Origin of the sequence: Luteipulveratus flavus (genome assembly GCF_029439465.1) — a bacterium.
In the GTDB taxonomy this organism is placed as follows: domain Bacteria; phylum Actinomycetota; class Actinomycetes; order Actinomycetales; family Dermatophilaceae; genus Luteipulveratus; species Luteipulveratus flavus.
Window position 1 is genome coordinate 1 of the sequence record NZ_JAROAV010000021.1, and the last position, 56,203, is coordinate 56,203.

52 protein-coding genes, 1 other RNA gene and 1 pseudogene (1 of these 54 cut by a window edge) are annotated in these 56,203 nt (G+C 71.4%); 30 read left to right on the forward strand and 24 right to left on the reverse strand.

Annotation, left to right across the window (positions count from 1 at the left end; translation table 11 throughout):
* The first annotated feature begins 434 nt into the window (after positions 1–434).
* Entirely contained in the window at positions 435–1,553 is a 1,119-nt protein-coding gene (gene prfB, locus P4R38_RS05430) for a peptide chain release factor 2 (RefSeq protein WP_277191351.1), read from the forward strand.
* A gap of 125 nt (positions 1,554–1,678) precedes the next feature.
* Complete coding sequence (locus P4R38_RS05435; protein ID WP_277191352.1) at positions 1,679–2,767, forward strand: hypothetical protein; 1,089 nt, start codon at positions 1,679–1,681, stop codon at positions 2,765–2,767.
* A 73-nt stretch (positions 2,768–2,840) separates the two neighbouring features.
* On the opposite strand, the gene P4R38_RS05440 is transcribed toward P4R38_RS05435, so the two are convergent.
* Entirely contained in the window at positions 2,841–3,302 is a 462-nt protein-coding gene (locus P4R38_RS05440) for a hypothetical protein (RefSeq protein WP_277191353.1), read from the reverse strand.
* Positions 3,303–3,506: 204 nt separating this feature from the next.
* Positions 3,507–4,154 carry a maleylpyruvate isomerase family mycothiol-dependent enzyme gene (locus tag P4R38_RS05445; RefSeq protein WP_277191354.1) on the reverse strand — a complete coding sequence of 216 codons (648 nt, stop codon included), beginning with the start codon at positions 4,152–4,154 and terminating at the stop codon, positions 3,507–3,509.
* A 75-nt stretch (positions 4,155–4,229) separates the two neighbouring features.
* Here P4R38_RS05445 and P4R38_RS05450 point away from each other — a divergent pair, with 75 nt between their 5' ends.
* The 5 genes from P4R38_RS05450 (at position 4,230) to P4R38_RS05470 (ending at position 9,257) form a co-directional block, all read left to right on the forward strand.
* Complete coding sequence (locus P4R38_RS05450) at positions 4,230–4,673, forward strand: MarR family winged helix-turn-helix transcriptional regulator (RefSeq protein ID WP_277191355.1); 444 nt, start codon at positions 4,230–4,232, stop codon at positions 4,671–4,673.
* Positions 4,674–4,793: 120 nt separating this feature from the next.
* Positions 4,794–5,513 (forward strand): cell division ATP-binding protein FtsE, encoded by a 720-nt coding sequence (gene ftsE, locus P4R38_RS05455; protein ID WP_277191356.1) that lies wholly within the window; start codon positions 4,794–4,796, stop codon positions 5,511–5,513.
* On the forward strand, positions 5,513–6,433 hold the full coding sequence (gene ftsX, locus P4R38_RS05460; protein WP_277191357.1) for a permease-like cell division protein FtsX: 921 nt from the start codon (positions 5,513–5,515) through the stop codon (positions 6,431–6,433). The genes ftsE and ftsX overlap by 1 nt, the downstream gene beginning before the upstream one ends.
* Positions 6,434–6,444: 11 nt before the next feature.
* Positions 6,445–7,722 (forward strand): M23 family metallopeptidase, encoded by a 1,278-nt coding sequence (locus tag P4R38_RS05465; RefSeq protein ID WP_277191358.1) that lies wholly within the window; start codon positions 6,445–6,447, stop codon positions 7,720–7,722.
* A 185-nt stretch (positions 7,723–7,907) separates the two neighbouring features.
* Positions 7,908–9,257: a DUF2079 domain-containing protein gene (locus tag P4R38_RS05470; protein ID WP_277191359.1), complete on the forward strand. Its 1,350-nt coding sequence runs from the start codon at positions 7,908–7,910 to the stop codon at positions 9,255–9,257.
* Here the strand turns inward: P4R38_RS05470 and P4R38_RS05475 are convergent.
* The 3 genes and pseudogenes from P4R38_RS05475 to P4R38_RS05485 all read right to left on the reverse strand — a co-directional run bounded on the left by P4R38_RS05475 (position 9,254) and on the right by P4R38_RS05485 (position 11,947).
* Positions 9,254–9,927, reverse strand: a pseudogene (locus P4R38_RS05475) (helix-turn-helix domain-containing protein). The gene P4R38_RS05470 and the pseudogene P4R38_RS05475 sit on opposite strands and share 4 nt — an antisense overlap.
* Entirely contained in the window at positions 9,924–11,255 is a 1,332-nt protein-coding gene (locus P4R38_RS05480; RefSeq protein ID WP_277191360.1) for a DHA2 family efflux MFS transporter permease subunit, read from the reverse strand. The pseudogene P4R38_RS05475 and the gene P4R38_RS05480 overlap by 4 nt, the downstream one beginning before the upstream one ends.
* Before the next feature lie 74 nt (positions 11,256–11,329).
* A complete protein-coding gene (locus tag P4R38_RS05485; RefSeq protein ID WP_277191361.1) occupies positions 11,330–11,947 on the reverse strand; it encodes an NADPH-dependent FMN reductase in 618 nt (205 codons plus the stop codon).
* Between the two features lie 67 nt (positions 11,948–12,014).
* Here P4R38_RS05485 and P4R38_RS05490 point away from each other — a divergent pair, with 67 nt between their 5' ends.
* From P4R38_RS05490 to P4R38_RS05500, 3 genes are all read left to right on the forward strand, one after another.
* Positions 12,015–12,623: a TetR/AcrR family transcriptional regulator gene (locus P4R38_RS05490; RefSeq protein ID WP_277191362.1), complete on the forward strand. Its 609-nt coding sequence runs from the start codon at positions 12,015–12,017 to the stop codon at positions 12,621–12,623.
* Between the two features lie 143 nt (positions 12,624–12,766).
* Positions 12,767–13,237: an SsrA-binding protein SmpB gene (smpB, locus tag P4R38_RS05495; RefSeq protein WP_275240689.1), complete on the forward strand. Its 471-nt coding sequence runs from the start codon at positions 12,767–12,769 to the stop codon at positions 13,235–13,237.
* 28 nt (positions 13,238–13,265) lie between these two features.
* On the forward strand, positions 13,266–15,164 hold the full coding sequence (locus P4R38_RS05500) for a DUF2207 domain-containing protein (RefSeq protein ID WP_277191363.1): 1,899 nt from the start codon (positions 13,266–13,268) through the stop codon (positions 15,162–15,164).
* 87 nt (positions 15,165–15,251) lie between these two features.
* On the opposite strand, the gene P4R38_RS05505 is transcribed toward P4R38_RS05500, so the two are convergent.
* From P4R38_RS05505 to P4R38_RS05515, 3 genes are all read right to left on the reverse strand, one after another.
* The gene (locus tag P4R38_RS05505) at positions 15,252–15,545 is read right to left on the reverse strand and encodes a biotin/lipoyl-containing protein (RefSeq protein ID WP_277191364.1); all 294 of its coding nucleotides are present in this window, start codon (positions 15,543–15,545) and stop codon (positions 15,252–15,254) included.
* Positions 15,546–15,661: 116 nt separating this feature from the next.
* Positions 15,662–17,227, reverse strand: coding sequence for an MFS transporter (locus P4R38_RS05510; RefSeq protein ID WP_277191365.1), 1,566 nt, complete (start codon positions 17,225–17,227; stop codon positions 15,662–15,664).
* A 94-nt stretch (positions 17,228–17,321) separates the two neighbouring features.
* Complete coding sequence (locus P4R38_RS05515; RefSeq protein ID WP_275240693.1) at positions 17,322–17,954, reverse strand: TetR/AcrR family transcriptional regulator; 633 nt, start codon at positions 17,952–17,954, stop codon at positions 17,322–17,324.
* Positions 17,955–18,226: 272 nt separating this feature from the next.
* On the opposite strand from P4R38_RS05515, the gene P4R38_RS05520 reads away from it, so the two are divergent.
* The 3 genes from P4R38_RS05520 (at position 18,227) to ssrA (ending at position 21,424) form a co-directional block, all read left to right on the forward strand.
* Positions 18,227–19,618, forward strand: a complete 1,392-nt coding sequence (locus P4R38_RS05520) for an FAD-binding oxidoreductase (protein WP_277191366.1) — start codon at positions 18,227–18,229, stop codon at positions 19,616–19,618.
* Complete coding sequence (locus tag P4R38_RS05525; protein ID WP_277191367.1) at positions 19,615–20,892, forward strand: class I SAM-dependent methyltransferase; 1,278 nt, start codon at positions 19,615–19,617, stop codon at positions 20,890–20,892. Before P4R38_RS05520 ends, P4R38_RS05525 begins: the two co-directional genes overlap by 4 nt.
* Positions 20,893–21,056: 164 nt before the next feature.
* Positions 21,057–21,424: a transfer-messenger RNA gene (ssrA, locus tag P4R38_RS05530) on the forward strand.
* 46 nt (positions 21,425–21,470) lie between these two features.
* Here the strand turns inward: ssrA and P4R38_RS05535 are convergent.
* Entirely contained in the window at positions 21,471–22,088 is a 618-nt protein-coding gene (locus tag P4R38_RS05535) for an SIMPL domain-containing protein (protein WP_277191368.1), read from the reverse strand.
* Positions 22,089–22,153: 65 nt separating this feature from the next.
* Between P4R38_RS05535 and P4R38_RS05540 the strand changes: the two genes are divergently transcribed.
* From P4R38_RS05540 to P4R38_RS05570, 7 genes are all read left to right on the forward strand, one after another.
* Positions 22,154–22,483 (forward strand): hypothetical protein, encoded by a 330-nt coding sequence (locus tag P4R38_RS05540; protein ID WP_277191369.1) that lies wholly within the window; start codon positions 22,154–22,156, stop codon positions 22,481–22,483.
* A 59-nt stretch (positions 22,484–22,542) separates the two neighbouring features.
* Positions 22,543–24,003, forward strand: coding sequence for an NAD-dependent malic enzyme (locus P4R38_RS05545; RefSeq protein ID WP_277191370.1), 1,461 nt, complete (start codon positions 22,543–22,545; stop codon positions 24,001–24,003).
* A 193-nt stretch (positions 24,004–24,196) separates the two neighbouring features.
* Positions 24,197–26,395 carry a DEAD/DEAH box helicase gene (locus tag P4R38_RS05550; protein WP_277191371.1) on the forward strand — a complete coding sequence of 733 codons (2,199 nt, stop codon included), beginning with the start codon at positions 24,197–24,199 and terminating at the stop codon, positions 26,393–26,395.
* Positions 26,396–26,416: 21 nt separating this feature from the next.
* Positions 26,417–26,986, forward strand: a complete 570-nt coding sequence (locus P4R38_RS05555; RefSeq protein WP_275240700.1) for a YqgE/AlgH family protein — start codon at positions 26,417–26,419, stop codon at positions 26,984–26,986.
* A 35-nt stretch (positions 26,987–27,021) separates the two neighbouring features.
* Positions 27,022–27,330 (forward strand): DUF3039 domain-containing protein, encoded by a 309-nt coding sequence (locus P4R38_RS05560; RefSeq protein WP_277191372.1) that lies wholly within the window; start codon positions 27,022–27,024, stop codon positions 27,328–27,330.
* A 92-nt stretch (positions 27,331–27,422) separates the two neighbouring features.
* Positions 27,423–28,382 carry a zinc metalloprotease gene (locus tag P4R38_RS05565; protein ID WP_277191373.1) on the forward strand — a complete coding sequence of 320 codons (960 nt, stop codon included), beginning with the start codon at positions 27,423–27,425 and terminating at the stop codon, positions 28,380–28,382.
* 84 nt (positions 28,383–28,466) lie between these two features.
* Entirely contained in the window at positions 28,467–30,224 is a 1,758-nt protein-coding gene (locus tag P4R38_RS05570; protein WP_275240703.1) for a DEAD/DEAH box helicase, read from the forward strand.
* A 6-nt stretch (positions 30,225–30,230) separates the two neighbouring features.
* Here the strand turns inward: P4R38_RS05570 and P4R38_RS05575 are convergent, their stop codons facing one another.
* Together P4R38_RS05575 and P4R38_RS05580 are read right to left on the reverse strand one after the other, a co-directional pair.
* Positions 30,231–30,701 carry an anthrone oxygenase family protein gene (locus P4R38_RS05575; RefSeq protein ID WP_277191374.1) on the reverse strand — a complete coding sequence of 157 codons (471 nt, stop codon included), beginning with the start codon at positions 30,699–30,701 and terminating at the stop codon, positions 30,231–30,233.
* Positions 30,698–31,543, reverse strand: a complete 846-nt coding sequence (locus P4R38_RS05580; RefSeq protein ID WP_277191375.1) for an NmrA family NAD(P)-binding protein — start codon at positions 31,541–31,543, stop codon at positions 30,698–30,700. The genes P4R38_RS05575 and P4R38_RS05580 overlap by 4 nt, the downstream gene beginning before the upstream one ends.
* Positions 31,544–31,627: 84 nt before the next feature.
* Here P4R38_RS05580 and P4R38_RS05585 point away from each other — a divergent pair, with 84 nt between their 5' ends.
* Together P4R38_RS05585 and P4R38_RS05590 are read left to right on the forward strand one after the other, a co-directional pair.
* The gene (locus P4R38_RS05585; RefSeq protein WP_277191376.1) at positions 31,628–32,587 is read left to right on the forward strand and encodes an AraC family transcriptional regulator; all 960 of its coding nucleotides are present in this window, start codon (positions 31,628–31,630) and stop codon (positions 32,585–32,587) included.
* Between the two features lie 27 nt (positions 32,588–32,614).
* A complete protein-coding gene (locus P4R38_RS05590) occupies positions 32,615–33,655 on the forward strand; it encodes a DUF695 domain-containing protein (protein WP_277191377.1) in 1,041 nt (346 codons plus the stop codon).
* A gap of 37 nt (positions 33,656–33,692) precedes the next feature.
* Here P4R38_RS05590 and P4R38_RS05595 read toward each other — a convergent pair whose 3' ends face one another.
* Complete coding sequence (locus P4R38_RS05595; RefSeq protein ID WP_277191378.1) at positions 33,693–34,703, reverse strand: P1 family peptidase; 1,011 nt, start codon at positions 34,701–34,703, stop codon at positions 33,693–33,695.
* 22 nt (positions 34,704–34,725) lie between these two features.
* Here P4R38_RS05595 and P4R38_RS05600 point away from each other — a divergent pair, with 22 nt between their 5' ends.
* On the forward strand, positions 34,726–35,412 hold the full coding sequence (locus tag P4R38_RS05600; protein WP_277191379.1) for an IclR family transcriptional regulator: 687 nt from the start codon (positions 34,726–34,728) through the stop codon (positions 35,410–35,412).
* A gap of 6 nt (positions 35,413–35,418) precedes the next feature.
* Here the strand turns inward: P4R38_RS05600 and P4R38_RS05605 are convergent, their stop codons facing one another.
* Both P4R38_RS05605 and P4R38_RS05610 read right to left on the reverse strand, forming a co-directional pair.
* A complete protein-coding gene (locus P4R38_RS05605; protein WP_277191380.1) occupies positions 35,419–35,835 on the reverse strand; it encodes an MmcQ/YjbR family DNA-binding protein in 417 nt (138 codons plus the stop codon).
* Positions 35,832–36,347 carry an Lrp/AsnC family transcriptional regulator gene (locus P4R38_RS05610; RefSeq protein WP_277191381.1) on the reverse strand — a complete coding sequence of 172 codons (516 nt, stop codon included), beginning with the start codon at positions 36,345–36,347 and terminating at the stop codon, positions 35,832–35,834. Before P4R38_RS05610 ends, P4R38_RS05605 begins: the two co-directional genes overlap by 4 nt.
* Positions 36,348–36,454: 107 nt before the next feature.
* Between P4R38_RS05610 and hppD the strand changes: the two genes are divergently transcribed.
* Positions 36,455–37,660, forward strand: a complete 1,206-nt coding sequence (gene hppD, locus P4R38_RS05615; protein ID WP_277191382.1) for a 4-hydroxyphenylpyruvate dioxygenase — start codon at positions 36,455–36,457, stop codon at positions 37,658–37,660.
* 186 nt (positions 37,661–37,846) lie between these two features.
* Positions 37,847–38,227, forward strand: coding sequence for a DUF1232 domain-containing protein (locus P4R38_RS05620; RefSeq protein WP_275240713.1), 381 nt, complete (start codon positions 37,847–37,849; stop codon positions 38,225–38,227).
* A gap of 15 nt (positions 38,228–38,242) precedes the next feature.
* Here the strand turns inward: P4R38_RS05620 and P4R38_RS05625 are convergent, their stop codons facing one another.
* From P4R38_RS05625 to P4R38_RS05635, 3 genes are read right to left on the reverse strand one after another with little or no spacing between them, the layout of a single operon-like run.
* On the reverse strand, positions 38,243–38,620 hold the full coding sequence (locus P4R38_RS05625; protein WP_275240714.1) for an STAS domain-containing protein: 378 nt from the start codon (positions 38,618–38,620) through the stop codon (positions 38,243–38,245).
* A complete protein-coding gene (locus P4R38_RS05630; RefSeq protein ID WP_277191383.1) occupies positions 38,613–42,524 on the reverse strand; it encodes a SpoIIE family protein phosphatase in 3,912 nt (1,303 codons plus the stop codon). Before P4R38_RS05630 ends, P4R38_RS05625 begins: the two co-directional genes overlap by 8 nt.
* Positions 42,525–42,549: 25 nt before the next feature.
* Entirely contained in the window at positions 42,550–42,933 is a 384-nt protein-coding gene (locus tag P4R38_RS05635) for an STAS domain-containing protein (RefSeq protein WP_277191384.1), read from the reverse strand.
* 264 nt (positions 42,934–43,197) lie between these two features.
* Between P4R38_RS05635 and P4R38_RS05640 the strand changes: the two genes are divergently transcribed.
* Positions 43,198–44,565, forward strand: a complete 1,368-nt coding sequence (locus P4R38_RS05640) for an MFS transporter (RefSeq protein WP_277191385.1) — start codon at positions 43,198–43,200, stop codon at positions 44,563–44,565.
* Between the two features lies 1 nt (position 44,566).
* Positions 44,567–46,054: an NAD-dependent succinate-semialdehyde dehydrogenase gene (locus P4R38_RS05645; protein ID WP_277191386.1), complete on the forward strand. Its 1,488-nt coding sequence runs from the start codon at positions 44,567–44,569 to the stop codon at positions 46,052–46,054.
* 89 nt (positions 46,055–46,143) lie between these two features.
* On the opposite strand, the gene P4R38_RS05650 is transcribed toward P4R38_RS05645, so the two are convergent.
* From P4R38_RS05650 to P4R38_RS05675, 6 genes are read right to left on the reverse strand one after another with little or no spacing between them, the layout of a single operon-like run.
* Positions 46,144–47,073, reverse strand: a complete 930-nt coding sequence (locus P4R38_RS05650) for an aminoglycoside phosphotransferase family protein (RefSeq protein WP_277191387.1) — start codon at positions 47,071–47,073, stop codon at positions 46,144–46,146.
* 42 nt (positions 47,074–47,115) lie between these two features.
* The gene (locus P4R38_RS05655) at positions 47,116–47,781 is read right to left on the reverse strand and encodes a GntR family transcriptional regulator (RefSeq protein WP_277191388.1); all 666 of its coding nucleotides are present in this window, start codon (positions 47,779–47,781) and stop codon (positions 47,116–47,118) included.
* Positions 47,778–48,524, reverse strand: coding sequence for a maleate cis-trans isomerase family protein (locus tag P4R38_RS05660; RefSeq protein ID WP_277191389.1), 747 nt, complete (start codon positions 48,522–48,524; stop codon positions 47,778–47,780). The genes P4R38_RS05655 and P4R38_RS05660 overlap by 4 nt, the downstream gene beginning before the upstream one ends.
* A 2-nt stretch (positions 48,525–48,526) precedes the next feature.
* On the reverse strand, positions 48,527–49,729 hold the full coding sequence (locus P4R38_RS05665) for an aminotransferase-like domain-containing protein (protein ID WP_277191390.1): 1,203 nt from the start codon (positions 49,727–49,729) through the stop codon (positions 48,527–48,529).
* A 41-nt stretch (positions 49,730–49,770) separates the two neighbouring features.
* The gene (locus P4R38_RS05670; protein WP_277191391.1) at positions 49,771–51,024 is read right to left on the reverse strand and encodes a M24 family metallopeptidase; all 1,254 of its coding nucleotides are present in this window, start codon (positions 51,022–51,024) and stop codon (positions 49,771–49,773) included.
* Positions 51,021–51,830 carry a maleate cis-trans isomerase family protein gene (locus P4R38_RS05675; protein ID WP_277191392.1) on the reverse strand — a complete coding sequence of 270 codons (810 nt, stop codon included), beginning with the start codon at positions 51,828–51,830 and terminating at the stop codon, positions 51,021–51,023. Before P4R38_RS05675 ends, P4R38_RS05670 begins: the two co-directional genes overlap by 4 nt.
* A gap of 65 nt (positions 51,831–51,895) precedes the next feature.
* On the opposite strand from P4R38_RS05675, the gene P4R38_RS05680 reads away from it, so the two are divergent.
* From P4R38_RS05680 to P4R38_RS05690, 3 genes are read left to right on the forward strand one after another with little or no spacing between them, the layout of a single operon-like run.
* On the forward strand, positions 51,896–52,882 hold the full coding sequence (locus P4R38_RS05680; RefSeq protein ID WP_277191393.1) for a D-2-hydroxyacid dehydrogenase: 987 nt from the start codon (positions 51,896–51,898) through the stop codon (positions 52,880–52,882).
* The gene (locus P4R38_RS05685; protein ID WP_277191394.1) at positions 52,879–54,294 is read left to right on the forward strand and encodes an amidase; all 1,416 of its coding nucleotides are present in this window, start codon (positions 52,879–52,881) and stop codon (positions 54,292–54,294) included. Before P4R38_RS05680 ends, P4R38_RS05685 begins: the two co-directional genes overlap by 4 nt.
* Before the next feature lie 11 nt (positions 54,295–54,305).
* On the forward strand, positions 54,306–54,806 hold the full coding sequence (locus P4R38_RS05690) for a DUF3830 family protein (protein ID WP_277191395.1): 501 nt from the start codon (positions 54,306–54,308) through the stop codon (positions 54,804–54,806).
* 202 nt (positions 54,807–55,008) lie between these two features.
* On the opposite strand, the gene P4R38_RS05695 is transcribed toward P4R38_RS05690, so the two are convergent.
* On the reverse strand, positions 55,009–56,203 hold the 3' portion of the coding sequence (locus P4R38_RS05695) for an HNH endonuclease signature motif containing protein (RefSeq protein WP_277191396.1). Its footprint extends 92 nt past the window's final position; only the last 1,195 of its 1,287 coding nucleotides appear in the window; its start codon lies beyond the right edge, outside the window; the stop codon is at positions 55,009–55,011.

Genomic DNA, 56,203 nt, shown 5'->3' on the forward strand with positions numbered 1-56,203 from the left:
GATCGAGGGCACCGGTGCGGTCGACGGCTCCACTGCCGTCGTCCGGCTCCGGGACAACGTCCGTCCGCCGCTGCTCGGAGGTCTCCTGTCCTTCATGGACCCCGACATCTCGATCACCGTCGAGTCCCGCGCCCGCGCCGACGTCGGCACGCCCTAGCTGCGCCGACACGACTACGTGAGCCGTCCGCGGTCGGTGGAGGACGCCGTCGCGTCGGTGTCCTCGAGCGGCCGGATCCAGCGGCTGATACTGACCGTGCAGGGCACGCTCGACACCCTCGTGCCGCCTGCGACGGACGCGGACGTGGACGACCGCCTCGTCGACCAGGCGGGCGCCGGCGACCTGCCCGGCCGGCGGCGACCTCGTCAACAGCTGCGAGCTGTAGCCGTCGTCCGCGTTCGGGACCAGGCGCGCCGACCGCGTAGGCTGACTCCTCGTGGCTGTCGACTTCCCCGCTGATATCAAGGCCCTGCGCACGACGATGGACTCCGTGCGCGAGGTCACCGACCTGGACTCCCTGCGTGTCCAGATCACCGACCTGGAGTCTCAGTCCGCCGCACCCGACCTGTGGGACGACGTCGAGAAGGCCCAGCAGGTCACCTCCACGCTGTCGCGCGCGAAGGCCGAGCTGGACCGCGTCGAGACCATGGACAGCCGCATCGACGACCTGGAGACCCTCGTCGAGATGGGCACCGAGGAGAACGACGCCGAGACCCTGCAGGAGGCCGAGCGCGAGCTGACCTCGGTCCAGAAGGCGGTCGGCGAGCTCGAGGTCCGCACCCTGCTCAACGGCGAGTACGACCAGCGCGAGGCCGTCGTGACCATCCGCGCCGGCGCCGGCGGTGTCGACGCCGCGGACTTCGCCGAGATGCTCATGCGCATGTACCTGCGCTGGGCCGAGCGCCACGGGTACCCCACCAAGGTCATGGACACCTCGTACGCGGAGGAGGCCGGCCTCAAGAGCGCGACGTTCGAGGTCAACGTGCCGTACGCGTACGGCAACCTCGGCGTCGAGGCCGGCACCCACCGGCTGGTCCGGATCAGCCCGTTCGACAACCAGGGCCGCCGGCAGACCTCGTTCGCCGCGGTCGAGGTCGTCCCCCTGATCGAGACCACCGACGCGATCGAGATCCCCGAGAACGAGCTCAAGATCGACGTCTTCCGCTCCTCCGGCCCAGGTGGCCAGTCGGTCAACACGACCGACTCCGCCGTGCGCATGACGCACATCCCGACCGGCACGGTCGTCTCGATGCAGAACGAGAAGTCCCAGATCCAGAACCGCGCCGCCGCGCTGCGCGTCATGCAGTCCCGCCTGCTGCTGCTGAAGAAGCAGGAGGAGGACGCCAAGAAGAAGGAGCTGGCCGGCGACGTCAAGGCCAGCTGGGGCGACCAGATGCGCTCCTACGTGCTGCACCCGTACCAGATGGTGAAGGACCTGCGCACCGAGCACGAGGTCGGCAAGACCGACGCGGTCTTCGACGGCGACATCGACGACTTCATGGAGGCCGGCATCCGCTGGAAGCGCTCCCAGGACCGCGACAACGCGTCGGACTGATACCTCCGACCAAGGCGGAGACGTCTGGACGCAGAACCCGACGAGGTCCGACTGGTTCGAGCGCGCACGTCGCTCCACCATGGTCTGTACGCGACGGGGGTCGCGATCAGATCACAGGGGGAATCATGTCGAGAGCGAGAACTCGTACGACACTGGCCGCCGCAGCGGCCGCACTCGTCTGCACCGCAGGCGTTTTCGCCGCCACCGCAGCCGATGCCGCGGGAACGGCAACGGGGACGAGCATCGTGCCGCCGCCCGGCGCACCGACGGCGTACGGCTACACCGCGCTGATCCGCCACGGCTCGGCGGCGGACGACCACCAGGGCCAGCTCGTCCTGCGTGCGCCCGACGGTCGGTTCAGCACGATCGGCGCGGTGCCCGACTTCGTAGGCGTCGAGGACGTCAGCACCAACGCGCGCACCGTCGTGATCGCCGACAACAGTGGCGCTCCGGGGAGTCTCGCCCTGAGCATCTGGGACACCGAGAGCAGGAAGCCGACGACCCTGAAGGTCGCGAGCGGAGCCCAGGCCCGGCTCGTCAAGGACGGCATCGTCGTGTCCCGCTACGGGAAGTCGGCCCAGCTGTACTCGCGGGCCGGAACCCTCTTGCGGACGTACACCGCGACGACGGGTTCGACCCTGTCCGCCTCCGCCGACGGCACCCGCATCATGGGAGAGGACTCCTCGCGCCGCGTCGTCGTCCTCGACGTGGCCACCGGAGCGATGCTCCGCGCCGTGCCCGTGCCGAGCGGGATGGCGGGGTGTCAGCCGTCGTACCACTTCGACAGCAGCTCGTTCACCATGGACTGCTACAAGCGGGTCGACGTGGCGCCACAAACCGTCAGTGCGTACCGCACCGGCTACACCGCAGCCGTCGCCACCACCCGGCTGATGTCGTTCGACGGCGGGGGCAACGTGCGCAAGGTGGACGGCGGGATGCTGATCTTCGACAAGGGCGCCGGCTCGCCGTGCCCGGAGCCCTACGTGCTCGACATCGCCGGGGTGGGTCTGCCGCTGAAGTTCGGTGACTACTCGTGGGCGACGGCCGGCGCGTACGGACGAGTGGTCGACCTCGGCTCGTTCAGCGGCTGCGGTGACGTGACCGGCGCGCTCGTGCGGCGGGACATCGCCAGCGGCGCCGAGACTCGGATCGCCGGTCGCGGCACGGCGATCGGCGGGTTCGTGACGGCCGCGAAGACGGTCGACGGCACCTGAGTCGAGGGCGACGTCGCCCTCGAGGGGCCGGACCACCGCTTCGTCCGGGTGGCCGGCCCCTCGAGGACGTGCGTCAGGTGGCGGCCACGACCTCGACGGGCACACCAGGCGCCTGGTTCAGCACGTTGCCGACGACCCGAGCCGTGTAGCGGCCCTGCGGCAGTCCGGGAGGTGCCCCATCGGCTTCGCAGCGTGGGGACCCCGCGGGGGTCGTGTCCTGCGTGCAGTGCGTGTAGGTCGTCAGGGCGGTGACCGGCATCCGCGTCTGGCCGGGCGCTATCCGCAACGGGCCGGACCCGCACTCGGCGGTGAAGGCCGGGGTGTTGTCGATGCCACGGCGCACGAGCTGGACGGCGTACTTCGGCGTGCAGCGTCCACCCGCCCCGGCACCCGACCACAGCTCGACCGCGCGGCCCGTCGGGTTGTCGATGACGATCGCAGCATTCACCGTGGCGCCGGCGCTGACCCTCGTCCGCGGCAGCTCGAGACGAACGCGAAGTCCTTCCGGGGTGCTCCCGGAGGGAGTCGTGATCATCGACGAGGATTCGATCGGCGTCGGCGGCGCCGTCACCGGGCCGCCGGGATCACCGCTGCGAACCTCACCACAGCCGGCCATCACTCCCACTGCCACCGCCAGCGCGGCCACCCCTGTCGCTCTCATGTCTCGAAGACGCCGCAGTGTGCTGTGACGTTGGTCACGATCGGGTACCGCTCTGGGCGCTCGCCGACGAGCGGGCCACTAGGCCGACAGCCGCTCCGCCAGCACCGGGACGCCCGGGCCGTCCAGCCGCGGGAGAGCAGCCGAGCACCGCCCGGTCGCGAGCAGCAGCAGCGCGGCGGTGCTCCTGCTCACGACCGGGCCCGACCCCCGGGTCCAGGGCGCGTCGGTGGACCGCAGCGTCACTGCCCCCAACCGGCGACGGGCGTGGAACGGCCAGCCCATCGACCACACGCGCCGCAGGGCGATCTCGGCCGCCCGGGTCGGCATCGGGTGCTCCCGGCCGAGCGGAACGACCATGTCCTGGGCGTGCACCAGGATGTCCAGCAGCGGCTCCACCGGCGTCACCATGGGTGCCGTACGCCGCGACCCGACCATGCGCCGCAGGGAAGCGGCGAGATCGGGCGCCGGCGCGCGGTGCCGTACGGCGGTGTCGTGGACCATCCGGTCGAAGCTGCCGCGAGCCCGTACGAGGTCACGCACGGCGGTCATCGGCGGCGTGTGCGCCAGGGTCAGGTGGGCGGCGACGTCGCGCACGGTCCACCCCGCGCACAGCGACGCCATGGCGAGCTCGTCGGAGGAGAAGTCGTCGATCAGGTCGGCCACCGCGCTGCGCTCGCGGTCGATCGTCTGCCACACCGCCGACAGCTGCGGCCCTTCAAGATGCATCTCGGCTCCTCGAATCAAGTACGATGCTCGAACCATTCTCGTTCGAGAATCGAACCATCGTCAAGAGGAGGCGTGATGGCCGACCCCGATGTCTCGCCGAACCTCGGGCTGCTCGCGTTCCTGGTCGCTCGGGACATGGAGACCCGGGTGATGGAGGGGCTCGCCAGCGCCGGGTACGACGACATCACGCTCGCGCAGAGCCGGGCCTTCCAGCGGGTCGGCCCCGACGGGACGCGTGTCACCGACCTCGCCGAGCAAGCGCGCATCACCAAGCAGACGGCGGTCTTCCTGGTCAACCAGCTGGAGCGTGCGGGTTACGTCGAGCGTGTCGTCGACCCCACGGACGCCCGCGCCCGGCTGGTGCGGCTCGCCGTACGCGGCCGTGCGCTGGTCGAGGTGGCCAGGCGGCTCGAGGCCGAGGTCGAGCAGCGCTGGGCCGACCACCTGGGCGCTCGCGACACCGCGAGCCTGCGGCGGATCCTCACCTCGTTGCGCGAGATCACCGACCCGTACGCCTGAGCGCGGCCGGGCCCTGGAAGCGTCGGCGTGGCATCCCCCGCGGGGAGTCGTGGACGCCTACCGTGAGGCACGCCGTTACCGCAGCCGTGCTGCACCGAAGGACGAGGTTGCTGTCCCCCGATGATCCGTCTCGACGCCGTCACCATGCGCTACGACGAGCAGGGCGCCCCAGCCCTCGATGACGTGACCCTGCAGGTCGAGCGCGGTGAGTTCGGGTTCGTCGTCGGCGCGTCCGGGTCCGGCAAGTCCACCCTGATGCGGCTGGTCATTCACGAGAAGGTCGCCACTTCCGGCTCGGTGCTGGTCGCCGGGCAGGACCTGCGGGCGCTGCCCGAGCGGAAGGTCCCGGCGCTGCGGCGCGGCATCGGGGTGGTGTTCCAGGACTTCCGGCTGCTGGAGAACAAGACCGTCCACCAGAACGTCGCGTTCGTGCTGCAGGTCCTGGGCAAGCGCCGCCACCACATCAAGCAGATGGTCCCCGAGACGCTCGACCTGGTCGGGCTGGACGGCAAGGGCGACCGGATGCCGCACGAGCTCTCCGGCGGTGAGCAGCAGCGCGTCGCGATCGCCCGCGCGGTCGTGAAGAAGCCGGCGATCCTGCTGGCGGACGAGCCGACCGGCAACCTCGACCCGGAGACCAGCGCCGAGATCGTCCGGCTGCTGGAGCGGATCAACAAGACCGGCACGACGGTCCTCGTCGCGACCCACGACCACAGCATCGTGGACCGGCTGCAGCGCCGCGTCATCGAGCTGGAGAACGGCAAGCTCGTCCGCGACGAGGCCGTCGGCGGCTATGGCGCCCGTACGAGCCGTGTCACCACGACCGGAGGCGTCGACTGATGCGCCTGCAGTTCATGCTCAGCGAGATCGTGCACGGTCTGCGACGCAACGTCGCGATGGTCGTCTCGGTCGTCCTGGTGTCGATGGTCTCGCTGTTCTTCCTCGGCTCCGGCCTGCTTGCGCACCGACAGGTCGACACCGCCAAGGGCTACTGGTACGACAAGGTCCAGGTCTCGATCTTCCTGTGCACCGCCCAGTCGACCGACGCGCCGTCCTGCGCCGACGGTGCCGTCTCGGCCGGTCAGCGCGACCAGATCCGCAGCGACCTGGCGAGCCTGGAGCCGCTGGTCGACCGGATCTACTACGAGTCCTCCGACCAGGCGTACACCCGCTTCCAGGACCAGTTCCGCAACAGCCCCTACCTCGGCAGCGTCGACCGCGCGGCCATGCCGGAGTCGTTCCGGGTCAAGCTGTCCGACCCCACCCGGTTCGGGGAGATCGTCTCGGCCTTCGACGGCGCACCCGGCGTGGAGGCCGTCAGCGACCAGCGCAAGGTGCTGGACACCTTCTTCAACCTGCTCAACGTCCTGTCGATCGGCTCGGTCGCGCTGGCGGTCGTGATGCTCGTCTGCTCGATCCTGCTGATCACCACCACCATCCGGCAGGTCGCGTTCAGCCGCCGGAGGCAGGTCGGGATCATGCGCCTGGTCGGCGCGTCCGCCACCGTCATCCACCTGCCGTTCGTGGTCGAGACGGTCATCGCCACGATGATCGGCGCGGTCCTGGCCATCGGGCTGCTGTGGGCGATGGTCCACTACGGGGTCTCCGGCCTGCTGGAGAACGGCTCGGGCGGCGGTGGCCTCATCAGCCTGGTCGGCGAGGCGGACGTCTGGGCGATCGCCCCCTGGCTTCTCGTCGGCGCGTTCGTGCTGGCGGTCGTCACCTCCTTCGTCACCCTCCGTCGGTACCTGCGGGTCTAGGGCGGCACGCGATGAGCACCACGGTCCGGTCCACACCCGCGCGGGTACGTCGCGTGGTCGCCGTGGTGCTCGCCGTCGGGATCCTGCTCGGCCTGTGCGGGTCGGCGGTCGCCGACGACCCGGGGGACCGCAAGAAGAAGGTCGACAGCCAGATCAGCTCCTCCCAGCGCGACCTCGACGCGGTGTCGGCGGATCTGACCACGGCGCTGGCCACCCTGAACTCGACCAACCGCAAGGTCGGCGTCGCCCGCACGGCCCTGACCACGGCGGAGTCGGACCTGCGAGCCGCCAACCGCTACAACGTCGCGATCGGTGGCAAGCTCCGGGTCGCCCAGGCCGACGAGGCGAAGAACACCAGGGCTCTCGGTGCGAACACCCGCGCCCAGGGCCGTACGAAGGCGCTCGTCGGCGGCCTCGCGCGACAGACGTACATGCAGGGCGGCATGGGCGGGCTGGAGCTGACCCTGCAGGTGCTCTCCTCCGATCAGGGCGACGTCACCGACGACCTCTCGCTGGCCGACATCGTGCTGCGGCGGCAGAGCGGGGTCCTGCACCGGTTGTCCGGCGAGCAGGCGGTGGGCAGGGCGACCGGCAACCGGCTGGCCGCCGTCCGCCGCAGCATCATCACGCTGAAGGGGCAGGCGGCCGCGGGCGTGACGCGAGCGACGACGGCCCGCAACAAGGCCGCGAACGCCAAGCGCGCCCTCGAGGGGTTGCAGCGCGCCCAGACCGCAGCCGCCGGCAACCTCAAGAAGAAGAAGGACAAGGAGCTCGCCGACCTGCGCTGGCTGAAGGGGGAGTCCAGCCGGCTGCAGAAGCTCCTCGACGCCCGGGCCGCCGCGCGGGCCAAGAGCTCGCGCGCGGCGGCGCCCGCCCGGCCGGGCAGCGACGGCCACTTCCTCCAGGGCCCCCGACCGCGCAGCCAGATCCTGTCGCCGTTCGGCTACCGGCTGCACCCGATCCTGCGGGTCTGGATGCTGCACGCGGGAGTCGACTTCGGCTTCGGCTGCGGAGCCCCGGTGTACGCCGCCGCAGCAGGCGACGTCGTCGAGGCGGGCTACAACGGCGTGGCCGGCAACAACATCGTCATCGACCACGGTCGCGTCGGCAGCGTGAACGTCGCCTCCCAGTACGAGCACCTCAGCGCGTTCGCGGTCCGCGGCGGTCACGTCGCCAAGGGCCAGCTCATCGGGCGCGTCGGCGCGACCGGACGCGCCACCGGTTGCCACCTGCACTTCGCGGTGCTCTCCAACGGCCGGTACGTCGATCCGGCGCGCTGGATCGGCTGAGCCCGAGCCTGCGGCGCAGCGGTATCGTCCTGTGCTGACCTTCGGGCGAGAGCACGCTGTCGTATGAGGTGAGTGTGGCCAGCAATGTGACAGCCGGGGTGTCCCGCCCCGGCCCGGTTCCCGCGCGTCCGGAGTGGTCTGACGGGCGGCGCGCCCGGTGGCTCACCGTCGCCGGCGTGTGGTGCGTGGCCTTCGCGCTGTACGCCGTGCTCGCCCTCTCGCGGTGGAACGCCGGGCTGGTGACCAGCTTCGACCTCGGCATCTTCAGTCAGAGCGCCGACTCCTACGCCTCCGGCCGGCTGCCCGTGTCGCACATCCGCGAGCTGTCGCTGCTGGGCGACCACTTCAGCCCGATCATGTCGGTCTTCGGCGTCGTGTGGCTGGTGTGGAGCGACCCGAGGGCCCTGCTCCTCGCGCAGGCCGCCCTGCTGGCGCTCGCGGTCGCGGGCGTCGCGGCCCTGGCCCTGCGATGGCTCCGACCGGTGCAGGCGGTCGCGGTCGTCGTCGCGCTGCTGCTCAGCCGCGGACTCCTGGCCGCCGTGCTCTTCGACGTCCACGAGGTCGCCTTCGCCGCTCCGCTGCTGGTCGTGCTGTGCTGGGCCGTCGCGACCGAGCGCTTCCGGATCGGGCTGCTGGCGGCCGCCGTCCTGCTGCTGGTGAAGGAGGACCTCGGCCTGACCGTCGGCGCGGCCGGGGTCGCATGGTGGCTGTTCCACAGCCGGCCCTCCGTGCGCCGGGCGGCGACGTTCGTCCTGCTCGGGATCGTCGGCATGGTGGTCGCCATGGCCACGGTGGCGCACTTCAGCCCGACCGGTGCGAGCGGCTATCTGGGGTACTTCAGCCTCGGGAGCACGCACGCTCCGGCGGTGCTGGCCGACGACTCCGGGCAGTGGTTCGAGCGCCTCGCCCCGCTGGTCCTGTTCGCCTCCAGCGCGATGATCGTCGGTCTGCGCTCGCCGCTGGCGGTGATCGCCGCGCCGACGCTGGCCTGGAGGGTGCTCTCCTCCAACCCGTCCTACTGGCACATCGACTTCCACTACGACGTCGTCCCCACGGTGGTGGCCGCGTGCGCCGCGGTCGAGGGTCTGCGCCGCTGCCGGTGGACGCCGCGCGTCCAGTGGCTGCTGATCGCCAGTGCTGCGCTCTCCGTGGTCCTCGGCGCGACGCAGGTCGCCCATCGCGCCTCCGCCGACGTCGTCCCCGGTCCCCGCGTGCACCAGGTCGACGCCGTCGCCGCCCACCTCGCGGGCGGCACCCGCGTGGCCGCGCTCAACAACGTCGGCCCGTACCTGGTCGCTCGGCACGACGTCTACAACCTGTCGACGACGTCGCGCGCCCCGGTGGACTACGCCGCCTTCGTGGACCGACCCGAGTGGGACTTCCTCTACTCGATGTGCGACCGACGGGCTCTGCTCGCCCTGGCCGGCTCCCGGGGGTGGGACGTCCAGCGTTCCGGGGACGTGGTGCTCGTCCGGTTCCCGAGGCGGATGCCGGTGCCGGTGCTGTGCGGCGACCGGCCCACCGGAGCGGGCTAGGTGTATGAGGCCGTGACGTTGGTGGCGGTGGCTGGCGCGAGCGTTGCGGGTGGTTTCCCGTCCGCTGTGCCGTGAGGTCGGTGGTAGTTGTAGCGCATGTTCCATACCGCGACGGCGGCTGATCGCTCGGCCTCACTGGACCAGGTGTGGGCATACAGCGGCTCTGGCTTGGTCGGAGTCTCGGCCGTGGGCACGCCAGCCTCCACCGTCGGGTATGCGCCCCATCTTCTTCATGTCGACGTGCGCCATATGTCCCGGTCGTCTGGCGACGATGACGCGCGGGGCGCGTTGGTGTCACCGTCAGGATCGATGAATTTGCGCCGGTTCAGCCCGAGCTGCACCAAGAGCCGGGTGACGGTTCGTCGAGTGATCGCGGTGCCAGTCTCATTGAGTTCGAACGCGATCCGGGACGCCGACCACTTGTACTCCCGGCGCATCAGCTCGATCTGCGACACGACGTCTGGCCGGGTCGCTGTCGGCTGATGGTGCGGTGTTGACGATCGGTCCTGTAAGCCGACCTCGCCGTGGTGCCGCCACCGGTTGACCCATGTCGACGCGCACGCCCGAGAGATTCCCATTTCGGTTGCGATATGGGCGATGGGCGCGTCCTGCAGCGCTCGATCAGGCGGCGACGGCCTTCGACGGTCAAGGGCGCGTTGCGGTGGGTCATGAGTTGTTTTCCTGCTGACTTGTCCGGTAGATGAGTGTCGCTCCGAGGAGTGCGCCGACCGCGCAGATGGTGAGTGCGGTGAAGGCGGCGCGGAAGGCGTCGGTGGTGTCCGGGAGTCGGGACGCGATCAGGACGGCGCCGATCGCCCCGCCCAGGGAGCCGGCGACGCGTTGGATGATGTTGACCTGGGTGATGGCATCGGGCAGCTGTGCCGCGGTGACTGCCTTGTATGCCGCGACGTTCGCCGGTGTGGCGATCATGGCGACGGCGGCTCCGTAGGCGATCAGCAGCGGCTGGATGATCCAGCTCGAGGTGTGCACCGGCAGGACCGCGAAAGGGGCAGTGGCCGCTATCGCGAGGGTGGCGCCGATGAGCGAGATCCTGGCCGGGCCGTACCGGTCCACCCATCTGCCGGTGAGTGGGGCGAACACGACGGTCGCGCTGGCCACGCCGAACAGGCTGAGCCCGGCGTGGATGGTGTCCTGGTCCCGGCCGATTTGGAAGTACAGGGTTTGCACGATGCCGCTGCCGAACACCAGCGCACCGGCGAAGGCCGCGGCGATCGCTCCGGCGCGGTAGGCGACGTTGCGGTAGAGGCCCATGTCCAGAAGCGGGTTGGTGGTGCGGGCGGCGTGTGCGACAAACCCGACCAGAGCCAGGGCTCCGGCCGCGGCGACTGCGGCCGTGCTGGAGCTGATCGATTGCGAGTTGCCCCATTGCGTCACGGCGAACACGACCAGCGGGATCCCGATGGTGATGAGGGCCAGGCCAGATCTGTCGATGCTGGTGGTCGTCGCGGGTGTTCCCCGCGGGATGAAGCGGCGTCCCAGGAGGAGTCCGGCGGCGCCGATGGGGATGTTGATCGCGAACAGCCATGGCCATGGCAACGCGTGCAGCAGAAGTCCCCCGAGAAGCGGACCGACGGCTGGTGCGGCGCTGACGGCAATGCCGAGCGTGCCCATCACGCGGCCGAGCCGGTCGGGTCCGACTTCCTGGCCCAGCAGGGTCTGCCCGGCCGGTATGAGTACGCCGCCCGCGAGGCCCTGCAGAACTCGCGCGGCGATCAGCAGGCCGATGTTCGGCGCGAGAGCGCACAACGCAGATGCCACGGTGAAGGTTGCCAGCGCGGTGAGCCAGACCCGGCCGGTGCCGAACCGGCGACTGAGCCAACCGGCCAACGGGAGGGACAGTCCCAACGCCAGAAGGTAAGCACTGGCGACCCACTGCGTCACCCCGAGAGTTGCGTGCAACTCGCGACTGATCGTGTCCAGGCCGATGTTCACCAACGACGCGTCCAAGCCGCTGGCGAAGGCACCGAAGACGACCACCCAACACATTCGCCACGTCGCGCGATCTATCGGCGCTGAAGCGCTCGTTGCCTCGCGTTGGTCTTGCATGTGACTCATCGGCCTGCTCGCTCCCGCAGCAGGCGCAGGGCCAGGGCCCAGTCGGCAAGCTCGTCCAGCATTCGGCGCATGACCTCGTCGTGGTGGTCGGCAGGAGCGAAGGTGCCCGGTTGGGTCATGTCGGGGATGTCGAAGTCGGTGAACAAGCCAAGCGCAACCTGTGACCGGACCGTGGCGACCTGGACTTCCGCCAACGACAGCCGCAGGTGTTCGACGGCGCGTGTGCCGCCGTTGAGTCCGTAGCTGACGAAGCCAGCCGCCTTGTTGTTCCACTCGGCGAACAGGAAGTCGATCGCGTTCTTCAACGCTGCCGGCATCGAGTGGTTGTACTCAGGAGCAACGAAGACGAACCCGTCGAACTGGTCGATAGTGGCCGCCCACGTCTTGGTGTGCGAGTTGCGGTAGTCGCCGATGGCCGCTGGCATCGGCTCGTCCAACAGCGGCAGGCCGAACCGGGCAAGGTCGACCACTTCGAGGGTGGCCCGCTCGCCCAGGTGGGTCGTAGCGGCTTCCCGGAGCCACTCGGCGACTTGAGGTCCTCTGCGCCCCGGTCGGGTGCTGCCCACCACGACGGCGAGCCGAACGGGCTGATCTGACGTCGATAGGTTGTCCATGCCAGGCAACGTACAACGATCGTTGCATTAATTGCAATGAGCGTTGTACTTCGGCACACTGCAGAGCATGCCTACGGCAAGAGCGGACAAGCAACGTGACCTACTGGATGGGGCGCTGCGCGTCTTTGCCCGCGATGGCTACAGTCGCGCCAGCATCGACGCCATAGCCGAGGCCGCTGGTGTCTCGACGCGCACCATCTACAACCACTACGGCGACAAAGCCGGACTGTTCAAAGCAGTCATCCTCGACAGCGCAACCCGCGTCGCAGACCACGAGATCGCTTTGGCCGACCGACTCCTGGCGCACATCGTCGACCTCCAGACGGACCTGGTCGCATTCGGACTCGCGTGGTCCGCCCACGACCCGGCAACGGCCGACCACTTCGCGCTCGTCCGGCAGATCCAAGCCGACTCAGCCCACATCGACGGCGAGATCCTTGGCGCCTGGCAAGAGGCTGGCCCAGTTCGCGTCCGGGGCGCCGTAGCCGCCCATCTCAAAGCACACGCAGCAGCGGGCCTGCTGCACATCAACGACGAGAACATCGCCGCGCTCCAACTCATCCAACTCACCGCAGGCAGCGTCATGGCTGCTCCCGGCGCCCGCCCGGAACGGATCATCCGCGCCGGCGTCGACACTTTCCTCGCCGCATATCAGCCCTCGACCAGTTACTCATAGGGCTGCTGAGTCAACCCACCACGACTGCGCGACGAATCGCGTTGCAGAGGTGACCCCACCGGCAGGTACGGTGGGTCGCCGCGCAGGAGCCGTCGTACCGAACCCGTCGGGCGAGCCGAGCAGAGCAGGAAGGAGGCGCGGACATGCCGAAGGAGAAGGGCAACAAGGTCGTCGCCTCCAACCGCAAGGCCCGGCACGACTACCTCATCGAGGACACCGTCGAGGCCGGTCTGGTCCTGATGGGCACCGAGGTGAAGTCGCTGCGGATGGGCCGTGCGTCGCTGGTCGACGGGTTCGCCACCGAGTACCGCGGCGAGCTGTGGCTCGAGGGCGTCTACATCCCCGAGTACCTCCAGGGCACCTGGACCAACCACTCCGCCCGGCGTCGCCGCAAGCTGCTGATGCACCGGCACGAGATGGACAAGCTGATCCGCAAGAGCCAGGAGTCCGGCCACACGCTCGTGCCGCTGTCGCTGTACTTCAAGGACGGCCGGGTCAAGGTCGAGATCGCCCTGGCCAAGGGCAAGAAGCAGTACGACAAGCGCCAGTCGCTGCGCGAGCGGCAGGACCGCCGCGAGGCCGACCGCGCCATGTCGGTCCGCCGCCGCGGCTGACCCGCCCGCGCATGGGAGAGTGACGCCCATGCGTCGGACGTGGGCCGTGGTCGCGGCCGTCCTCGGGGTGCTGGCCCTGCTCGTCATCGGTCCTGCCGGCTCGGCGAGCGCTGCCGAGGGTGAGCGCATCCGCTCCTTCGAGGCGGACTACGACGTCCGCCCGGACGGCTCGGTCCGGGTCACCGAGCACCTGACCTGGCAGTTCGCCGGCGACCGGTCGCACGGCATCAAGCGCAACATCATCACCTCCCAGGGCTACGAGCCCGACCCGTCCCGGTACCGCGCGTACCCGATCGGCGAGGTCACCGCGTCCAGCCCGTCCGGCGCGCCCGCCGACGTCGACCTGCAGCAGCTCGGCGCCAACACCGTGATCCGCATCGGCGACCCGGACGAGACCGTCAGTGGTACGCAGCGGTACGACGTGTCGTACACGCTGGGCCACGTCGTGAACGACCAGCCCGACCACGTCGAGCTGTACTGGAACGTCACGGGTGCGCAGACGTCCATCCCGACCGACGCGGTGAAGGTGACCGTCCGCGGCCCGGGCGCGGTCAGCAGGACGGCCTGCTACTACGGGCTGACGCAGGAGTCCAAGCAGTGCGGGTCCACGCCCGGGCGGACGGCGACGTACACCGCGTCCGGGCTGCAGGGCTTCGAGCAGATGACCGTCGTGGCCGCCTTCCCGAAGGCCGGGTTCACCGGCACCGCACCGGACCTGCGTGAGGGCAACCCCGACTCCTACGACCGGAACGACCGTGGTGGGCTGGGGGACAACCTGACCCCGGACCAGCGCCGGGCGGTGCAGGGTGTCTCGCTCGGCGCCGGCGTGCTGCTGCCGGTGCTCGCTGCCTCGGGCATGGGCCTGCTGGTGTGGAAGCGCGGCCGGGACGAGCGCTACGCCGCGGCCGTCCCCGGGCTGACGCCGCTTCCCGGTCAGGACGACCGGGTGGTCCGCGGGAGAGGTCCGGCGCCGGCCGTCCAGTTCCAGCCGCCGCAAGGGGTACGGCCCGGCCTGATGGGCACGGTCATCGACGAGGACGCGGGCACCGTCGACGTCAGCGCCACGGTGGTCGACCTGGCGGTCCGCGGTTACCTGCGGATGGCGGAGGTCGAGTCCAGCGGCCTGTTCAAGAGCAACGACTGGGAGCTGACCCGGACCCGCGCCGAGGGCGAGCAACCTCTGCTGGACTACGAGCAGATCGTCCTGGACGGCCTGTTCGAGAGCGGCGACGTGGTCCGGCTGTCCGCCCTGAAGAACCACTTCGCACCGACGCTGCAGCAGGCGAAGTCGTACATGTACCTCGAGACGATCCGCCGGGGCTGGTTCCGGCGGTCGCCCGAGACGGCACGCAGCCGGTGGAAGGCCGTCGGCTTCCTGCTGATCGGCGCCGCTGTGCTCGGCTTCTTCGTGCTCCCCGCGATCATGCGCGCCGCGATCGGCATTCCGATCGGGCTCGCGCTCGCCGGGGCCGTCGTGATCTGGCTGGGTCGCCACATGGCCGCCAAGACCGCGGACGGGTCGGCCGTCGCGGCGCAGTCGCTCGGGTTCCGCCAGTATCTCGAGACCGCCGAGGCGAACCAGATCCGGTTCGAGGAGGCCGAGCAGATCTTCAGCCGCTACCTGCCGTACGCCGTCGTGTTCGGCATCGCCGACCGCTGGGCGGCCGTCTTCGGCCAGGTTGCCGAGGCCGCGCAGGCCGCGGGCCGGCCGCTGGTCATGCCGCTGTGGTATGTCCCGCTCGGCTCGGGCTTCCCCAGCTTCGGTGGCATCGCCGAGGGCGTCGACGCGTTCGGGACGGTGGCGTCCGGCACGTTCGTCAGCACGCCGGGCTCCTCCGGTGGGAGCGGCTTCGGTGGTGGCGGCTTCTCCGGTGGCGGCGGGTTCAGCGGCGGTGGCGGCGGAGGCGGCGGCTCCAGCTCCTGGTGATGCTCACCGGTGCGGCGCGGCTGCGCGGTGGTGGTCAGGAGGTGAGCCATACCTCACGTCCTGACCACCGGTGGTCAGGAGGACGGGTCAGGCCGGCGCGATGAGAGCGATCAGGTCGCCGCCCTGGACGTGCGCATGGTCGGCGAACGCGAGCTGCTGCACCCGGCCGGCCGCCGGCGCGGCGATCGCGGCCTCCATCTTCATCGCCTCGATGGACGCGATCGGCTGACCCCGCAGGACGGAATCGCCCTCACGCACCAGGACCGTTGCCACACCGGCGAACGGCGCCGCCACCCGTTCGGCGCGCACGGCCTCGCCCGGTGCCGGAGCGACCGGCACGTCGGCGGCGCCGTCCTCGGTGGCCGAGCGGCTGCGGATCATGGACGGACTCCCGGTGACTCGGAGGCGGGCAGGGCAGAGCCTAACGGGGTACACCGAAGGGGCCGGGGTGCGGACAGCACCCCGACCCCTTCGGCCGGTTCCCCCGATGGACCGGATCAGCCGACGTGCACGGCCTCGTGACCGTCGGTCGCCAGCTCCTCGTGCTTGACGTTCAGGAACAGGAACGTCGCGATCGCGCCGACGAGGATCATCCCGGCCGCGACCCAGAAGCCCTGGGTCGAGGCGAAGGTCTGGATCTCATGGCCGTACTGCGCCTGGAACTGCTTGGCCGCGGCGGCCTTCTCCGCAGCCGTCGTGGGCATGGGCAGACCCTTGGCCTGCGCCTGCTGCGTGACCTGGGTCATCAGCTCCTTGCCCTTGTCGGTCGCCGCGCTGGAGAACACGGTCGACAGGGCCGCGATGCCGACGGCACCACCGATCTGCTGAGCCGTGTTGAGCGCGGACGCCGCGGCGCCGGAGTCGTTGGCGCTGATGCGCGCGGTCGCCGTCATGGTCAGCGGGATGAACAGGAACGCCATCCCGATCGACTGCAGGACGATCCACGGCAGCAGCCCGGTGAGGTAGGTGCTCTCGGTGGTCAGGTGGGTGTAGCCCCACATGCCCAGCGCGGCGAGGATGCCACCGGTGCCGGCGATCCAGCGCGGGTCGATCTTGCCGACCAGGCTGGACGCGATGCCCGCCGCGACGGCGATGCCGACGCTGAACGGCAGGAAGGAGAAGCCCGCCTTGACCGGGGAGTACCCGAGCACCTGCTGCACGAACAGGCCGAGGAAGAAGAACATCGCGAACATGCCCGCGCCGACGAGGAGCATCGCGAACAGGCTTACCGCGCGGTTGCGGTCAGCCAGGATGCGCAGCGGCAGCAGCGGGTGCTTGGCCCGCTGCTCGACGAGGACGAACACGCCGAGCAGGGCGATGCCGCCGATGAGCGGGACCAGGGTCTGCAGGTCGCCCCACGACGCGCCCTGCTCCGCCGCGTGCGAGAGGCCGTAGACGATGCCGAACAGCCCGGCGGTACCGACCACGGCACCGGGCATGTCGACCGTCGCGTCGTTGCCCTCCGACTCCACGAGGTAGCGGGGGGCCATGGCTGCGACGAACAGGCCGATCGGCACGTTGACGAAGAACGTCCAGCGCCAGTCCACCTCGGTCAGGACGCCACCGAGGATCAGGCCGACGGCCGCGCCGGCACCCGACATGGCGGCGTAGACCGCCATCGCGCGGTTGCGCTCCTTGCCTGCGGGGAACGTGGTGTTGATCAGGGCCAGAGCGGCCGGTGACGCCAGTGCCGCGCCGGCGCCCTGCAAGGCACGCGAGGCGAGCAGCAAGGACTCGTTCGGGGCGATGCCGCCGAGCAGCGAGGCCATGGCGAAGAGAATGACACCCCAGAAGAACATCCGGCGTCGGCCGAACAGGTCTCCCAGCCGGCCGCCGAGCAGCAGCAGGCTGCCGAAGGCGAGGGCGTACGCGGTCACGACCCACTGACGGTTGGCGTCGGTGAAGCCGAGGTCGGTCTGGATCTTGGGCAGAGCGATGTTCACGATGCTCGCGTCGAGCACGATCATCAGCTGGGCGCTGGCGATGACCACCAGCGCGAGCATCAGGTTGCGGGAGCCGGTCTGCTCCTGCGGTCCTGACGCTGTTTCGACAGACGTCGACATGGCGGGTTCCCTCCCTGGGAGTCCGTGGGATGTGCGGTGTGGGTTCTGAGTCGAGTGTGGAACGGCTGGCGGACAGATGCTGTCCGCGATGAGGTCAGCCGGTCGTGGTGGCCGACTGCTGCGGGTCGGGAGTGGGCAGGGTGGCCGCGCACGCCGGGAGCAGGACCTGCTCGACGACGCGACGCATGTGTTCAGTGGTAGGACCCGTGCCGAGCTCCACACTGTGACGTATGGCCATCGCCGGGATGACCGATGCGAGCAGCGCCAGGTCGGCGTCCGGGCCGATCTCGCCGCGCTGCTGGGCGCGCTCGAACGCTGCCAGCAGCAGCTCGTAGCGCGGCCGGATGATCTGCTCCTCGACCTGGGTCCGCAGGTCGTCGTCGCGGTGGACCGCGGCGACGATCGCGGCCATCACCGACGGGAGCAGCTCGGTGGCCTCGGCGTCACCACAGGTGAGCGCCTCGAGGTCGCCGCGCAGCGAGCCGGTGTCCAGGCGGTCGAGGTCGTTGTCGGGACAGACCTTGACCTGGCTGACCGCGGCGACCACCAGGTCGGCCTTGGTCGGCCAGCGTCGGTAGAGGGTCGCCTTGCCGGCCCGCACGCGGGCCGCCACCAGGTCGAAGGTGAGCTTGTCGTAGCCCACCTCGACGAGAGCCTCCAGGACACCGTCCAGCACCGCGTCCTCGCGGTCGCCCGCGATCCGTGGCCGTGCAGCGGTGCCCGTCATGCGCTCTCCCTCGGGAATAGCCCGGTCGTGCCGGGATCTTGTCGTGATCGTGCGGTGCCACCTGCGCAGGAGCGCTCGGTCGGTGCCGCTGATACAGATGAACAACAGATGGAACTGAACTGTTCCGTTCTACTCAAGGCAGCGTAAACCCGGTGCGCCGGCCCCGCCAACCGGGATTCGATGTGACCACGGCCACACGCGTGGCGGGCTCCCGCCGGAGCGCGCGGAGGTGCAGTCTTGGCATGACGTGGCGTCCAGCGAAGGAGCAGCGGGTGACCGACGGAGCGAGCACGGTGGGCTGGGACCAGCACAACGAGGCGGTGGACCACCTGCGGCGCCAGCTGAGCGCCGTCCCGCAGGGCGAACCGGTACGGCTCGCGAAACGCTCCTCCAACCTCTTCCGGCCGCGGGAGGGCACCGGTCGCCCTGGGCTGGACGTCTCCGCGCTCGACGGCGTGATCGAGGTCGACCCCGGCCGGCGCACGGCTCAGGTGCAGGGCATGTGCACCTACGAGGACCTGGTCGACGTCGCGCTCGCCCACGACCTGATGCCGTACGTCGTGCCGCAGCTGCGGACGATCACGCTGGGCGGCGCGGTCACGGGGCTCGGCATCGAGTCCAGCTCGTTCCGCAACGGCCTGCCGCACGAGTCGGTGCGAGAGATGGACGTCCTCACCGGCAGCGGCGAGATCCTCACCGTGTCGCCGACCGAGCACGAGGACCTCTTCCGCGCCTTCCCCAACTCCTACGGCTCGCTCGGCTACTCCGTCCGGCTGGAGATCGACCTGGAGCCCGTCGCCCCGTACGTGCACCTGCGCCACCTGCACTTCGACGACCTCGGCTCGCTCGTGACGACGATGGGCGAGCTGCTGCGGACGCGCGACCTGGACGGCGAGGCGGTCGACTTCCTCGACGGCGTGGTCTTCTCCGCGACCGAGGGCTACCTGGTGGTCGGCAGCTGGTCGCAGCACGCGCCGTACACCAGCGACTACACGGGCCGGCACATCTTCTACCGCTCGATCCAGCAGCACGCCGAGGACTACCTGACCACCCGTGACTACATCTGGCGCTGGGACACCGACTGGTTCTGGTGCTCGCGCGCGTTCGGCGTCCAGAACCCGCGCGTACGACCGTTCGTGCCGAAGCGGTTCCTGCGCAGCGACGTCTACGGCAAGGTCATCCGGTTCGAGAACCGCCACCAGTGGTGGGCTCGCAAGGAGGCCCGCCAGGGCAGGCTGCCGCGCGAGCGCGTCGTGCAGGACGTGGAGATCCCGCTCGAGCGGACCGAGGAGTTCCTCGGCTGGTTCCTGCAGAACGTGCCGATCGAGCCGATCTGGTTGTGCCCCTTGGCCGTTCGCGACCAGGACCACGACGAGCAGCCCTGGCCGCTGTACCCGCTGCGGGTGGGGGAGCAGTACGTCAACGTCGGCTTCTGGTCCACCGTCGAGATCCCCGTCGGGGGCAAGGACGGCGACACGAACAAGCGCATCGAGCAGACCGTCGAACGGCTCGGCGGCCACAAGTCCCTCTACTCCGACGCCTACTACGACGAGCCCACGTTCTGGGGCCTGTACGGCGGCGAGACGTACCAGCAGGTGAAGAAGACATACGACCCGGACGGGCGGCTGCCCGACCTCTACGCGAAGGCGGTGGGACGACGATGAGCATGACGATCGGCGAGGTGGCGGACAGGGTCTTCGGCACGGACGTGCCGTTCCGGTTCGAGGCTTACGACGGATCGGTCGGCGGGCGACAGGGCTCGGACGTCGTGGTGCGCGTCGAGAACGAGCGCGGCCTGCGCTACCTGGTCACCGCGCCCGGAGAGCTGGGGCTCGCCCGCGCGTACGTCCAGGGCGACCTGTCGCTCATCGGCGTCGACCCCGGTGACCCGTACGACCTGCTGTCGGTCTTCCTGGACAAGGTGACGGTGCAGCGGCCGCCGGTCTCCGAGCTGCGCGACATCTTCCGGTCGCTCGGCATCGCCTCGTTCCGCCCGCCGGAGCTCCCGAGGGAGGAGGCCGTCCCGGCCTGGCGCCGCGCGGTCGAGGGGCTGCGGCACTCCCGCAACCGGGACGCCGAGGCGATCCACCACCACTACGACGTGAGCAACGCCTTCTACGAGATGGTGCTCGGCCCGTCGATGACGTACACCTGCGCGTGCTACCCGCAGGACTCCTCGACCCTGGAGGAGGCCCAGGCCCACAAGTACGACCTGGTGGCCCGCAAGCTGGGCCTGCGGCCGGGCATGCGGCTGCTGGACGTCGGGTGCGGCTGGGGTGGCATGGTGCGGCACGCCGTCGAGCACTACGGCGTCACCGCGCTCGGCGTGACCCTGTCGGCGGAGCAGGCGTCCTGGGCGCAGCAGCGCATCAAGGAGACCGGCCTGGACGACCGTGCCGAGGTGCGCCACCTGGACTACCGGGACGTGCCCGAGGGCGGCTTCGACGCCATCAGCTCGATCGGCCTCACCGAGCACATCGGCATCAAGAACTACCCGTCGTACTTCACCTTCCTGCACGGCAAGCTGCGCGAGGGCGGCCGGTTGCTGAACCACTCGATCACCCGACCGGAGAACACCTCCAACGGCCTCAAGCGGGGTGGCTTCATCGACCGCTACGTGTTCCCCGACGGCGAGCTCGCCGGCGTGGGCACCATCGTGAGCGCGATGCAGGACCACGGGTTCGAGATCCGGCACACCGAGGACCTGCGCGAGCACTACGCACGCACGACGCGGGCCTGGTGCAAGAACCTCAGCGCGAGCTGGGACGCCTGCGTCGCGGAGGCCGGCCAGGGCACTGCCCGGGTGTGGGGCCTGTACATGGCGGGTTCGTCGCTGGGGTTCGAGCGCAACTGGATCCAGCTGCACCAGGTGCTCGGCGTGAAGGTCGGCGCGGACGGGGACGCGCACTACCCGCTGCGTCCCACCTTCGGCGTCTGAGGATCGTTCCGACCTCCCGTGCACCCCGGTGCACGGGGGGTCGGGTCGATCGCCCGGAGAAATAGGGTGGTGGCCGAGGGCGTTGGGTCCAGTAAGGTGATACGCCTGCCGCCGGAACATCGGCGCGCACCTTGACAGCTGAACAGCGTGACGTGCTCGTCCCTGGGGGTGATCGGTTTCGACGTTGATCGCCGTTGCAGGAGAAGCGGGCCGAGGATGCACGGTTATCTCGTTAACGCTCCGTGCAAAACCAATAGGTGCCAATTCCAAGCGCACCGACTTCGCCCTCGCCGCCTGAGCGAGCCTCGAAGTCCGTCAGCCTGAGCTAGCTTCCGTCTCAGTGCCTGGCGTCAGCTAGGAAGCTCGCTGCGTCGTCATGCCGAGGGGCGACGCGGGACTCTTACTCGGCTGGGCCTGTCAGGGAACGTGTGCGCGCGAGCCCTGGGGCCGAGAAAATCCTCAGCGCACTGCGCCCGGAGAAGTCCTTCTTCGCGCTCAGCGGACGCGGGTTCGATTCCCGCCACCTCCACCACCAGTACCGGCACGTCACGCTGTTCTCGCTGTCCTCCCCATGAGGCTCAGCCGAGCGCCCACCGCACGCGCAGCCGCGCCTGGACGGTGTGCTGGCCCACCTCCACACCGCCGTCGCCGGCCGCCATCGCCATCCGGGCCATCGGAGCGGGGCCGTTGCTCTGCTCGGGCTCGTCGATCGCGAGAACCTGGCCGAGATCGCGCTCGGCGAGGTCGACCAGGTCACGGGCCTGCCGGAGCGCGTCGTCGTACGCCGCCCGTCGGGCCCGGTCCTGCAGCGCGGCCGGGTCCTCCACCGCCAGCTGCACCGACTCCAGGCGGAAGGCGTTGCCGACAGCCCCCGCGCCGGCGCTGAGCAGGCTGCCCACCGTGCTCGGGTCGCGCCACAGCACGTGCAGCCGGTGGGTCGCCTCGTACCCGGCGGGCTGGGCCTCCGGACCCCAGCGGGTGTCGACCGAGACGCCCAGCGTGCGGACGTCCGCGTCGCGTACGCCCTGCTCGCGCAGCGTCGCCCCCAGCCGCTGCGCCGCGGTCTGGCACGTCTCGAGAGCCACGCTGACGTCCCGCGCCTCGGCGCGAGCGGCCAGCACGACACGGACGACGTCAGGAGATCCCGCTGCGCTGCCGGAACCGATGACGGTGATGCTTTGGTCGGGGGCGGTCATGGTCGTGACTCTTGCACACGGACGCGCGGGGAGACGGGCGGCGGACCGCCTGACACAATCCCGGTGTGAACCCGTTCGCCGAGCGGAGCTCGCGAGAGGACCAGAACGCCGCGCCCGTCGGAGGCCGCGGCGACGCTCTGGTGTGGACGGTGCTCGGCGTGGTGCTCGTCGGGGTCGGTTGGGGCGTCCACCGGCTGCTCATCATCGGTGTCGGCGTCTTCGTGCTCGTGCCCGGCCTGCTGATGCTGCTGCTGGACCGGATCGCCGGCAGACGTCCGGCGGTGCGCAGCGACTCCCACCGCCGGACGCGGCACCGGGCCGACGCGGCGCGGGCGGGCGGCGGCGCGACCCGGGCCCGGCACGACCACGACGACTCCGGGGGTTCAGCGGGCTGACACCGCGGCGGCGGCGCCCCGCGCGCGGCCGGTCGCAGCGGCGGTCCACAATACTTCGCATGAGCTCTGTGCCGTCCGTGTCGAACTCGATCACCGTCCGCCTCGAGCTTCCGGGTCGGGCCACGGCCGTCAGTGAGCTGACCACCGCGGTCGAGCGCAGCGGCGGCCTCATCACCGCTCTGGACATCACCTCGGCCAGGAGCGACCGCCTGCGCGTCGACGTCACGGCTGCGGCGCGCGACACCGGGCACGCCGACGACCTGGTCGAGGCAATGCGCGCCGTCGACGGCGTCGAGATCGGCAAGGTGTCCGACCGGACGTTCCTTGCTCACCTCGGCGGCAAGCTCAAGATCGAGCCGAAGGTGCCGATCCGCAACCGCGACGACCTGTCGCTGATCTACACCCCGGGCGTCGCGCGCGTGTGCCTGGCGATCGCCGACAACCCCGACGACGCCCGTCGGCTCACCATCAAGCGCAACACCGTCGCGGTCGTGACCGACGGTACGGCCGTGCTCGGCCTGGGCGACATCGGTCCGCTGGCCGCGCTGCCGGTGATGGAGGGGAAGGCGGCGCTGTTCAAGCGCTTCGCCGACATCGACGCGTTCCCGATCTGCCTGGACACCCAGGACACCGAGGAGATCATCCGCACGGTCAAGGCGATCGCTCCGGTCTTCGCCGGTGTGAACCTGGAGGACATCTCCGCCCCGCGCTGCTTCGAGGTCGAGGCCCGGCTTCGCGAGGAGCTGGACATCCCGGTCTTCCACGACGACCAGCACGGCACCGCGATCGTGACGCTGGCCGCGCTGCGCAACGCGCTCCGCGTCGTCGACAAGGAGCTCTCCGAGGTCCGCGTCGTGATGAGCGGCGCGGGTGCGGCCGGCACCGCCATCCTCAAGCTGCTGCTGCGAGCGGGAGCCCGCGACGTCGTGGTGGCGGACATCGACGGCGTCGTCCACCGGGAGCGGGCCGACATCGCCGGCGGCGGCAAGGAGCACCTCGCCTGGGTCGCCGAGCACACCAACCCCGAGGGTCGCTCCGGCACGCTGCGGGACGCGCTGGCCGGCGCGGACGTCTTCATCGGCGTCTCGGCTCCGAACGTCCTGCAGGGCCAGGACATCGCGACGATGGCCGACGACGCGATCGTCTTCGCGCTCGCCAACCCCGTGCCCGAGGTGGACCCGGTCGAGGCCGCCAAGCACGCGACCGTCGTCGCGACCGGGCGCAGCGACTTCGCCAACCAGATCAACAACGTGCTGGTCTTCCCCGGCGTGTTCCGCGGGCTCATCGACGCCGCGGCCAACCGCATCTCCGACAACGTCATGCTGGCCGCGGCCAAGGCTCTCTCGGACACCGTGTCCGCCGACGAGCGCAACCCCGCGTACATCGTGCCGAGCGTCTTCCACCCCGGCGTCGCCAAGGTGGTGGCGACCGCCGTGACGGAGGCCGCCCGGGCGGACGTCGGTGAGAGCGCGGCCGAGCAGGAGGGCTCCGACGCACCGCAGCAGGCGATGCCGGTCTGACGCTTCGGGTGGCGGACCTCACGTCCACCTCGTTCATTACCACACCTCCACGGCCGGTATGCTGGAGGTTCATCAGTACGCGATCTTGCGTTCCCTTCCTTGAGCGCCGAGATCTGAACGCCGCTTGGTCGACCCCGTAGAGGTCCGACTCCGACAACGACGCGGCCCGGTACTCAACGTGAAGTGAGATGACGTGAAGGCATCACGCCCTGGGCAGAGCCATGCCCCCAAGAAGGCCCGCTGGACCCGCACCCAGAAGGTGGAGGCGCAGCGCGCCGCGGTCCGCAAGCAGGTCAAGAGCAACCGCGCCGACGCGGCCCGGGACGACCGTCCGGCCGGCGACGACCGGCGCAACCGCGACGAGCGTTGGACGCGGGACGACCGTGGCCGTGGCCGGGACGACCGCGGCGGCTACCAGGGCCGTAGCGACGGCGACCGCGGTGGCTACCGCGGCTCACGGGACCGCGACGACCGTGGCGGCTACCAGGGCCGAGGCGACAGCGACCGTGGTGGGTACCGGGGTTCGCGCGACCGGGACGACCGCAGTGGCTTCCGCGGTCGGGACGACCGCAGCAGGGGCGGCTACGGCGAGCGTCGCGACCGGGACGACCGTGGCGGCTACCAGGGCCGCAATGACGGTGACCGTGGTGGGTACCGGGGTTCGCGGGACCGCGACGACCGGGGTGGCTACCAGGGCCGTAACGACCGTGGCGGCTACCAGGGCCGCAACGACGGTGACCGTGGTGGGTACCGGGGTTCGCGGGACCGCGACGACCGCGGTGGCTACCAGGGCCGTAACGACCGCCGCGAGCGTCCGTCGTTCGACCGCGGACCGAGCGAGCGTCGCGAGCGCCCGGCCTACGAGCGTCGTGACAACCGCGGCGGTGCGGACCAGGGGCACGAGCAGAGTGCCGACCTCGTCCGCGACAGCGCGCCGCAGGCGCCCACCAAGCCGGCGCCGCACGAGCGGGTCGACCTGAGCGACAACGGTTTCGCCGCTCTCGGCCTGCCCGACGCGATCGCCGAGCGCCTGGCGCGCGACGGCATCACCACGCCGTTCCCGATCCAGGCCGCCACGATCCCCGACGCCCTCGCCGGCAAGGACGTGCTCGGCCGCGGGCGTACCGGCTCGGGCAAGACCCTCTCCTTCGGGCTGCCGACGCTGGCGCGCCTCGCCGCCGGCGGGAAGGCGCGACCGCACCAGCCGCGCGCCATCGTGCTGACCCCGACGCGTGAGCTCGCCATGCAGGTGAGCGACGCGCTGCAGCCGCTCGTGCACGTCGTGGGCCTGCGCCACAAGCTGGTCGCCGGCGGCATGCCGTACGAGCCGCAGCTGCAGGCGCTGGAGCGCGGTGTGGACCTGCTCATCGCCACGCCGGGTCGGCTGAGCGACCTCATCGAGCGCGGTGCCGCCGACCTGTCCCGGGTCGAGGTCGCGATCCTCGACGAGGCCGACCACATGGCCGAGATGGGCTTCCTGGAGGCCATCACCGAGATCCTCGACCTGATCCCGGAGGGCGGCCAGCGCCTGCTCTTCTCCGCGACGCTCGACCGGGGGATCGACACCCTCGTCGAGAAGTACCTCGTCGACCCGGTGACGCACTCGACCGACGACGCCCAGGCGTCCGTCACGACGATGTCCCACCACGCGCTGCTGATCGAGCCGCGCGACAAGAAGGCCGTCACCGCGGAGGTCGCGAACCGCCCCGGTCGTACGGTCGTCTTCTGCCGGACCAAGCTCGGCGCCGACCGCATCGCCGGCGAGCTGCGCGACCTCGGTGTCGTCGCGGCCGCCCTGCACGGCGGTCTGAACCAGGGCCAGCGCAACAAGGTCCTGTCGGCGTTCAAGGACGGCCGGGTGCCGGTCCTGGTCGCCACCGACGTCGCGGCGCGCGGTATTCACGTCGACGACGTGGGCGTGGTGCTCCAGGTCGACCCGCCGGCGGACCACAAGGACTACCTGCACCGCGCCGGCCGTACGGCCCGCGCCGGTGAGGAGGGCACCGTGGTGACGCTCGCGCTGCCGCACCAGCGGCGGACGGTCCAGCGGCTGCTGGACGACGCGGGCGTCGACACGCAGCTGCAGCGCGCCCAGCCGGGCGACGCGGTCATCGCCGACGCCGGCGGCAGCACCCCCGATGGTCACCCGGTCAGCGACGACGACCTCTACCGGCTGCTCACCCCGGCTCGCAGCGGGCGCGGTGGTCCTCGGCGCGGCGGCTACGGCCAGCGGTCGGGCGGCTACGGACAGCGTTCCGGCGGCTACGGGCAGCGCTCCGGCGGTCCCGGGCAGCGCTCGGGCGGCCAGCGCGGCGGCTACCGCGGCGACCGCGACCGGGGTTCGTCCTACGGCGGCGCCGGCCGAGGTGGCCGATCCCGTCACGGTGAGTGACGCCCGGGTCACAATGATCGCGTGACGGACCTCACCGGGCGGCTACTGGTCGCCGCGCCACGGCCGGGTGGCGACGAGGCGGTCGAGGGCGACGTCTTCGACCGCAGCGTCGTGCTGGTCCTGCACCACGACGACGACGGCGCCCACGGCCTGGTGCTCAACCGGCCGCTGGGCGCCGACGTCGACGCCGTCCTGCCCGGCTGGCAGGAGCACGTCTCGTCCCCGCAGTGTCTGTTCCAGGGCGGTCCGGTGTCGCTGGACTCCGCGCTCGGTCTGGTGTCCGTCCCGGGCGCCGACAGCTCCCTCGGCATCAAGCGGCTCTTCGGGGCCGTCGGGCTGGTGGACCTGGACGCCCCGCCCGTCGTGGTCATGCCCGAGGTCGCCGCGCTGCGGATCTTCGCGGGGTACGCCGGGTGGACCGGCGGCCAGCTCGAGGGGGAGATCCGTACCGGCTCCTGGTACGTCGTCGACGCCGAGGCGCGCGATGCGTTCACCGAGCAGCCGGACGACCTGTGGGGTGAGGTGCTGCGGCGCCAGTCCGGGGCGCTGCGGCTGGTGGCCACCTACCCGGCCGACCCGTCGATGAACTGATCGCCGGTGCGCACGACCCGCCTAGACTCGGCTCCATGAGCACGCCCTTCGACGACCCGAACCGCCCGTCCGCGCCCGAGGCCGAGCCCGGCGGTCCGCAGACCTCGACGGCCGTCCTGGAGCGTGAGCAGGTCCAGGAGCAGGAGGCCGAGCCGGGTGATCACGAGCGCTTCTCGCACTACGTGCGCAAGGAGAAGATCCTGGAGAGCGCGCTGTCCGGTGAGCCCGTGACGGCGCTGTGCGGCAAGGTCTGGATCCCCGGCCGGGACCCCAAGAAGTTCCCGGTGTGCCCGATGTGCCAGGAGATCTACGACGGTCTGCGCGAGCCCCAGGACGGCGACTGAGTTCCGCGTAAACCCCCGACACGCCGGTACGCGGGAGTACCTTCACGCGCAGCGGCGCCTTACCCCCAGGCGCGCTGACGAAAGGGAACACCATGCGACGTCGACCCACGACGATGCTCTCCGCGATCGCGCTCGCCGGCGCCGGTCTGGCCCTCGCCGGCCCTGCACCCACGGTGGGTGCTTCGACGAAGGTCGCCGGCCACCAGGACTGCGTGACCCGCGGCGCCGACACCGGCTCCGCGCAGGCCCGCGTCAAGGCCGGCAGCAAGGCGCACGACCCGAACTCGCTGACGGCCGCGCAGCTCGACGCCCGTGAGCGTGCGTTCACCGCCGACGCGAAGGCGAGGGGCCTGGCCAAGGACCGCAACGGGTCCCTGCGCAAGGGCAGCGCGGCCGCGTTCGCCCCGACCACGATCAAGGTCTACTGGCACACCATCACCGACGGCGCCAAGGGCCAGCTGTCGGCGTCCGAGATCAGCAGCCAGATCACCGTCCTGAACAACGCGTACGCCGGCAGCGGGTTCTCCTTCACCCTCGCCGGGACGACGGTGACCAACAACCCGTCCTGGTACAACGGCATCGTCCCGGGCAGCACCGCCGAGAAGCAGATGAAGTCGACCCTGCGGCAGGGCACCAAGGCCGACCTGAACCTCTACTCGGCCAACCTCGGCCAGGACCTGCTCGGCTGGGCGACGTTCCCGACCAAGCGGATCAGCAGTGACGACGGCGTCGTCGTGCTCGACGAGAGCCTGCCCGGCGGCACCGCGAAGCCGTACGACGAGGGCGACACCGCGACCCACGAGGTCGGCCACTGGCTGGGGCTCTACCACACGTTCCAGGGTGGCTGTAAGGGTCAGGGCGACCAGGTGGCCGACACCGCGCCCGAGGCGTCCGCGGCGTTCGGCTGCCCGACCGGTCGCGACACCTGCACGGCTCCCGGTCTGGACCCGATCCACAACTTCATGGACTACACCGAGGACGCGTGCATGAACGAGTTCACGGCCGGTCAGATCGCTCGCATGCAGAACCAGTGGGTCACCTACCGCGCCTGACCCGCGTAACGCGCACGACATCGAGGCCTCGCTCCGGCGGGGCCTCGATGCTGTCGTCGGTCGCTCTCGTTAGGGTGGCGCGCGATGAGCACCTCGGCCGCCTCCCACCTGTCCCCAGCGTTCCCGGAGCGAGCGGCCTGGGGCACCGCCAGCAAGCTGCGCGCCTGGCAGGCGGAGGCGCTCGAGCGCTACCTCGGCGAGGGTCCGCGGGACTTCCTCGCGGTCGCGACGCCCGGCGCCGGCAAGACGACCTACGCGCTGCGGGTCGCCACCGAGCTGCTCGGCGCGGGCATCGTGCGCCAGGTGACGATCGTCGCGCCGACCGAGCACCTGAAGACCCAGTGGGCGGACGCGGCGGCCCGGGTCGGCATCAACATCGACCCACGGTTCACCAACGCCCAGGAGGTCCACGCCGCCGACTACGACGGGGTGGCGGTGACGTACGCGGGTGTCGCGAGCCGGCCCGCCCTGCACCGGGCGCGTACCGAGGCCGTGCCGACGCTGGTCATCCTGGACGAGATCCACCACGGCGGTGATGCCAAGTCCTGGGGCGACGCGCTGCGGGAGGCGTTCGAGCCCGCGACCCGGCGGCTGTCGCTGACCGGGACGCCGTTCCGCTCGGACACCAGCCCGATCCCGTTCGTCCGCTACGCCGAGGACCAGGCCGGCATCCGCCGTTCCGCCAGCGACTACACCTACGGGTACGCCGAGGCGCTGCGCGACGGGGTCGTCCGCCCGGTGCTGTTCATGGCGTACGGCGGCAACATGCGCTGGCGGACCCGCGCGGGCGACGAGATCGCCGCCCGGCTCGGCGAGCCACTGACCAAGGACGCGACCGGTCAGGCGTGGCGGACGGCGCTGGACCCCAAGGGCGAGTGGATCCCGTCAGTGCTGCGCGCAGCCGACAAGCGGCTCTCCGAGGTGCGGCGGCACGTGCCGGACGCCGGCGGCCTGGTCATCGCCTCGAACCAGACGGCCGCCCGCTCCTACGCCCGGACGCTGGAGGAGATCTCCGGCGACAAGCCGACGGTGGTGCTGTCCGACGACGCCGGGTCCTCCTCCCGGATCGAGGAGTTCGCCGCGAGCGAGGACCGCTGGATGGTCGCGGTCCGCATGGTCTCCGAAGGCGTCGACGTGCCGCGGCTCGCCGTCGGCGTCTACGCCACGTCCACCTCGACCCCGCTGTTCTTCGCCCAGGCCGTCGGCCGGTTCGTGCGGGCGCGGCGCCGTGGTGAGACTGCGTCGGTGTTCCTGCCGAGCGTGCCGCAGATCCTCGAGCACGCCAGCCGGATGGAGGACCAGCGCGACCACGCCCTCGACCGCCCGAAGAAGGCGGGGGAGGAGGAGTCGATCTGGGCCGAGGAAGAGGGCCTGCTCGCCGAGGCGAACCGCGCCGAGACGGCGCTCGCCGACGAGCAGATGTCCTTCGAGGCGCTGGAGTCGGAGGCGGAGTTCGACCACGTCCTGTTCGACGCGCAGCAGTTCGGCATGGGCGCCGAGGTCGGCAGCGAGGACGAGCAGGACTACCTCGGCCTGCCCGGTCTGCTGGAGCCCGACCAGGTCACCCAGCTGCTCCGGCAGCGGCAGAGCAAGCAGGTCAAGGCCGGGCGCACGCGGCCCGAGACCGACGCGCCGATGGCCGCGCACCGGGCCCTCGCCGCCCAGCGCAAGGAGCTCAACTCCCTCGTCGCCGCGTACGCGCGCAAGACCGGCCAGCCGCACGCGACGATCCACAACGATCTGCGGAGCACGTGCGGCGGGCCGACCCTGGACCGCGCGTCGACCGAGCAGGTCACCGCGCGGATCGAGCTGATCCGCAAGTGGTTCGTCGGGCGGCGCTGAGCGGTCTCACGGCAGGGCGCGCAGGGCACCGAGCAGGGCGCCGAACGACCCGACCGCCAGGACGGTGCGGACGATGTTCCAGGCGATCCACCGGTCCTCGAACGCCTTCCGAGCGGCGGAGATCTGCGACGCCGCGTCCAGCCGGTCGTTCAGCGGCACGTTGACCGCGATCGTCACGGCCAGGGTCGCGGCGTACAGGACGACGCCGACGACGAGCCACGGCAGCGCGGCACGGCGATCGGCGACCAGGACGAGGACCAGCGCGAGCAGGCCGAGCAGGATCGGGCCGCCGAAGACGAGCGCGAACCACCCGTTGAGGATCTTGGTGTTGATGCTGCGCATCGCGAGCACGAACGTCCGGTCGTCGGTGGCCGACAGGCCGGGCATGACCGCGATGCCGAACGCCAGGTAGATCCCCGCCATCAGCCCGGTGGTGACGGTCGTCGCCAGCAGGACGGCGGCGCGCAGCGAGCTCACGACCGGGCCCAGACGCCCTGCGCGGCGGCGTCGGCCACCACGTCGTCGAACGAGCGGGCGGGCCGGCCGAGCGCCTGCCGTACTCCGTCGACCGGCGCGCTATTGCGGCCGTCGAGGATCTGCTCGAACAGCCACGCCAGGCCGTCGGCGTCCTCTCGCGGGAGCCCGAGCCGGACGAGCCCGATCACGAACACCTCGGGGGACACCTGCTCCGCCTCGACGGGACGGCCGGTCGCCGCGCTGATCCGCTCGGCCGCGTCGGCGAAGGTGAGCGCGGCGGGGCCGCTCACCTCGTACTGCCGGTCGCGGTGCCGCTCGTCCAGGAGCGCGGCGGTGACGACGGCAGCGACGTCGGCGGTGTCCACGAACGGCTCGGGCACGTCCGGGGAGGGGATGGTGATGCGTCCCTCCAGCACGGCCTGGTGCCACAGACCCTCGGTGAAGTTCTGCGCGAAGAAGGAGGACGTGACGAGCGTCCAGGCGAGCCCGCTCTCGCGCAGGGCCTGCTCGGCCGCCTGCGCTCCGGGCTCGTTGCGGCCCGACAGCAGCACGAGGTGCTCGACCCCCTCCCCGGCGGCGATGCGCGCGAGTCGCGCGATCGCCTCGTCCGAGCCGGGCATGGCCAGGTCGGGCTGGTAGACGAGGTACGCGGCGCGCGCGCCGGCGACCGCCGGTCGCCAGGTGTCCGGGTCGGTCCAGTCGAACGGCGTGCGCTCGGACCGGCCCACCGGGCGGACCGGCGCGCCGTGGGCGGTGAGTGCGGCGAGGACGTCCCGCCCGGTCTTGCCGCGCGGGCAGGTGAGGGCGATCGTCCCGGTGGCTGCAGTGGTTGTCGTGGTCATGCGCCCAGTCAACGGCGAGCCGTCGAGACGAACCATGCCTCAGACGCTTGATCGCATACGAGGTCGTCCGGCACGATGGCGACCATGGACATCACCGGTGCGCTCCTGTCCGGTCCTCGCGCGCAGCGCGCATTCGCGCTCAAGGTGTGCCTCGCCTCCGGCTGGCGGCTTCGGATCTGTGACCGGGCGGCCCTGTGCCTGCTCGTCCCGGTGCGCGGCAGCCTGTGCGTGCGGTTCGACGACGGCGAGGAGCTGCGCGTCGAGGCGGGAGAGGTGGCGATGGTCCGCGGGCCCGAGCCGTACGACGCGTACGACGTCGCCGGGGCGGAGCAGCTCGCGGTGATCGAGCCGGACGGACGCTGCTACTCACCCGAGGGCACGTTGCTGCGGGACCAGCTCAGCCTCGGGGTGCGGACCTGGGGCGACGACCCTGACGGCGGGTCGGTCTTCCTCACCGCGACGTACGCCGAGACCAACGAGGTCGGTGCCCGGCTGCTGGAGGCCCTGCCGCGCACGCTGGTCGTCGACGCCGGACGGCTGGACTGGCCGGTCGTCGACATGCTGCACGGCGAGGTCGTCCGGGACGCGCCCGGGCAGGAGGTCGTCATCGACCGTCTGCTGGACCTGCTGCTGATGGGCGTGCTGCGGGCCTGGTCGACCGACGGCGCCGGCGCGCCCGCGTGGGCCGGCGCCACGGACGACGCGATGGTCCGCCGGGTCCTGGCCGCGATGCACCACCATCCGGCGCAGCCCTGGACGGTGGCCTCACTCGCCCGCTTCGCCGGTGTCTCCCGGGCGGTGCTCGCGCGACGTTTCGCCGACGCGGTGGGCGAGCCGCCGATGGCGTACCTCACCCGGTGGCGCATCCAGCTGGCCGCGGACCTGCTGGTCGACGGCGGCGACACCCTGCAACGGGTGGCCGGTGAGGTCGGGTACGCCTCGCCGTTCGGGCTGAGCGCGGCGTTCAAGCGGGTGAAGGGCGTCAGCCCGGCGCAGTACCGGACGCGCGTTCGCGAGGAGCGGATCGGTGCCGGCGCCCCGTGAGCGGCCCGGTGCTGGCATGCTCCCCGCATGGTCAGCGGAGGACGCGCGCAGCAGAGCGCAGGCGACAGCCGGGTAGCAGCGATCGACGCCTTCTGGCGCTGGTGGCTCGACGAGGGCGCCGACCGGTGCTCCAGCGCGCTGGGCGGCCCCGAGGCCGACACGCTCGTCGCCCTGCTCGACCCCCACGTCCAGGCGATCGACCCCGGCCTGGCGTGGGAGCTGGCTCCGGGCAGCGACTCGGTCCACCTCCTGGTGGTGTCCGCCGCGGGCGACCCCGACCTGCGCGCACCGGCGCGACGCTGGCGGCGCGTGTCACCCGAGCCGGACGCCATCTGGTCCTACTCCGACGTCCGTCCGGCCGCGCCTGATCTCGCGGCCACGGTGCTCGACATCGAGGACCACAGCATCGACCTCGCGAGCGTGCAGGTGGCCGTCCGCCGTCGCGGCACCGTCGTCGACGTCACTGTGCACCATCCGGCGATGCCCGAGCTGGGCGAGCACCGCACTCTGGCCGCCTTCCTGATCCTGGACGCCGCTCTGGGCGAGGAGCAGACCGAGACCTGGATCGGCGAGCTCGCCACGAGCGACGTCCCGACGATCGACGGGTTCGGCCTGCACGGGCTGGTGGCCGTCGTCCGTGACCTGCGGGACGACCACCTCGGGGCCGACGGGCGGCCCTCGTGGGTGCATCTGCAGGGCGACGGGCCGGACGGTCCGGTGCTCGCCGCGGCCCAGGTGCCGCTCGCGGCGGCCTCGGCCCCGGAGCTGGACACCTACGTCGCGCTGACCGTCCCGTACGACGCCGGAGCCGACGGGCTGCCCACGCCGGAGAGCCTGGCCGCGCTGGAGGGCCTGGAGTCGGCGCTGCGTGAGAGCGCGGGGGACAACGGCCGTCTGGTCGCGCACGAGTCGGCCCAGGGCGTACGGCGGCTGCACCTCTACGTCGACGGCACGTCCACCGGTGCGGAGGACCTGCGCGCGGCCGCCCTGCGTCAGGCCCGGGGGACCGCCGAGGTGGAGGTCGAGCACGACCCGGGCTGGAGTGCGGTGCAGCACCTGCGCGGGTAGGGCGGGCGGGCCGGCCGGCGACGGCTCGGCTTCCGGCTCAGGCGCCGGTGAGGTGCTCCCAGGTGAGCCCCGGGGCGACGCGCCCCTCGCGTCCGACGGTGGTCGGTGAGGCGAGCAGCGACTGCAGGATCGCGGCCTCCGTGGCCTCCAGCGTCGCGGTGAAGACCGGGTTCAGAGCCGCGTCGGCCGGCGGCCTCGCCGGCGCGACGGTGGAGAACGCGATCGCGTAGTCGCCGCTGCCGTGGCGGTAGTCCGCACCGAGTCGTCCCATCGCGTACACCGCGCGGCGGGCCACGCGTCCGAGCTGTCGGGCGTCGAGCGGTGCGTTCGTGGCGAGGACGATCATGCACGAGTTGCCTTGCGCATCAGGCGTTCTCGCGTGCCTGTCCTGCTGGTTCGAGAGGACGGGCCGACCCGCCACCCGGAGCGTCCCGGAGAAGTTGGCCTGGACCAGCACGCCCACCACGTAGTCCTCCAGCCCGATTCGCGCGGTACGGGACGCCGTACCGATGCCGGCCTTGAACCCGAGGGCGTCCATGCCGGTCCCCGCACCGACACTGCCCTCCTCGGGCCGGTCCGGTGTCGCCGACTCCAGGGCCTGCACGACGTGCGCGTCGGTGACCGCCCGGGTGCGGATGTCGGACAGCCAGCCGTCGTTGCACTCGCCCACGACCGGGTTGAGCGAGATCGTCCGCTCGTGCCCGGGACGGGCCAGCATCCAGCCGACGAGCGCGTCCGCGGCGCGGAAGGCCGACAGCGTGGACGTCAGCACGATCGGCGTCTCGAGTGCACCGAGCTCGGCGATCTGGGTCGCGCCGATGAGCTTGCCGTGGCCGTTGCCGACGGCGACCGCGCACGGCAGCGAGGCCCGGGCCGTGGTCAGGGCGTCGGGCACGACCGCGGTGACGCCGGTGTGCAGCCTGCTCCCCTCGCGCACGGTCACCTGCCCCACGCGTACGCCGGCCACGTCGGTGATGGCGTCGCAGGCCCCCGGGGCGTGTGCGTGGTGCAGGAGGGCGTGGACCGAGTCGGGCGCGTGGTCGGGCATGGAGCCACGGTAGGTTGCCCGGATGGAGTCCGCAGGCGTCGACGCGACTCTGGGCGGCGAGACCTCGCAGACGATGGACCGCGGTCTGGCGCTGCTGGACCTGCTGGCCTCCGGTGACCACCCGCAGGGCCTCACGGTCACCGAGCTCTCCTCCGCCCTGGGCGTCGGGCGACCGGTCGTCTACCGCCTGCTCGCTTCCCTGGCGCGCTACGACTTCGTCGTCCGGCGGGAGGACGGCCGGGTACGGGTGGGGCTGGGCCTGATGCGGATGTCCACCTCGGTGCTGCCGCTGCTGCGGGACACCGCCCTTCCCGTGCTGCGCCGGCTCGCCGACGAGGTCCAGGCGACCGCGCACCTGGCCGTGGCGGATCGCGGCGAGGCCGTCGCGCTCGCCGTGGTGGAGCCCAGCCGCTCGGACCTGCACGTCGCCTACCGCATCGGCAGCCGCCATCCGCTGGAGGCCGGCGCGGCGGGGCGGGCGATCCTGCTCGGGCGGACCGGCCGGCCCGGCGCCGGCGCGGGTGAGCCGGCGTACGTCACCACCGACGGTGAGCTGCAGGCCGGCGCGCACGGGCTCGCCGCTCCTGTCCGCGGGATCCCCGGCCTCGAGGCGTCCGTCGGCGTGGTGTCCCTGCGGGTCCTGGACGGGAAGCAGGTCGGACCCCTGGTCGTCCGGGCCGCCGAGGCACTGGCGGCCGACCTGACCTGAGGCGCCTCAGCCGAGTCCGTGCTCGGCGAGCCACTGGTCCGCGCGGCGCTTCGAGGCGCGCGAGAGCCAGGCGTCCTGGACCACCTCGACCACCTCGTCGCGGCCGAGCTCACCGACCCGGCTGCCGCGCAGCAGCACCGAGGGGTGCCCCTCGAAGTGCGGCGTGGTGAACCACGGCGACGACTCGTCCTGGACCAGCGCGGCCTTGTCGTCCGGCGACGGGACCCAGAAGACGATGACGTCGTCGTAGAGCTCGCCGGTCTCCGGGTCGAACGCGTCCTTGCGCGGCGTGCGGAAGAAGACGAAGGACTTGCCGCCGACCTGGTAGGCGACCGAGCCGCGGTCCGAGCCGTCGGTCGTCACGTGCGGCATCGCCGAGGCGGTGTCGTGCACGTCCTGGACGCGGGCGCGGCGGCTGGTCATGGGGTGAGGCTACGACCCGACACGGACGGAGAGCGCTCCACAGCGGCGCCGACCAGCGCGTTCGTCCGGTGCGCCATCAGCTCGGCGAGGGCGATCACGGTGCTGGTGCGGGTCACCACGCCGGTGCTGACCACGAGGTCGATGACGCGCTGCAGGTCGGGGTTGTCCCGGGCGACGACGCGGACCATGAGGTCGCCGTCGCCGGTGATCGTGTGCACCTCCAGCACCTCCGGGATGCCCTGCAGGTGGGACAGGAGGTCCTCGTGCCCCGCCTGCTGCTGGATCGCCAGCGTGCAGAACGCCGTGACGGGGTACCCCATCGCCGACGGGTCCAGGGTGGGGGCGAGCGAGCTGATCACCCCCTGCTGGACGAGCCGGTCGAGGCGGGCCTGCACGGTGCCGCGGGCGACGTCCAGCTCGCGTGACGCACCGAGGACGCCGACCTGCGGCCGCTCGAGGAGCAGGGCGAGGAGGCGGGCGTCCAGATCGTCCACGGGGGCACGAGGCGACATGGACACACTGTACAGTCGGGGGCCGCTCGTACCGCGCAGTCTGCACACGCTGACCAGTGTTCTCGGCGGCAGTTGCCCGATCCGGTGAGGGGCGCCACAGTGACCCCATGACCGACACCCTGAACCTCACCCCGCAGGAGCGCGAGGCCGACCTGAACCTCGACCAGCTCAAGCAGCTGGTCGGCCTCGTCGAGTACGACGAGAAGCAGGACCCGTTCCCCGTGACCGGCTGGGACGCCATCGTCTTCGTGGTCGGCAACGCCACGCAGACCGCGCACTACTACCAGTCCGCGTGGGGCATGGAGCTGGTCGCCTACTCCGGCCCGGAGACCGGCAACCGCGACCACAAGTCGTTCGTGCTGAAGTCCGGCTCGATCCGCTTCGTCGTCAACGGCGCCGTGGACCCCGACAGCCCGCTGGTCGAGCACCACCGCAGGCACGGCGACGGCGTCGTCGACATCGCGCTGGAGGTCCCGGACGTCGACAAGTGCGTCGAGCAGGCCAAGCAGGCCGGCGCCACCGTCGTCCGCGAGGCCGAGGACATCACCGACGAGCACGGCACGATCCGCATCGCCGCCATCGCCACGTACGGCGAGACCCGCCACACCCTCGTCGACCGCAGCAGGTACGACGGCCCGTACCTGCCCGGCTACCAGGCGAGCTCGTCGACCATCGTCAAGCGCGAGGGCGAGCCGAAGCGGCTCTTCCAGGCGCTGGACCACATCGTCGGCAACGTCGAGCTGGGCAAGATGGACGAGTGGGTCGCCTTCTACAACCGGGTCATGGGCTTCGTGAACATGGCCGAGTTCATCGGTGACGACATCGCCACCGACTACTCAGCGCTGATGAGCAAGGTCGTCGCCAACGGCAACCACCGGGTGAAGTTCCCGCTGAACGAGCCGGCGCCGGCGAAGAAGAAGTCCCAGATCGACGAGTACCTGGAGTTCTACCGCGGTGCCGGTGCCCAGCACCTCGCGGTCGCCACGAACGACATCCTCGCCAGCGTCGACGCGCTGCGCGCCAACGGCGTGGAGTTCCTGGACACCCCGGACTCCTACTACGAGGACGACGAGCTGCGCGCCCGCATCGGCGAGGTGCGGGTGCCGGTCGAGGAGCTGAAGAAGCGCGGCATCCTGGTCGACCGCGACGAGGACGGCTACCTCCTGCAGATCTTCACCAAGCCGCTCGGTGACCGTCCGACGGTGTTCTTCGAGCTGATCGAGCGGCACGGCTCGCTCGGCTTCGGCAAGGGCAACTTCAAGGCGCTGTTCGAGGCGATCGAGCGCGAGCAGGACCGCCGCGGCAACCTCTGAGCAACCCGCACACGGCGTGAGGGGCCGGTCGACACCACGGTGGCGGCCGGCCCCTCGCGCCGTCGGGGATCGGATCGCGTTGGGGCGGTGTACCCCACCGGGTAGGGGGTATCTAGGCTTCGCGGCAACGTGACGTCGCCCGGGCACCCGCGGGGGCGACGCCCTCGTTCAGGAGGAGGATTCAGCTTGCCAACCGAGGACGCGGTGGGGCGCCTGCTCCGCTCACCTGCCTTCACCCGGTCGCGACGAGCGGCGCTGGTGCTCCAGGACGACCCGGTCGCCCTCGCCGAGCTGCTCGACCTCGTCCGCCTGCAGCAGATCGACGACGGCGCCCGCCTGAGCGACGCGGCACCGTTGGTGCGCTCGGCCGTGAGCTGGCTGGAGGCGGCGGTCGAGGAGGGTGACCTCGGTCGCCAGGGCCATCTGGCCCGCCGCAGGCTGGTGATCGCCGCCCTGCACTACGTGGTCAGCGTCACCGACGTCATCCCCGACAACGCCCCCGGTGGCACGGTGGACGACGTCCTCGTCGTACGGACGGTGCTCGGCGGGGTGCTCAGCGACGCCTGACCGGCGTGACCGTCGTCAGTCGCGGGTCGCCGTGGTGACGTCGTCGGAGATCTCGAAGACCTCGGTCAGCCTGGTCAGCTCGAAGACCTTGCGGACGGGGGACGGAGGCACGACCAGGCGCAGCCGGCCGCTGCCCGCCGCCACGCTGCGGTGCACCCCGATGAGCGCTCCGATGCCACTGGAGTCGATGAAGGTCGTCCCGGTGAAGTCGACCACGACGCGGAAGCCGGGCTCGGCCGTCACCTGCGTCAGAGCCTGCTGCAGGTCCGGGGCCGTGGCCATGTCGACCTCGCCCCGCACCGAGACCACGGTGTGGTCGTTGACGCTGCCGATGACCACGGTGGGCCCTTCCGCCGAGGTGGTGGTTGCTCCGGTGAGGTGTGCGTCAGACATACGCACCCTCCGGCTGTCGCTCGCGGGCGTTCAGCAGGCACCACACGACCTTGCCCGTCCCGTGGGAGTAGCAGCCCCACCGGCTGGAGATCGCCGAGACCAGGGTGAGTCCTCGGCCGCCGCTGCCGTCCGGGTGCGGCTCCTGCGCCACCGGCTGAGCCGGAGCGCCGTCGCGCACCATCAGCGACACGTGGTCGGCGTCGGCGCGGTGCACGGTCAGCTCGACCGGACCGGTCCCGTGACGCACCGCGTTGCTGGCCAGCTCGCTGACCACCAGGGCCGCGTCGGCCAGGACGTCCTCGGGGACGTGCTCGGCCGCGAGGACCTCGCGGACGAGCTGTCGGGCGATGCGGGGTGCTGATGCGTCCATGGGCAACGGTGCGTGCACGAGATCTCGCTCTCCGTGGTGGTCGGCGGCAACGGCCCGGTCGTTGCTCGTCATGGTAGGAGACGCGCCGCCGGTCGTCGGCGTCGCGTCGGTGGGCTCCGACCGGAACCCGGTGTCCGCGGGAGCTTCGTCCGCCGTCGGCTCCCGGCGCCGGACGGGCTGCGCCGCGAGGACGGCCACGTCGTCGCCGTGGTCCTCCCGCAGCAAGGTGCTGGCGAGGTGCTGGGCCAGACCGTGGACGCCCCCGCGCCACGCGGAGCCGGCCTCGGACAGGGCTGCGAGCCCGACGTCCAGGTCGCTGTCCCGGTGCTCGACCAGGCCGTCGGTGTAGAGGACCAGCGAGTCACCGTCGCGCAGGTCGACGGTGTCCTGTCCGTACCCGGCGCGACCGACCCCGAGCGGCGGACCACCCTCGTTGACCTGCAGGAGGTCCGTGGTCCCGTCCGCCGCGATGCGCAGCGGCGGCAGGTGGCCCGCGTTGGCGATGGTGACGGTCCCGTCCGCGGGTGCGTAGACCGCGTAGACGCAGGTGACCATCTGCGGCTTGTCCAACCCGCGCACGATGTCGTCGAGGTGGTCCATCAGCCGGTGCGGTGGCACGTCCAGCCGCGCGTACGCCCGGATGGCCGAGCGCAGCTGCCCCATCACGGCGGCCGCGGACACGCCCCGACCCATGACGTCACCGATGACCAGGGCGACGCGGTCGTCGTCCAGCTCCAGGACGTCGTACCAGTCGCCGCCGACCTGCGTGCCCTCGACGCCGGGCTGGTAGAACGACGCGAGCTCGACGCCGGCGACCTGCTGGGGGATGTGGGGGAGCAGGCTGGCCTGCAGCTCGCTGGCGATCGCGTGCTCGCGCGCGGCGGCCTCCTGCGCGGCCCGCGCGGCCGTCAGCGCCCGTTCGGCCGACACCTGCTCGGTGATGTCCTGGACGGAGCCGACGACGGTGGCGTGCCGATCCTGGTCGGCCGGGGCGAACTCCGCCCGGGCGCGCAGCAGCCGCTCCTCGCCGTCCGGGCGGACGACCCGGGTCACGTACGCGGCGGTCTCGCCCGCCTCGGCACGACGCAGCGCAGCGACGACCTCGCTGCGGTCGTCCGGGTGGATCAGGCCCTCGACCAGCTCGGTGATGCTGCTGGACTCCAGCGCCTGCCGGGTGAGCCCGACCAGGTGCAGGGCCTCGTCGGTGACGATCACCCGACCGGTCTCGAGGTCCACCTCCCAGGAGCCCAGCTGCGCCAGGCGCTGCGCCTCCTCGAGCATCCGGTGGCTGCGCTCGAGCGCCAGCCGGGTCCGCCGGGCCCGGTCCAGCTCCAGGTTCGCGCGGACGCGCGCCCGCAGCTCTCGCGCGGTGAACGGCTTCATGAGGTAGTCGTCGGCGCCCGCCTCCAGGCCCGCGATGGCGCCGTCCTCGCCGGCCCGCGCGGAGACGAGCACCACGGGGACACCGGTCATGGCCGGGTCCGCGTGCAGCTCGCGCATCAGCCCGACGCCGTCGAGGTGGGGCATCATCACGTCCGACAGCACGAGGTCGGGGCGCCGCCGGCGAGCCCGGTCCAGCGCCTCCATCCCGTCCGCAGCGGCGTCGACCTCGTAGTCCGGGGACAGCAGGTGGACGAGGTACTCCCGCATGTCGGGGTTGTCGTCGACCACGAGCAGCCGCGGCCCGCCGCGGCCGTCGGACGACGTACGGGGTGCGTCCGTCTCGGTGGGTCGCCCGCCGCCGACCCACTGCCGGGTCTCCTCGACGTACGGCGCCGCGTGCCGGGCCGCACTCGTCCCGGTGGCCTGCTCGACCGCGTGGGGCAGGTGCTCGGTGCCGAAAGGGACGCGGACCGTGAAGGTGCTGCCGAGCCCCGGCTCGCTGTGCACGGCGACGGAGCCGCCGTGCAGCGCGACGATGTCGGCGACGAGGGCCAGGCCGACGCCGCTGCCCTCGTGGCTGCGGGAGCGGGCGCCGATGACCCGGTGGAAGCGCTTGAACAGATCCGCCTGGTCCTCCACGGCGATGCCCGTGCCGGTGTCGCTCACCTCCAGCTGGGCCATGCCCTCGACCTCGGTGAGGCTGATGGTCACCGTGCCGCCGAAGGTGAACTTGAGCGCGTTGGACAGCAGGTTGAGCACCAGCTTGGACCACAGGTCCGCGTCGACGTAGACGTCGTGCTCCAGCGGCTCGCAGCGGACCACGAAGTCCAGTCCGGCGCGGGTCATCGCGGCGTCGAACTGCTCGGCCAGCTCGCGGGTCAGGGAGGACAGCGGAGTCCGCGCGAAGGTGTGGGTGGAGCCCTCGGAGTGCATCCGGGTGAAGTCGAGCAGGGTGTTGACCAGCTTCAGCAGCCGGACGGCGTTGCGGGACACCAGCTCGACCCGGCCCCGTTGCGCAGCCGGCAGCGGGTGCTCGATGTCCGCGAGCGCGTCCTGCGCGGGCCCCAGCAGCAAGGTGAGCGGCGTGCGCAGCTCGTGGCTGACGTTGGTGAAGAACGTCGTCTTCGCCTGGTCGAGGTGCTCGAGCTCGGCCGCTCGCTCGGCCGCCGTCTTGTGGACGACCGCGCGGGCGAGGGCTCCGGTGACGTGGCCGGCGACCAGGCCGACGAAGTCGCGGTAGGCGGTGTCGAACGGCCGGTAGCGGTTGAGGCCGAGGATCAGCAGGCCGAGCGGTCGATCCCCCGGGCCGGTCGAGAGCGGCAGGGCGTACGCGGCCAGCGGCGCCTCCGACCATGCTCCCCCGGGCAGCGGCACGGGGAGGGCGTCGAGGTCCGGCACCAGCCGGGACTCCCCGGCGAGCAGCGCCTCGACGGGCCAGGGGCTGCCGGTGCCGGGTGTGAGGAATGGGGGAGCGGCGGGGTGGGGGCCGTCGAAGCCGGTCGACGCCGCGAGCCGCAACGAGTCGTCAGCCGCGTCCTCGTCGGCGAGGTACAGCAGGGTGAAGGGGAGGGCGCGCGACGACCGGCCGAGGGAGTCGGACAGGGCCTCCAGCGTGTCCGCGACGGTCAGTGCCTCGGCGGTACTGGTGGCCAGGTCGCTCAGCGCCTCGAGCCGACGCTGGCCGACGACCTCGTGCGTGACCTCGGCGACGACGCACAGCAGGCCCACCACAGCGCCGTCGTCGTCGTCGAGCGGGCTGTAGGAGAAGGTGTGGTAGGTCTCCTCGACGTACCCGCTGCGCTCCAGGAAGAGCTGCAGCCGCTCGTCCCAGGACGCCTCGCCGGTGGTCATCACCTGGCTGATGCGGGGCTCGACCTCCTCCAGCACCTCCGCCCAGACCTCGGCGAACGGCCGTCCGAGCGCCCACGGGTACTTCGTCCCCAGGGTGTCCCGGCGGTAGGCGTCGTTGCAGAAGAAGATCAGGTCCGGGCCCCAGGCCATCCACATGGAGAACTTGGAGGCCAGCATCGTGCGGACGGCCGTCTTGAGGCTCTGCGGCCACTGCTCGGGGTCGCCGAGGCCGGTCGCCTCCCAGTCGACCTCGGACAGGACGCGCCCGAGGTCACCCGCGTTGCGGAAGGACTTGTGCACGGTGGCTACCGGCCGACGGCCGGGTTCAGCCCGCGGCGCCGGAGGCGGCGCCGTCCAGCTGGGGCGCGGTCAGCCGTGCGAGCGCCTCGTCCACGGTGCTGTGGAAGACGAACACGGTCTTCAGACCGGTGATCCGCATGACGCGCATCAGCGGCTCGGACACCGCGACGAGCTGGAGCCCACCGCCGACGGTCTCGAGCTGCTTGTGCCGACCGACCAGGACACCGAGGCCGACCGAGTCCATGAAGGGCACACCGCCCAGGTCCAGCACCAGCCGGCGGGCGCCGGAGTCGATCGCCTCGTTGAGGGCGTCACGCAGCATCGGCGCGGTGTACATGTCGACCTCGCCGCGCGCCGACACCACGGTGGTGCCGTCGAGCACGTCTTTGCGGCTGATGGACAGATCCACGGACTACCACCTTCACAGAGAGCCGCTCGGCCTATGGGGGTTGGCAGGGGCAGCCGCGTGAGACTACCGGGCGCCAGGACCGAGCACCAGTTCACCGCGCCGAGCCGACACCTGTCGGGTGGACCCAGGGCCGCGCCGTTTGCGTCGCGTCCACGGTGATGGAACGGTGCTGAACCGTGACCCACGGGCTAATGTGTCCGATTGTCGACAATGATTGATCTCAGACGTAGCTCATGACCGCCCCCTCAGGACGGAGAGATGCCCATGTCAAGCCAGAGTCCGACAGCGAACGAAGAGGTGCCGAAGAGCATCCTGCACCGCGCGATCGGCGCCTCGGCGATCGGGAACGCGGTCGAGTGGTTCGACTACGGCGTGTACGCGTACATGACCACCCACATCGCCAAGTCGCTCTTCCCCGACGGCGACAACGCGGTGTTCTTCACCCTCGTCGGCTTCGCGATCTCGTTCCTGATCCGCCCGGTCGGCGGTCTGTTCTGGGGTCCGCTCGGCGACAGGATCGGCCGCAAGCGGGTCCTCGCGATGACGATCCTGCTGATGGCCGGGTCCACGCTGTGCGTCGGGCTCATCCCGAGCTACTCGACCATCGGCTGGGCCGCGCCGGTGATCCTCTACTGCCTGCGCATCATCCAGGGCTTCTCGGCCGGCGGTGAGTACGGCGGCGCCGCGACCTTCATGGCGGAGTACGCCCCCGACAAGAAGCGCGGCTTCTACGGCAGCTTCCTCGAGGTCGGCACGCTCACCGGCTTCACGCTCGGCAACGGCATCGCGCTGATCCTGGTGCACACCCTGAACGACAGCCAGCTGGCGGACTGGGGCTGGCGCATCCCGTTCTTCATCGCGGCGCCCCTCGGCCTGATCGGTATGTACCTGCGCAGCCGGATGGAGGACACGCCGATCTTCAAGGAGCTGGAGGAGCGTTCCGAGACCGAGGATCAGGTCACCGGGGTCTTCAAGGACCTGCTGACCAAGTACCTGCGACCGATCCTCACCCTGTTCGGGCTGGTCATCGCGCTGAACGTCGTCAACTACACGCTGCTCAGCTACACGCCGACGTATCTGCAGGGCACGATCGACATGTCCGAGGACGACGCGCTGCTGGTGCCGTTCTTCGGTCAGATCGCGATGCTGGTCACGCTGCCGTTCTTCGGCGCGCTGTCCGACCGGATCGGCCGGCGACCGATGTGGCTCTTCTCCTGCCTCGCGCTGATCATCGCGATCATCCCGATGTACAACCTGATGGGGACCAACCTCACCGGGGCCATCATCGCCTTCGCCGTCATCGGGCTGCTCTACTGCCCGCAGCTGGCGACCATCTCCGCGACCTTCCCGGCGATGTTCCCGACCATCGTGCGGTTCGCCGGAGTGGCCATCGGCTACAACGTCGCCACGTCGGTGTTCGGCGGGTCCGCCCCGTCCATCAACGAGTGGCTGATCGACAAGACCGGCGACAACCTGTGGCCGGCGTACTACATGGTCGGCGCGTGCGTGATCGGGCTCGTCTCCGCCTGGTTCCTCATCGAGACCAAGGGCCAGTCGCTGCGGGGTACGGAGATCCCGGGGACGCCCGAGGCGTTCGAGGAGCAGAAGGAGCTCGCGGCGGAGGCTCGCTGACATGGCGGTCGACACCACCTCGACGGCCTTGAGCGACCACGAGATCCGGGTGGTCGACCGTGTCCGCACCGACCTGCTGATCGGCGGTTCGTGGGGACCGGCCGAGGGGGAGGCCACGTTCGACGTGGTCGACCCCTCGACCGGCCGGGTGCTCGCCCGGGTGGCGGACGCCTCGCCGCAGGACGGCCGCCGCGCCCTCGACGCCGCGGTCGCCGCGCAGCCGTCGTTCGCCGCCACCGCACCACGGGAGCGGTACGACGTCCTGATGCGGGCGTACGCGCTCATGCTGGAGCGGATCGACGACCTCGCCCTGCTGATGACGCTCGAGATGGGCAAGCCGCTGGCCGAGGCCAGGGGCGAGATCACGTACGCGGCGGAGTTCTTCCGGCACTTCGCGTCCGAGGCGCTGCGGATCGACGGCGGGTACCAGACCGCGCCGGCCGGCAACGCCCGGTTCCTGGTCGGCAAGCAGCCGGTCGGGCCGTGCCTGCTCATCACGCCGTGGAACTTCCCCATGGCGATGGGGACCCGCAAGATCGGTCCCGCCATCGCCGCGGGCTGCACCAGCGTCATCAAGCCGGCCCACCAGACGCCGCTCTCGATGCTCGCGCTGGGCGGGATCCTGCAGGAGGCCGGCCTGCCCGACGGCGTCGTCAACATCGTGACCTGCCTGCGCGCCGGTGAGGTCATGGAGCCGCTCATCCGGTCCGGGCTCGCGCGCAAGCTCTCGTTCACCGGTTCGACCAAGGTCGGCAAGGTGCTGCTGGAGCAGTGCGCCGACAAGGTGCTGCGGACGTCCATGGAGCTCGGCGGCAACGCCCCGTTCATCGTCTTCGAGGACGCCGACCTGGACGAGGCGGTCGCGGGCGCGATGGCCGCCAAGATGCGCAACATGGGCGAGGCCTGCACGGCGGCGAACCGGATCTTCGTGCACGAGAACGTGATCGACGCGTTCGGCACTCGCCTGGCGCAGGCGATGGGCGACCTGCGGGTGGGCCGTGGCACCGATGACGGTGTCCAGGTCGGACCCCTCATCGACGAGGCCGGCCGGCAGAAGGTCGCCGACCTCGTGGCCGACGCCACCGGACGCGGCGCTCAGGTGCTCACCGGCGGCGAGGCCCCGGACGGGGAGGGCTGGTTCTACCCGCCGACCGTGCTGACCGGTGTACCGCGCGACGCCCGGATGGCCGAGGAGGAGATCTTCGGTCCCGTCGCGCCGCTGACATCGTTCGCGTCGGAGGAGGAGGTCGTCGCGGCGGCCAACGACACGCCGTACGGGCTCGTCTCGTACGTCTTCACCAACGATCTGCGGCGAGCACTGCGGGTCGCGGAGGCGCTGGAGTCGGGGATGGTCGGGCTCAACCAGGGCGTCGTGTCGAACCCCGCCGCGCCGTTCGGCGGCATCAAGGAGTCCGGCCTGGGCCGCGAGGGCGGCAGCGTCGGGATCGAGGAGTTCCTCGAGATCAAGTACATCGGCATCGCCACCTGACCGCTGCCCCCGTGCCCCCTCTGGCAAAAGGTGGTGGTCGGCACAGCCATGCGTGTGCACGCGATCAGCTTCTGCCGGAGGGGCGTCGCTCAGGGGGAGCGGCGGGCAACGCCGGCGAACATGCGGTCGGCCAGCTCGCGGGTGAAGGTCGCGAGGTTCGGCAGGCTCGGTGGGTACGGCTGGCGGCTCTTCCAGGCGAACGCGCCGGCCGCTGTCAGCAGCGTGTCGTCCAGCAGGCGCTCGACCTCGGCGGTGAGCCCGGGCAGCGCGCCGATGCGTTCGTCGTAGGCGGGCAGGTCGACCCACTCCAGGCACAGCGCGAACGCGTCCGCCCACCACGGCCCGACGACGGCCATGCCCCAGTCCACGACGACCGCCTCGCCTGTGGGTCGGATGAGGAGGTTGTCGTCGCGAATGTCCCAGTGGCACAACGCTTCCGAGACGAGCCGGTCCGGCAGTCCGCGCGCGATCCGCGCGGCGGCGGGGACGTCCACCCACTCGGGGAGGCAGTCGCCCGGGTCGGCGGCGAGCAGGTCCCAGCGCTGTGCCCAGAGGGTGGTCACGTCGGCGAGCGAGCGCGCCTGCACCCCGTCCGGCGCCGGGGTCAGCTCGCGGGTCTGCCGCAGCACGAGGTCCCATACCGCGTCGGCGTCCTGCTGGTCGGTGAGGTCCGGGTGCCGGCCCTCGACGTCCTCGAGCAGGATCGCGACCCAACCGTCCTCGTCATACTCCGCGAGCAGCGCCGGACGGTACGGCACGCGCGGCAGCAGCCGCAGGATCCCCAGCTCGTGCCGGAACAGCCTGACCGTGTCGGCGTTGATCTCCTCGCCGACCGCCTTGACGAACGCCCGCTGACCGTCGGCGGTCTCGATCCGGGCGGCGCACCCGGGTGACATGCCGCCGATCTGGCCGGACGTCGTGACGACCGATGACCCGAGGGTCCGGTCGACCCAGTCGCGCACCTGTTTCGGGATCTGGTCGTAGTGCTGGCGGACACCGACGGCGCGCGGCTGGGTCATGCCGGCCATGGTGGCCGGTAACTGGCCGCCCGGTCGAACCGGTTACTCGGCGTGCAGCCGAGCGAGCGCGTCCCGCATGTGAGCCACCAGCAGGGAGTCGGTGAGGCGTGGCTCGCCATCGATGAACGACCTTGCTATCGCTCGGTGCTCGTCCACCCGCTCGTCGTGGCTGGCGTACGTGGCCTTGAGGGCGTTGAGGCACATCCGGGTCTCGGTGAGCAGGGTGGCGTGCATCTGCGCCAGGCGCGGGCTCTCGGACTGCTCGACCAGCAGCTCGTGGAACTGCAGGTCCGATGCGGCGAGCCCGGCCTCGTCGTCGGCCGCCCCGGCCAGCGCCATCTGCTCGATCACCGTGAGCAGGGCCTCGCCCGCGTCGACCGGCCGGCGCTGATGGACCTGCTCGGCGGCCGCCCGCTCGACCGCCTGACGTGCCAGGTACATGTCGCGCACCCGCTCCGGCGTCATCTCGATGACGAACAGCCCGCGGTTGCGGATCGACAGCAGCAGGCCCTCCTGGGTGAGGCGTTGCAGCCCCTCACGCAGCGGTCCGCGGCTCACGCCCAGCTGGCGGGCGAGCTCGGCCTCACCGAGCTGGGTGCCAGGCGCGAGGTCGCCGGTGGCGATCGCCTCCCGGACGCGGTCGGCGACCATGCTCGCGGTGGACGGGCGCAGCACGGGTTCGAGCGGGGTGCGCATCGAGAGAGTCATGTCCTGTCCTCCTGGTTCGCGAAGAGCCGGCCGAGCCCGTCCACCGGTACGACCGCGTCCAGCAGGTCCAGGCCCTTCCACACGGTGACCTGGTTGGCGGTGAGCACGGTCGTGCCGACGGCGTCCTCGAGGTCGCCGAGCCACTGCAGAGTGTGCATGGCGGTGTCCGGGACCAGCACGGCGTCCGGCTCTCCCGACAGGTCGGCGCCGCGCACGAGCCGTACGACGTCGTCCCGGCCGAGGATCCCGACCTCGGCGGCCGTGACGATGTCGTTGCTGTGCAGGGCGGTCACCTCGATGCGGTCGCCGGCGAGGAAGTCCACGAACGCGCGCGCGACGTCCTCCGGGTACGACGCGACGACGCTGACCCGCCGTGCGTCGAGGAAGCGGCAGGCGTCGACGAACGCGAGCGAGGTGGACGAGCACGGCCGGCCGGTGAGCTGCTCCAGGTCGCGGACCTGCCGGTGCGCGCCGTCCCAGCCGAAGACGAACGACCCCGATGTGCACGCCCACATGACCGCGTCGGGTTCGTGCTCGGCCAGGAGGGTACGAGCGCCCTCGGTGAGCCGGGACCGCGAGCCGAGGTCGAGCAAGGCGTCCACGCGGTGCGCGTCCTCCCCGACCGAGGTGTGCACCAGCGGCAGCTCCCACGGTGGGTCGACCCGTCCGCGCAGCCGGGTCTCCAGCGCGGGGTAGTCGTCCTCGGCGCTGTGCCCGGGGTAGAGGAGTCCGATGCGCGGCATGCTCAGACCACCCTGTCGACCGCGCGGCGCAGCCGGGCGACGCCCTCGTGGATGCGTGCGGGTGAGGTGGCCGCGAAGCACACGCGCAGCGCGTTCGGGAAGTGCTTGCCGGGCGAGAACGCGTTGCCGGGGATGAACGCGACGCCCTCGGCGAGCGCGACCTCGAACAGCGCCTCGGTGTCGACGTCGTCCTCGAAGGTGACCCACAGGAAGAAACCGCCCTCGGGGTCGGTCCAGCGGACGCGGTCGCCGAGCTGCTCGGCCAGTGCGGTCTGCATCGCGACCTTCCGCTGCCGGTACACCTCGCGCTGGACCGCGACGTGCTTGCGGAGGTACCCGGCGCGCAGGAAGCCGGCGATCAGTCGCTGCATCGGCAGGTTCGTGCAGGTGTCCATGGCCTGCTTGGCGTTGATCAGCAGCTGCTGCAGCTCCGGTGCGGCGTCGACCCATCCCACCCGCAGCCCCGGCGCGATGACCTTGGAGAACGTCCGTACCGACAGCACCAAGGGGTCGCCGTCGGCCAGCTCGTGCAGGGACGGGAGCTGCTCGCCCGCGAAGCGCAGCATCCCGTACGGGTCGTCGTCGATCACGAGGCTGCCCCACTGGCGGGCCAGCTCGAGCAGACGATGCCGTCGTTCCAGGCTCATCGACGCGCCGGAGGGGTTCTGGAAGGTCGGGATCGTGTAGATGACCTTGGGTGGCCGAACAGCCGCGACCATCTCCTCCAGGCGGTCGACCTGCACCCCCTCCGCGTCGACCGGCACCTCCAGCAGCTCGCCCTGGTACGAGCGGGCGGTCGCGGATCCGTTGGTGTACGTGGGTGATTCGACGACGACGAGGTCACCGGGGTCGACGAAGAGCTTGAACGCCAGGTCCAGCCCCTGCATCCCACCGGAGGTGATGGTGAGGCGCTCCGGTGTGGTGGCGTCGGTCGTACCCTCGAGCTCGGTCAGCAGCGCGTCGCGCAGCGTCGGGTCGCCCTCGGTGGCCGCGTAGTCGAACGCGTCCGGCGACTCGGCGCCGATCTCATGGACGCCGATCTGTGCAAGCAGATGCGTCGGAATCGCTTCCGGCGCAGGGCTTCCCATGGCGAAGCGGACGATGTCGTGACGTTGCTTGGCCAGCAGCGACGTGCTCGAGTCGATCACCGACCCGACCAGGTCAGCGGCCCGGCCGGCGAGCGGCAGCGTTGGTGTGTCGGTCATGCGCACCTCCGATGTCGAGCGAATCTCATTTCGTGACAGCGTCATTCCTTGACGGTCAGCCCTCCTGGAACGTCGGTGAGCCGGTCGGCGCCGGACTCGGTGACGAGGATCGACTCGGACGTCTCGTACCCCCAGCCGTCCATCCACATGCCGAGGATCACGTGGAACGCCATCCCCACCTGCAGCACCGTCTTCTCCTCCGACCGCAGGCTCACCGTGCGCTCGCCCCAGTCAGGTGGGTACCCGATGCCGATGGAGTAGCCGATCCGCGACTCCTTGTGCAGGCCGTACCGGGCGATGGTGGACGCGAAGGCGTGGTGCACGTCGCTGCCCTGGGCGCCGGGTCGGGCGGCAGCCAGAGCCGCCGCCATCCCCTCGCTCACGGCCTCCGCGCACGAGCGCAGGCGCTCCGGCGGACGGCCGAGCACGACCGTACGGGCCAGCGGGGCGTGGTAGCGGTGGTGGACGCCCGCGAGCTCGACGGTGGTCGCCTCGCCCTGGACCAGCGGCAGGTCCGACCAGGTCAGGTGCGGGGTCCCGGCGGTCTCGCCGGTCGGCAGCATCGGCACGATCGCGGGGTAGTCGCCGCCCAGCTGGTGCGCGCCGAGCGCCTGCGCGTGCTGGATCTCGGCCACCACGTCGCACTGGCGCCGCCCGACCTCGATCCCGGCGACGGCGATCTCCATGACGCGCTGCGCGATCTCGCCGGCGACGCGCAGCTTGGCCTGCTCGCGCTCGGACTTGACCACCCGCACCCAGTTGACCAGCTCGTGGCTGTCGACGAGGCTCGCCCGGCCCAGGTGGGAGTGCAGCGCGAGGAACCCGCGCGGGCTGAAGAAGTGGGCGTCGGTCTCGGTGGCGACGACGGCGTCGGCGGAGTCGGTGAGAACGCCGATCTCCAGGGCGCGCCGGGCGATCCAGTCGAACGGGTGGACGTCGTCGCGGTGGACCAGGTCCTCGGGGTAGCCGTGGACGCGGTCGCGCGGGAGGCAGGCGGTGTAGTGCGCGCCCTGGGCGTCCATCGACCGGGCGAACAGGTGGGGCTCGCCGCTCGCCGGGACCACCAGGCACTGCGGCATGTAGAAGGACCACGCGTTGTAGCCGGTCAGGTAGTAGAGGTTGGCGGGGTCGACGACGACGAGAGCCGAGAGGGAACGCTCGGCCATCCGCGCCTGCACCGCGGCCCGCCGGGCGGTGTACTCCTCGACCGGGAAGGGCCGCGACCGCAGCTCACCCCCGTCGTCCGGCGCGGTGGCGGGCGCGATCCCGCTCGGCGTCGGGTCGATGCGGCTCATGCGGCCCGCCCGTGCCGGGTGTCGATCAGGCGTTGCCCCGGACCGACGGCGTCCAGCCCGGCCAGCTGCAGGGCCGCCCACACCGTGACCTGGTTCGCGGTGAGGACGGGGATGCCCAGCTCGCGCTCCAGCGGCGCGATCAGGTCGTACGTCGGCAGGTTCGTGCACGAGAGGAAGACCGCCTCGCACCCGCTGCCCGCGGCGACCGCCTCACGGGCGAGCTCGACCGTGACCGCGTACGGGACGCGCCAGATGAGACCGGCGAGTCCCAGCCGAGCGCTGCCCGTGACGGCGACCCCGGCGTCGGCCAGGTAGCCCTCGAGCGCGCAGGTGATGGCCTCGTCGTACGGGGTGGCGACCGCGATCCTGCTGACGCCGAGGTGCCGCAGGGCGGACACCATCGCGCCGGACGTCGACACGGCGGCCGGGGCTCCGGAGGCGAACATCGCCTCCAGCAGGGCGCGCTCGCCCTCGACGCCGTGCACGAAGCTGCCGGACGTGCACGCGTACGCGACGACCTCCGGGCGCGTCGCGAGGAGCCGGCTGGTGCACTCGGCCACGACGTCGACGTCGCCGACCTCGGCCGCCTGGTCGACCGAGACCGGGAGCGCGCAGTACGGCGTGCGGGTGACCAGGAGGGTGGCCCGTTCGGGCACCCAGCGCCACAGCTCGCGGTCCAGCGCGAAGTCGTGCGGCGCGACGACACCGATGCCGACGTCGCCGACGGGCGCGTCGCGGGGGAGGCCGGTGAGGGTCGCGTCGGCTCGCTCGACGACCTCCGGATCGAGGCCGGGGTGGCGCTTCATCCGGCCATGGTGCACAGCCGGTCGGATTGTTGACAATCGGTCTGGCGGATTTCTACGTTGACGTGGTGCGCCTCACCCCTCCCGCCGTCGTCGTCCTCTGCTCGACACCGCAGGAGCGGCCCGCTCACCTGGAGCCTCTCGCCGGGCGGGTCGAGCTGCGGTTCACCGACGCGGCCGGGCTAGCGGATGCGCTGCCCGGAGCACGGGCGCTCCTGCTGTGGGACTTCTTCTCCGACGCCCTGCGGGGTGTCTGGGACCGGTGCGGCGGGTTGGAGTGGATCCACGTGGCCGCCGCGGGCGTGGACCGGCTGCTGTTCGAGGAGCTGCGCGCCTCGGACGTCGTCGTGACCAATGCGCGCGGGGTGTTCGACCGGCCGATCGCCGAGTTCGTCCTCGCATCGGTCCTCGCTCACGCGAAGCTGCTGCACGAGAGCCACGACCTGCAGGCGGACGGAGTCTGGCAGCACCGCGAGCCGCGGGCCGTCGAGGGCGCCTGTGCGCTCGTGATCGGCACCGGCGGGATCGGGCGGGCGACCGGCCGGCTGCTGAGCGCGGTCGGCCTGCGGGTGAGCGGCGCGGGCCGGACGGAGCGGCCGGAGGACCCCGACCTCGGGCAGGTGTACGACAGCGGCCGGTTGGCCGAGTACGTCGGGGAGTTCGACTACGTCGTGAACGCCGCCCCGCTGACGAGCGCCACCCGGGGGCTCGTCGACGCGAGTGTGCTCGCCGCGATGCGTCCGTCGGCGTACCTGGTCAACGTCGGGCGTGGAGCGACGGTGGTGGAGGACGACCTGGTCGACGCACTGCGGAGCGGCGCGATCGCCGGGGCGGCGCTGGACGTCTTCGAGGCCGAGCCGCTGCCGACGGACTCGCCGCTGTGGTCGATGCCCGGCGTGGCCGTCTCGGCGCACATGTCGGGCGACGTCGTCGGTTGGCGGGACATGCTCGCGCGGCAGTTCGTCGACCAGGCGCTGCGCTGGGTCGAGGGTCGGGCGTTGGAGAACATCGTGGACAAGCGGCTCGGCTACGTCCCCGGGCAGGTGGTCTCGTGACTGCTTCGCTCAATCTCCTGCCGGCTGCAGAGCTGGTCGCCGGATTTGGTTCCGGCGCATGGGATCCCGTCGACGCGTACGAGGCGTCGGTGGCCGCCGTACGCGAGCTGGACCGTCACGTGAACGCCATCGTCATGCTCGACGAGGAGGCCGGGGCGCAGGCGGCGAAGGAGTCGGCACGACGCTGGCAGAGCGGCGAGACGCTCAGCCCGGTCGACGGTGTCCCCATCACGATCAAGGACATCGTGCTGACCCGCGGCTGGCCGACGCTCAAGGGCAGCAGCCTGGTCGACAGCTCCGGACCGTGGGAGGACGACGCGCCCGCGACCGCTCGGCTGCGCGAGTCGGGTGCGGTGATCTTCGGGAAGAACACGACGCCGGAGTTCGGCTGGAAGGGAGTCACCGACTCGGCCCGGCATGGCGTGACCCGCAACCCGTGGGACCCGTCGCGGACGTCCGGCGGGTCCAGCGGGGGAGCGGCAGCAGCCACCGCGCTCGGGATGGGCACGTGGTCCGTGGGCACCGATGGTGGTGGATCTGTCCGGATACCAGGATCTTTCAGCGGTGTGGTCGCGCTCAAACCCACCTACGGACAGGTCCCGGTCTGGCCGGCGAGTGCGTACGGGACGCTCTCGCACGTCGGCCCGATGACCCGCACGGTCCAGGACTGTGCGCTCCTGCTGGACGTCCTCGCCCGTCCCGACGCCCGCGACTGGTCGGCCCTCGGGGCGCCCGCGTCGTCGTACGCCGGTGCTCTCGACGGTGGCGTGGCGGGCCTGCACGTCGCGTTCTCGCCGGACCTCGGGTACGGGCACAACGACCCAGCCGTCGATGCGGCGGTGCGCGCGGCGGTGGAGGTGCTGGCCGACCTGGGCGCCCGGGTCTCGGAGGTCGATCTGGGGCTGGACGACCCGGTGGAGGCATTCCACGTGCTGTGGTTCAGCGGTGCGGCGAAGGTGCTGCGGGGCTTCGACCCCGAGGCGCTCACCCGCGTGGAACCCGCTCTGGCGCAGGGCATTCGGGAGTACGGCCTGGACGCGAGTGCTGCGGACTACCTCGACGCGACCGAGGTGCGGATGTCGCTCGGCCAGCGGATGGGAGAGCTGCACCGGACGTACGACGTGCTCGTCACGCCGACTATGCCGATCACGGCGTTCACCGCGGGTCAGGCGGCGCCGGACGGCTGGCCGTCCTGGCTGTGGACGTCGTGGACGCCGTACACCTACCCCTTCAACATGACCCAGCAGCCGGCGCTCACCGTGCCGTGCGGGTTCGACTCCGACGGTTTGCCGATCGGGTTGCAGGTGGTCGGGCCTCGGCATGCCGATGCGCTCGTGCTGCGCGTCGGGCAGGCGTACGAGCAGGCCACCGGCTGGCACACCCGCCGTCCGCCGTTGCTGAATCAGGTGTGAGGAGAACGGCTGTGGCCCGCTTCATCACGATCACCCTCGACCTGCGCCAGGTGTCGTGCACCGCGCGCCTGCTGGACGACGCCGCACCACGCACCTGCGACGCGGTCTGGGGCGCGCTGCCGCTGACGGCGCCCGCGTTCCACGGCAAGTACGCTCGCAACGAGGTGTACGGGCTGCTCACCGAGCTCGATGCTCCCGAGCCCGGCCCGGAGAACACCACCATCACTCCGATCCCGCGCGACGTGTGCTGGTTCAGCTTCAGCGGCGACGACCTGGGCAACCCGGCGTACGGGTACGAGTCGGAGAGCGAGCACCGCGCGGCCTCGCGCATCGTGGACCTGGCGATCTTCTACGGCCGCAACAACCTCCTGATCAACGGCGACCAGGGCTACGTGCCCGGCAACGTCTTCGCCGAGATCACCGACGGCTACGACGAGATGGTCGCGGCGTGCCAGGACGTATGGATGGGCGGCGCCCGCGACGAGACTCTGACCTTCGCACGCGCCGAGTAGCGACCGCCGACGGTCGACCGCCCGAGCTGTTGCCCGGATCGATGCGGCTGGTGAGCCATCGCTGAGTCTCCGTCACGGGTTCGCTGCCGACGCGAGAGCCGCCTCACGCCGATGGGCTGCTACCGGGCCATGTGTCGGCGGGCCACCGGGTTCGGCGCACGCCGGGCGGCCCGCCGTGGTCGGCGGGCTGTGGGCGGGGTGGTCATGGGGGTGATCCGGAGTCTCGGGTCAGGTCCCAGGTGACTCCGGTGGGGGTGACGGTGGCGGCCAGGTCGCAGCGGTGGACCAGCGTATGGTGGCGGCCGCAGAGGAGTGCGGCGTTGCCGAGGTCGGTCGGGCCGCCGCGGGACCACCACGTGACGTGGTGGGCGTCGCACCACTGGGCGGGGATGGTGCAGCCGGGGTAGGTGCATCCTCGGTCGCGGTGCCACAGGGCGCGGCGTTGGGCGGGGGTGAACAGGCGGACCTCGGCGCCGACGTCGAGCACCTCCCCTCGCGACCCGAGGACCATCGGGATGATCCCGGCGTCGCAGGCGTGCCGGCGGACCTCGCTCGCGGAGATGACCTCGCCGGTCGCTGTCACTCCCGCGCCGCGCAGGCCGTCCTTGAGCTGCTCGAGGGTCATCGTCACCACGACCTGCGCCTTGGTCGAGCGAGGGGCGTCGCCGGGTGAGGAGACGCCTCGGCGGATGACGTCCAGCAGGGCGTCGGCCCGGCGTTGCGCGGCAGTGCGAAGGTCGGGCTCGCCGTCCGGGCCGGGGACGGGAGCAGACAGGCCGGCTACCGCGGCATCGACGATCGCCGTCGCGTCCGGACCTGCGAGCAGCCGGTACTCGGCCAGCCCGGCGGGACCCGGGCGCTTCGTCAACGACCGCCCACGAGAACGAGCGTCGTGCTCCGCGTCGAGGTCGCGTTCGGGCTTGATCAGGGCGCCGGCGTACCTGATCGCGGTGGTGAGCTCCCGCGGCGTCAGACCGGTGCCGTCCGGTCCGTCGACAGCCGAGGCGACCAGATCGCCGACCACCGGCTCGACGTGGTCCGGATCGGCGACGGGTGCGACGTCGCACTCGAACCGGGCGAGCTGGTCGGCCTTGCCCAGCCCGAGGTGGCCACCAGCGAACGCCTCCCACACCGCCCGCGCCGCGGCCCGGTCCGCGGTGGCTGCGACTCGCAGGAGCCGGGCGGTGTGGGACGGGTCGGCCACCGCGGCGCTGCCGGCGCGTTGCTGGCAGGCGCGGACCCAGTCGATCGCGCCGTACCCGTGCTCGGTGTGCAGACCCCGGCTCAGCCCTTCCCGGGCGGCGGTGACCTCGATCCGGTCCAGCACCGCCCGGGCCGCCGCGACGCTCGCGAGGAGCTGCTCGACCTGGCCGCCGGACAGTGCCCACAGCGCCGCC

What these genes read in the sequence shown, in the direction of transcription:
- P4R38_RS05435 (WP_277191352.1), top strand. Translation starts at nt 1,679, where the DNA reads ATGTCGAGAGCGAGAACTCGTACGACACTGGCCGCCGCAGCGGCCGCA.
- P4R38_RS05440 (WP_277191353.1), bottom strand. Translation starts at nt 3,302, where the DNA reads ATGATCACGACTCCCTCCGGGAGCACCCCGGAAGGACTTCGCGTTCGT.
- P4R38_RS05445 (WP_277191354.1), bottom strand. Translation starts at nt 4,154, where the DNA reads ATGCATCTTGAAGGGCCGCAGCTGTCGGCGGTGTGGCAGACGATCGAC.
- P4R38_RS05450 (WP_277191355.1), top strand. Translation starts at nt 4,230, where the DNA reads ATGGCCGACCCCGATGTCTCGCCGAACCTCGGGCTGCTCGCGTTCCTG.
- ftsE (WP_277191356.1), top strand. Translation starts at nt 4,794, where the DNA reads ATGATCCGTCTCGACGCCGTCACCATGCGCTACGACGAGCAGGGCGCC.
- ftsX (WP_277191357.1), top strand. Translation starts at nt 5,513, where the DNA reads ATGCGCCTGCAGTTCATGCTCAGCGAGATCGTGCACGGTCTGCGACGC.
- P4R38_RS05465 (WP_277191358.1), top strand. Translation starts at nt 6,445, where the DNA reads ATGAGCACCACGGTCCGGTCCACACCCGCGCGGGTACGTCGCGTGGTC.
- P4R38_RS05485 (WP_277191361.1), bottom strand. Translation starts at nt 11,947, where the DNA reads ATGGACAACCTATCGACGTCAGATCAGCCCGTTCGGCTCGCCGTCGTG.
- P4R38_RS05490 (WP_277191362.1), top strand. Translation starts at nt 12,015, where the DNA reads ATGCCTACGGCAAGAGCGGACAAGCAACGTGACCTACTGGATGGGGCG.
- smpB (WP_275240689.1), top strand. Translation starts at nt 12,767, where the DNA reads ATGCCGAAGGAGAAGGGCAACAAGGTCGTCGCCTCCAACCGCAAGGCC.
- P4R38_RS05500 (WP_277191363.1), top strand. Translation starts at nt 13,266, where the DNA reads ATGCGTCGGACGTGGGCCGTGGTCGCGGCCGTCCTCGGGGTGCTGGCC.
- P4R38_RS05505 (WP_277191364.1), bottom strand. Translation starts at nt 15,545, where the DNA reads ATGATCCGCAGCCGCTCGGCCACCGAGGACGGCGCCGCCGACGTGCCG.
- P4R38_RS05510 (WP_277191365.1), bottom strand. Translation starts at nt 17,227, where the DNA reads ATGTCGACGTCTGTCGAAACAGCGTCAGGACCGCAGGAGCAGACCGGC.
- P4R38_RS05515 (WP_275240693.1), bottom strand. Translation starts at nt 17,954, where the DNA reads ATGACGGGCACCGCTGCACGGCCACGGATCGCGGGCGACCGCGAGGAC.
- P4R38_RS05525 (WP_277191367.1), top strand. Translation starts at nt 19,615, where the DNA reads ATGAGCATGACGATCGGCGAGGTGGCGGACAGGGTCTTCGGCACGGAC.
- P4R38_RS05535 (WP_277191368.1), bottom strand. Translation starts at nt 22,088, where the DNA reads ATGACCGCCCCCGACCAAAGCATCACCGTCATCGGTTCCGGCAGCGCA.
- P4R38_RS05545 (WP_277191370.1), top strand. Translation starts at nt 22,543, where the DNA reads ATGAGCTCTGTGCCGTCCGTGTCGAACTCGATCACCGTCCGCCTCGAG.
- P4R38_RS05560 (WP_277191372.1), top strand. Translation starts at nt 27,022, where the DNA reads ATGAGCACGCCCTTCGACGACCCGAACCGCCCGTCCGCGCCCGAGGCC.
- P4R38_RS05565 (WP_277191373.1), top strand. Translation starts at nt 27,423, where the DNA reads ATGCGACGTCGACCCACGACGATGCTCTCCGCGATCGCGCTCGCCGGC.
- P4R38_RS05570 (WP_275240703.1), top strand. Translation starts at nt 28,467, where the DNA reads ATGAGCACCTCGGCCGCCTCCCACCTGTCCCCAGCGTTCCCGGAGCGA.
- P4R38_RS05580 (WP_277191375.1), bottom strand. Translation starts at nt 31,543, where the DNA reads ATGACCACGACAACCACTGCAGCCACCGGGACGATCGCCCTCACCTGC.
- P4R38_RS05585 (WP_277191376.1), top strand. Translation starts at nt 31,628, where the DNA reads ATGGACATCACCGGTGCGCTCCTGTCCGGTCCTCGCGCGCAGCGCGCA.
- P4R38_RS05590 (WP_277191377.1), top strand. Translation starts at nt 32,615, where the DNA reads ATGGTCAGCGGAGGACGCGCGCAGCAGAGCGCAGGCGACAGCCGGGTA.
- P4R38_RS05595 (WP_277191378.1), bottom strand. Translation starts at nt 34,703, where the DNA reads ATGCCCGACCACGCGCCCGACTCGGTCCACGCCCTCCTGCACCACGCA.
- P4R38_RS05600 (WP_277191379.1), top strand. Translation starts at nt 34,726, where the DNA reads ATGGAGTCCGCAGGCGTCGACGCGACTCTGGGCGGCGAGACCTCGCAG.
- P4R38_RS05605 (WP_277191380.1), bottom strand. Translation starts at nt 35,835, where the DNA reads ATGACCAGCCGCCGCGCCCGCGTCCAGGACGTGCACGACACCGCCTCG.
- P4R38_RS05610 (WP_277191381.1), bottom strand. Translation starts at nt 36,347, where the DNA reads ATGTCGCCTCGTGCCCCCGTGGACGATCTGGACGCCCGCCTCCTCGCC.
- hppD (WP_277191382.1), top strand. Translation starts at nt 36,455, where the DNA reads ATGACCGACACCCTGAACCTCACCCCGCAGGAGCGCGAGGCCGACCTG.
- P4R38_RS05625 (WP_275240714.1), bottom strand. Translation starts at nt 38,620, where the DNA reads ATGTCTGACGCACACCTCACCGGAGCAACCACCACCTCGGCGGAAGGG.
- P4R38_RS05640 (WP_277191385.1), top strand. Translation starts at nt 43,198, where the DNA reads ATGTCAAGCCAGAGTCCGACAGCGAACGAAGAGGTGCCGAAGAGCATC.
- P4R38_RS05645 (WP_277191386.1), top strand. Translation starts at nt 44,567, where the DNA reads ATGGCGGTCGACACCACCTCGACGGCCTTGAGCGACCACGAGATCCGG.
- P4R38_RS05650 (WP_277191387.1), bottom strand. Translation starts at nt 47,073, where the DNA reads ATGACCCAGCCGCGCGCCGTCGGTGTCCGCCAGCACTACGACCAGATC.
- P4R38_RS05655 (WP_277191388.1), bottom strand. Translation starts at nt 47,781, where the DNA reads ATGACTCTCTCGATGCGCACCCCGCTCGAACCCGTGCTGCGCCCGTCC.
- P4R38_RS05660 (WP_277191389.1), bottom strand. Translation starts at nt 48,524, where the DNA reads ATGCCGCGCATCGGACTCCTCTACCCCGGGCACAGCGCCGAGGACGAC.
- P4R38_RS05665 (WP_277191390.1), bottom strand. Translation starts at nt 49,729, where the DNA reads ATGACCGACACACCAACGCTGCCGCTCGCCGGCCGGGCCGCTGACCTG.
- P4R38_RS05670 (WP_277191391.1), bottom strand. Translation starts at nt 51,024, where the DNA reads ATGAGCCGCATCGACCCGACGCCGAGCGGGATCGCGCCCGCCACCGCG.
- P4R38_RS05675 (WP_277191392.1), bottom strand. Translation starts at nt 51,830, where the DNA reads ATGAAGCGCCACCCCGGCCTCGATCCGGAGGTCGTCGAGCGAGCCGAC.